Raw genomic sequence first — 55,334 nt, 5'->3', positions numbered from 1 at the left:
AAACAGCTGCTCGCCGTCACGTCCGGCAACGTGTCACGCACGGGCTGGTCCAACGGCGCCTCGACAATCTACGTCTTCGGCCTATGACTCGACGAGACGAAGGATGGAGCGGTCGAGTTCACTCGACCGTTGGGTTGGTGGCGGCCGTGCTGTCGATGGCCACGCCTTCGCTCGCCTTCGAGCCGGCGCTCTCGCAGCCCGACATCCGGCAGGCGCTTGATGCCGGCGGCGCGATGGCGCGCGCGCATCGAGGGTTCGACGTGCGCGCCTACACGCTATACTCGGTGCACGACGCGCTCTCGCTGCAGCCGGTGCGCAGTTCCGTCGACGCGGTCGTCGTCGGCACGCCGTACGAGCGAGTCGCATACGTCGGCTACGAATCAGCGGTAGACCGGCTCGCCCCGACGGCCTCGCTGATCGCGAAAGCGTCTGCTCCTTGCACCGTCGATTTCATCCTCTTCGCGCATGGGGCGGACAAGTCCGATCGTTCGTTCTTGGCGCGCTTTGCGGAGGTCCGCGTACGAGCGGGCGGCATGACGCTTGCACCGACGACTACGGACGTCGGACGAGGCTCCACGTTGGACACGTTTTTGCTTCCCAATGGCGGAAATGCGGATCGCTGGATCGGACACGTCGCGTACCGGTTCGGCTTGTGTGCGGTTGCGGGGGCGGCAGGCCCCAAGGGCACCCTCTTCTTCACCGATCCGGACGGGCGCAAGTTTTCCCTGCCTTTTGACTTGGCGGACTATCGCTGAAAAATCTCAACGTCGTGGCTTCTGATGTCGGCAAGTTGCGTTGCTGCGCGCGGGATGCCGCCCCTGCGTCACAGAACCACGCCATGATGAGCGGAACTTTCGACGAGGTCTACGCCGCCTACAAGGATTATATCAATCCGCCGCTGGCGCGCTTCATGAAGCTCGCCGGTGCGACGGTGGAGACCGAATCGCGCGGCGTCCGCGTGTATGACGAGAACGGCAAGTCGTATCTCGATTTCTGCGGCGGCTACGGCGTATTTACGTTGGGCTACATGCATCCCAGAGTCGTGGGGGCCGTGCGCGAACAGCTCAACCACATGGCGCTCTCGTCGCGCGTGTTCTTCAACGCCAGGACCGCGGCGCTGGCTAAGGAGCTCGCCCGCATCGCCCCCGGCGACTTGCAGATCAGTTTCTTTTCGAATAGCGGCACGGAAGCGGTCGAAGCGGCTCTCAAGACCGCGCGCCTCTCGACCAAGCGCACGATGATCGTCGCCACGCATAACGCCTTCCACGGCAAGACGATGGGCAGCCTCACCGCGACCGGCCGCGATCTGCTCAAAGATTCGTTCAAGCCGCTCGTGCCGGAGTTCTGCCACGTGCCGTTCGGCGATCTCGACGCGCTCGATCGAGCGCTGCCCGGTGCGGCCGCGTTCATCGTCGAGCCGGTGCAGTGCGAAGGCGGCGTGGTGGTCCCGCCCGACGGTTACTTGCGCGGCGTGCGCGATCTGTGCGACACGCACGGCGCGCTGTTCATCGCAGACGAAGTGCAGACGGGTCTTGGACGTACCGGCTATCTGTGGGGCGTCGATCACGATGACGTCGTGCCGGACATCATCGCCGCTGCCAAGGGCCTATCCGGCGGCGTCGTGCCGATCGGCGCCACCATCACGCGCCACGATGTCTGGATGGCCGCCTTCGGCCACGCGCCGCTGCTGCACACCTCGACTTTCGGCGGCAACCCCCTCGCGTGCACCGCGGGCCTCGCCGCGCTCCAAGTGCTGGAAGAAGAGGGTCTCGTCCAACGCTCGCGCGAGATGGGCGCGTACATGCTCGAGGGCGCGAGCCAACTGATGGCGCGTCATCCCGACGTGATCGCGCAGGTGCGCGGGCGCGGGCTCGTCGTCGGCGTCGAGCTCACCAACGAAGGCTACGGCGGCGTCATCATCCCCGAATGTCTGAAACTAGGGCTTACCGCGGCCTATACGCTCAACCAGCAAAAGGTCATCCGCCTCGAGCCGCCGCTTATCGTCACCAAAGACGAGATCGACGAGGCGCTCGCGCTGCTCGGACAAGGAGTGGTCAAGGCGAAGGAAAAACTCGGGGAGCTGGCACGAACCAACTGACGAGCGTCGCCTTGGAGCGGCCGAGTTTACTCGGCCGTTTTACGCACTCGCGGGGAACGCACATCGATCCATGCCCTATGTAGAAACCGCGATCGACATCGCCGCTCCTGCGCGCGTCATCTACGAGCTCGCCAAGGACATGGAGCGCTACCCGGAGTTCATGCCCGACGTCGAGTCCGTCAAAGTCCTCAAGCGCGACGGCAACAGCACGACAACGCGTTGGAAGACGCTGGTCGAAGAAGCCCCGATCGAATGGACCGAAGTGGATGTCTTCGACGACGCGCGGGCGCGCATCGACTACCGGCTCATCGAGGGTGATCTCGATAAGTTCGAGGGCGCGTGGACGTTCGAGGAACGCGACGGCGTCACGCACGTGGTGCTCGGCGTCGACTATGACTTCGGCGTGCCGACCCTGGCCGAGCTCATCGGCCCGACGTTGCGCAAGAAGGTCGAAGAGAACTCGCTCATGATGCTGACCGCGCTCAAGACGCGCGCAGAGAAGAGCGTATCGGTCGAGTAAACTCGACCGCTCCAAATGAGCTCCGTCGTTCCAGAGGAGCGTCCGTCCCCTTCTTCGAAACGCAGAAGAACCGACCCGGCCGCTTTGCGACCGGGCTCTTCCAGAGGTTAGCCCTCCATTGCGCAAGTTCGGTTTCCTCGTCCACCCGCTGTCCTACGACGACGTCGAGCGCTACGATCCGGGCGCGGTCGGCAAGGGCCGGCCTATCATAAAGAAGATCCTGGAATGGATACCGCCCTATCGCGTCTCTGATATCGTCGGCGTGCGCAGCGCGTCCACCGGCGAGGAGATCACCGGCCACTTCATCGGCGTGCCGCTCATGCCGGAGCAATGGCTCGAGTTGCCGCGCGCCGATATCATGAATCGCCTTGTCGGCGCGGCCGAGCTCGCCAAGCAGCTGGGCTGCGGCATCCTCGGCTTGGGCGGCTTCTCATCGGTGGTCGGTGACGGCGGCATCACGCTGGCCGAAACAGTTCCCGACATCGCCATCACGACCGGCAATTCGTACACCATCGCCTCGGGCATCCAAAGTCTGTATCGCGCGGCGCACGACTTGGACATCGATCTGGCCAGCGCGTCCGCCGTCGTCATCGGCGCGACCGGCAGCATCGGTTCGGCCTGCGCCCAGATCCTGGGCAACAAGGTCCCGCGCGTGACGCTGGCCGCGCGCAACGCCACGCGGTTGAAGAACCTCGCGCACGCGATGCAGCCGCACGTCAGCGCGACGTTGGACTGGACCACCGACATCCGCCAAGCGGTGCGCTCCGCCGATCTCGTGCTCACTGCGACCTCAGCGGTATCGGCGATCGTCGAGCCTGAAGATCTGCGACCTGGCGCGGTGATCAGCGAAGTCTCGCTGCCGCATGACGTCTCGCGCCGCGTCGCTACCGAACGCCCGGACGTGCTGGTCAGCGAGGGCGGCAACATCCTCGTGCCCGGCGAGCCGAATTTCAACTTCGACTTCGGCCTGCCGCCGCGCACGGCGCTCGCCTGCATGTCGGAGACCATGATCCTCACGCTCGAGGGCAAGTTCGTGAACTACTCGTTGGGCCGCGGCATCCACCTCGACAAGGTGCTCGAGATCGAACGTCTCGCCGACAAGCACGGCTTCAAGCTCGCCAGCATGCGCGCGTTCGACAAACCGGTGAGCGACGAGCAGATCGCGCGCACGCGCGAGGCGGCGCTCGCCGCACGCGCGACGGCAACGGTTCCGGCGGTGCGTTGACGATGAAGAAGATCGTCTCGGTCAGTCTTGGCTCGTCGACGCGCGATCACCGCGTCGAAGTCGAATGGCTCGGCGAGCGCTTCGATATCAGCCGCATCGGCTTCGACGGGTCGCTGGATCGCGCGATCGCGAAGCTGCACGAGCTGGACGGGACCGTCGACGCGATCGGGCTCGGCGGCATCGACGTGTATCTCTACGCCGGCAAGAAGCGCTACGCGCTGCGCGACGGACTGCGCATGCTCGAGGCGGCCAAGATCACGCCGGTGGTGGATGGCAGCGGTCTCAAGAACACGTTGGAGCGCGAAACCGTGCTCCGGCTGCAATCCGAAGGCGTCATCGACTTCCGCGGCCTGCCGGTGCTCATGGTGAGCGCGCTCGACCGCTTCGGCATGGCGCAAGCGCTGGTCGAGGCGGGCGCGCGCGTGACCTTCGGCGACTTCATCTTCGCGCTTGGAGTGGACAAGCCGGTCACCTCGTTGCCCGAGTTCGAAGCGCTGGCCGAGAAGTATCTGCCCGACGCGTGCAAGCTGCCCTTCCAATTCTTCTATCCGACGGGCAAGAAACAGGAGAAGCCGCCTGAGCCCGAGCCGAAATTCTCCCATTACTACGCCGCCGCGGACGTGATCGCCGGCGACTTCCATTTCATCCGCCAGCATATGCCGGACGATCTGCGCGGCAAGACCATCCTCACCAACACCGTGACGCAGGCCAACGTCGACGAGCTGCGCGAGCGCGGCGCCGCCAGACTCGTGACCAGCACGCCCAATCTCGGCGGACGATCGTTCGGCACCAACGTGATGGAGGCGGCGCTGCTCGCGCTGCTGGGCAAGCGTTGGCAAGACGTGACCGAAGATGACTACCTGCGGCTACTGCACGAGCTGAGGTTCGCGCCTCGGATCGAGACCTTCCCCGCACTTGAAAGGACATGATGCAAGAGAAAGAGACCGTACTCACAGCGGACGGATTGAAAAAGCTGGAGGCTGAGCTCGACGAGCTCAAGACCGTCCACCGCAAAGAGGTGAACGACCGGATCCGCCAGGCCAAAGAATTCGGCGACATCTCCGAAAACGCGGAATACGAAGACGCCAAGCAGGAGCAGGCGTTCATCGAAGGCCGCATCATGAAGCTCGAGACGATGATCCGCAATGCCAAGATCATCGTCGAGGGCGAGGGCGGCGCGGACGAAGTGCACTTGGCGAGCACGGTCAAGGTCAAGAACTTGACCAGCGGCTTTGAAGGCGAGTACACGATCGTGGGCAGCGCCGAAAGCGATCCGCTGCGTGCGAAGATCTCCAACGAATCGCCGATCGGCATCGCGCTCATCGGCGCGAAACCCGGTCAGACCGTGACGGCGACGACCCCGAGCGGCGACGTGCAGCTCAAGATCATCTCGATCAAGGCGAATCGTAAGAGCGGCAAAGCGAAAGCACGTTGAGCGACGACCACGACCTCGGTTCGACCGAGGCCGAACTCATCAAGGCGCGTCGAGCCAAGCTCGACGCGCTCCGTTCATTCGGCCGCGATCCGTTCGCGATCACGTCGTTCGGGCGCACGCACGATGCGCGCCAGCTCCACGACACGTTCGAAGGGCTCAAAGCCGGCGAGCACGCGCAGGCGAAGGTCAGTGCCGCCGGACGGCTCGGCACGGTCCGATGGATGGGCAAAAAAGCGGTCTTCTCGGACATCTCCGACCAGTCCGGACGCATCCAGATCTACCTGCGCGCAGATGCGTTGGGCGACGACTTCGCGATGGCGGACACGCTCGACCGCGGCGACATCGTCGGAGTCGAGGGCGAGCCGTTCGTCACCAAGACGGGCGAGCTGACGATCGCGGTCAAGCACGTAGCGGTGCTCTCGAAATCGCTGCGCCCGCTGCCCGAGAAGTGGCACGGGCTGGTGGATCACGAAGCGCGCTATCGGCGGCGCTATGTCGACCTGATCGTCAACCGTCCTGTGCTCGAGACGATGCTGCTGCGCAGCCGGCTTGTCGCGGCGACTCGCCGTTATCTCGACGATCGCGGCTTCGTCGAGGTCGAGACACCGGTCTTGCTCTCGATCGCCGGCGGCGCCAATGCGCGGCCGTTCGTCACACACTCGAATGCCCTCGACATCAAGCTGCAGATGCGTATCGCGACCGAGCTCAACCTCAAGCGCTGCATCGTCGGCGGCATCGAGAAGGTCTACGAGATCGGGCGCATCTTCCGCAACGAGGGCGTCGACCGCACCCACAACCCCGAGTTCACCATGCTCGAGCTGTATCAGGCCTACGGCGACGTCAACACGATGATGGAGTTGTCGGAGGATTGGATCTTGCATCTGGCCGCGGTGGCGGGGGTGCGCGGCGAGCATCAGATCGGCGGCGAGACGATCGCGTTGGAGCGCCCGTTCGCGCGCATCGCCTATCTCGAGGCGTTGGAGAAATGGGGCGGGCTCACGCGCGCCGACGTGCTCGACGAAGCGCGCGCGCGCACGGCGGCCGGCGAATTGAAGCTCAGGATCGATCCCGGCGGCAGCCACGCGCATGTCATCGACAAGATCTTCGAGGCCGTCGCCGAGCCGCACTTGATCAACCCGACCTTCGTCACCGATTTCCCGGTAGTGCTCTCGCCGTTGGCCAAACGCCGCGCCGACGATCCGCAACTGGTCGAACGCTTCGAGCTGTTCATCGGCCACATGGAGATCGTCAACGCGTTTTCAGAGCTCAACGATCCGGACGATCAGCGCACGCGATTCGAAGCGCAGGCGGCTGAACGCGCGCGCGGCGATCAAGAGGCGCCCGAACCCGATTGGGATTACGTGCAGGCGCTCGAGTACGGCATGCCGCCCACCGGCGGGCTGGGCAGCGGCGTGGACCGGTTGGTGATGCTGCTGACCGGCGAACGCTCGATCCGCGACGTCTTACTTTTTCCGCTCCAAAAACCCGAGTGACGCAGTCATGCGCGCGACGAGTTCGGTGCGAGATGCGACGCCAAACTTCTTGAAGATCGAGGTCACGTGATTCTCGACGGTGCGCTCGCTGATCCCAAGCGCGCTCGCGATGGCTTTATTCGACTTGCCGCTGCTGATGAGCTGCGCGACCTCGCGCTCGCGCTTGCTGAGGTCGACGGCGTGGCGGTCGCGCCTTCCGCGGGGAGCGAGTTCCCGGTCGAGTCGGGCGACGTCACCCAAAGCTCCTGATCGACGATAGGTTTCCACGGCTTCGCGCGTTCGGCCACCGAGCTCGAGCGAAAACCCTTTGAAAAGCAAGTAGCCAATGTCCGCGAGGGCCGTCGCGGCGTCTGCCGCGTGCTGCTTAGCCGCGCTCACATCGCCGCGTCCCCGTGCCGCCTGGGCGTCGAGCAGTGAGAGATAGCCCCGCCCTCGCGCCGTCGGCTGCCGAGCGGCCCACGGTGCTAGCGATTCTCGCAACCGCGCCAGATCCTCCGCGCGCGCGAAACGCGCCGGCCAAAGGAATAGGGCGAGGTCGTTGGTCGGCGTCCGCACCGCCGCGAGCGCTTCGTGAAAGGCGCGCTGCGCATCTCCAAGCCGTCCATCGGCGAAGAACACCTCTGCGCGCGCCATCCCCGAGATCACCGAATATGATCCGCCGAAAGCGAAGATCTGGTCCAGCACGACTTCGTCGAACAGACCTGCGACGAACGCGGCATCGCCCTGACGCACGCCTACTAATATCCCGACCCCCATGGCGACACCCGCCAGCAGCGGCTGGTCATCCAGGCTGGGGGCTGCCAGGACGAGATCAATCGCTGCGCGCGCCGCCGTCACATCGCCGAGCATCAAGAGGTAGAGAGCGCGATTTCCATTTGCGACCACTTCAGGGTGTGTCAAGAGTCGCTCGCGCGCGATCCGGACGGCGCGTTCGCTGACGTTGATCGCGCTGTCCAGATCACCTTCTTCCTCGTAGATCAGAGCGGCTTCGTTGAAGTTCACAGCCAACGCGACCAGATCGCCGGCTTCTTGCGCGACGGCGATCGCCGTTTCGCACTCCTGCCGCGCTCGTTCGAAATCGCCTTGGATCATGCATGCGTGCGCGCGTAAGGCATGCACGCGAGAGAGACGGCCGAGGTCCGGTTCGCCTGAGAATGTCTCGGCCTCGCTTAGGGTGGCAAGGAGACCAGGAAGATCATCCGCATTCGCCGCCAGATTCGCCCGAAAGACGAGCGCTCGATAGCGGATGGAGCTTTGCGGCAGCGATGCAAGCGACGCGATCGCTATGTCGGCGTGCGTCAACGCGGCCCGCCGGTCACCGAGCAGACGTTCGGCGCGCGACATGCCTAAGTGCAGATTAGCCATATCTTCGAGCCGCGTCGTGCCGCTCAGGCCCTCCAACGCCAGAGAGAACGCGCGCAAGGAACGTTCGATGCTGCCTGCGTCGAGCAGCGCGAACGCGAGCTTCTCATACAACCGGCTGCGGTCGCTTTGCGAAAGCGTCGGCGCGGCCTCGATGGCCCGCTCGTAATGCGTGGCGGCTTGGGCATGCGCGAGCGTTTGGGTCGCCGCATCGCCAGCGAGGTCGGCGTACTGCATCGTCTTGTCGAGATCGCGCGCCTCCCAATAGTGGCGCGCCAGCTCCATCGCGCGCCTCCGAGTGGCTCCGCCATCGCTTTCCAGCGCGCGTGCGATCTTCAGGTGAACCGCTTGAGCCTCCGGTACGAGCAATTCTCGGTAGAGGATCTCTTGCACGAGCGCGTGTCGAAAGCGGTAGGAGACTGGTTGGCCGGGCTCCTCGATGATCAGCTGGTTATCTCTCGCGGCGCGCAGCGCATCGATGATCGCTTCGATCGGGCGAGAGAGCGCGGCGGCCAAGAGCTCCGGTTCGAATCGGCGTCCGATGACCGCGGCATAGACAAGCGCCGTGCGTTGATCCGCGCTGAGGGAACGCAGACGTTCTAAGATGACCCCTCGCAATGTGAGCGGCATATCAGCGCCCTGGCCCTCGAGCGCGTGACGCAGCAACTCTTCGGCGTAGAACGGGTTGCCTTCCGCGAGCGTGATGGACCGCTCTATCGCTTCCCTGCCGGTCGGGGGGTGCTTGCCGAGCATCTCGCGAGCGAGCATGCGCATCTCCGTGCGCTCAAGTGGGGACAATCGTACCGCGTCGACGTTCGGCCTTCGCTGCAAACGCGCGCGGAGACTCGCCAGCTTACCGCGATCGACTTCGTCGTCGCGAAACGTGGCCACGAGCATGATGCGTTCGTGCGGCGCGATCCTCGACAGGTGCAACAGCAGATCGAGCGAGTCCGGATCTGCCCAATGAAGGTCTTCGATGGCGATGATCGCGGTCGATGCGGTGGCGATGATCCGAAAGGCCTCGGCGAACGCATCGAAGAGCTGTCGCTTTGAGACCTCAGCCGCCCTTGGACCGCTTCCGCCGCCGAGCTCGGGAATCAGGGTCGACAGGATACGTCGCACAGCGAGCGCGTCGCGCAGCGCATCTGGGGCCTGGGTCAGCGCGTCGCGCAGCGCGTCGACGAATGGCGCATAGGGAGCTCGCGCGTAGTCCAAGCATTCGCCCAGACCGACGATCGCTTGACGCTGCGCAAGCCAAATCCGCCACTCGCCGATAAGCCGAGTCTTGCCGATGCCGGCGTCGCCCGATAGCAGCACGGTCGAGCCGTGGCCGCCAGCCGCGCGAGCGAACGCAGCCCGCAGCAGGTCGAGCTCGTCCTTGCGGCCGACAAAACGTCCGGACAGCGCTGCGCGTGAAGCCACGTGCGAGCTCCCACCTGATGTGCCCTAGGGGCTGCTTCGCCGCTGTTGCGAGGTATCCCGGATACAATAGCCGGCTGTGCAGGCGTATGCTATATGGCAAGGAGGGGCCGCTATGACCAGGGGACCGCAACAATCATGAACTCGTCGCTTTCGCTCGTTTTTCTGTCCATAGTCGTTTTTTTCGGAATCGCCAGGCTGCTGTGCACGATGATCGATGCGCTGTTCACCGATACCGTCGACGCGATCGCGGCCAGGAGATTCCGATGAGCAAACGGCCGCCTGAAATACCGCCCATTCCCGCGCCCGAAAAGGACCTCGATGAGGAGCAGCGGCCCGGCCCGGATCGCGAGGATACAGCATGCGAACGCAGTTGATCGCGGTTTGCATCGGCCTCCTCGCTGCGTGCTTTGGACCGAGCACGGCGATCGGCGCGCCATCCCCGGCAGCGACCGCCTCGACGCCCATATCGCCGACGCCCGCCAAGGCGGAGGTCGGGCTCGCCTACGACGATATCGCCAAGGTCATCATATCGGGCACGCCGCCGCCGCCGGACAACTTCGTTTCCGACGCTGACCTGATCGCGAAACGCCCTCCCATGCACACCCCGGCCGCTCCCAGTGCAACAGCAGGGATGGCCACCGGCCTGCTCGGCGGCCTGCTCGGTTCCATACCGGGCGTGGGTCCGCTGCTCGCCATGGGTGCTTCCGCGGCAGCGAGCGCTGCTGCTAATGCGGCGCAAAAACGTGCTCAAGCAGCGGTCACGGAAGAAGGCAATGCATGGATGAGAATCGGCAGGATCTCACAGCTCGCGTACTATCACGGCTGGAGACGCGTCGCGACCGGGCAATACGTCGCGATCACGAAACCGGATCAAGGACTGACGATGGCGCTGGACTACGCCAAGCGCACCTACACATCGCAACGCGTCGACCCCGACATCCCGACCTATACAGTGGATGCGACGCCAGCGCCGATACCCGCGATCATCGGGTCGCCGACCGTCGTGACATTGTCGCCGACCACGATCGAACATAGGCGGGTCCGCGGATATCGCCTCAGCGGCACGCTCGAGACGGCGCAAGCGGTCGGCTGGTGCCAACCTGGGCGCCACGATATCGAAATCGTCGAGTACGTCTCCGATCTGCGCGATCCGGACAATCAGCTTGCAAAGGCACCCGATTCTTCGACGGCACTTGCGAGCGTGTGCCAGCCTTCGACTTCAGCGTCAAGCTTTGAGCCGGGCAAGTTGGTGCTCTACCGCTCGCTCGCGATCCGGCCAAGCATAGCCGGAGATCTCATCATCGCGTTTGAGCTGGGCAACATCCGCACGCTCGACGAGCGCGACAACGCGCTGTTCTCACCCCCATCCGACTTCACGGAGGAGCACTGAAATGATACGTGGCCGCTCGATGCGGGATTTCATCCTAACCGCTCTCGTTTTCATGGCCATAGCCGCACCGGCGAGCGCTGCTGGGCATGCCGTCGGTGACCAATTCGTCTACACGCTCAAGAACGTCACGCAAGCGCCGATCCCCGACAACATGCCGGCATACATGCGGGGTCAATACGAGTCGCAAAGGGCGCTGGCGAACAGCATGGTCACGACGTTGACGCTCCACGTCGACGCGCTGAACCCGGACGGAAGCGCGCATGCGACCGGTACCGCCGAGGTGACGATGCCCCCAGGGACAAGTCCGATGCTGGTCAAGACCATGGCCTCGCAGCCCAAGGACTTGACGGCGACCATCATGGCCGACGGGGCGATCGTTCCCAAGTACGAGGCGCCCGATGTGGATCCGACGACCATGGCAACGATGTCACACGCGCAACAGGTCGCCATGGCGAACCAGTCCAACGCCAACTATGCGGGCGGACTCGTCAAAGGTCACGTCGGCGATTTCAACGAGTTCGCGCTGGGCTGCTCGAAGCGAAGCTCGTTCAAAGCGGGTGATGCTTGGCGTCTCGTGGATGGGTCGACGACGTGGACCTTCGCCGTCACCGGAACCGATCAGGTCGCAGGTCATAACGTCGTCGTCGTCACGATGAGCACGAGCAGTCTTACATCGAATATGACGTCGAAGCAGAACGCGACCGGCGACTACGACCCGGCACAACACATCGTCGTCCGCTTTCATGAGGAGAGCCAACAGACGAACAGCGCAATGCCGGGCACGACCACGAACACCGAAGACATCGCGCTGCAGTGATGGTTCTTGAAAACGGTGGGCTCGGCGGGGCCGAGGAGGTCGAGCATGCGCCGCCGCAGTCGTTCGTTCCGGAGATCGAACTCGCGTCTCGAGCGTCGCCGGAGGATCGAGCGGCGCAGGAGGGGATCGCCACCGCGCTCTTCGTCGCCACGTGTGCGTCAGCGTTCGCGCTCATCGTTCTCTTGGTGTGGAGCGTGACGCCGCGCTGACCGCGAGGGCAGCGGGCAGGGCAGCCGCCTTCCTTTAGCGGACGTTCCGGTGTGCGCACGATCGCGCTGATCGTCGAGTACGACGGTACGCTGTTCCACGGATTTCAACGCCAGACTTCGCAGCGCACAGTCGCGGGCGAGCTCGAGCGCGCGCTCACGACATTGTGCGGCCATCCCGTGCAGATCGTCGGAGCAGGTAGGACCGATGCCGGCGTGCACGCCACCGGTCAGGTCGTCAGCTTCGAGACGTCGTACGAGGGGCCGGTCGAGCGCATGCCACTGGCTCTGACGGGCATGCTGCGCGGTGAGGGGATCGCCGTGCTTCGTGCGGTTGAGCGGGCGCCTGGTTTTTCGGCTCGCTACGATGCGCGCGCTCGCACGTACGAGTATCTGATCCTGAATCGCCTCTCGCCGTCACCGTTGCGCGAACGCCGCGCGCTCTTCGTGCGCGCCGCGCTCGATCTCGGGGTCATGAACGCCGCGTGTACCCCGCTGCTCGGCGAGCATGATTTCAGCTCGTTCTGCGCGGAGCTGCCGGAGCGCGGGCGCCCGGTCCGCGTCGTCGAGCGGCTCGTGCTCGAGCGGCGCGACGATCTCATCGAGCTGACCATCGTGGCCGATTCGTTCCTGCATCAGATGGTGCGCATCATCGTGGGCACGCTCATCGACATCGGCCGCGGCAGACGCGAACACGCTGCGATGGCGGCGATACTCGCGGCGCGCGATCGCGTTGCGGCAGGCCCGACCGCCCCGCCGCACGGGCTCTACCTCACGCACGTCCGCTACGGCGACCCTCTATAGCGGTCGAATTCATAGTCTTATGGAGCGGTCGAATTCATTCGACCGTCGAATAAGGGTTTGAAATGAGCGACCCCACTCCAGACCCTCTCGCGCAATACCAGCATCTGCTGCCGCCTGGGATGGCGCAGCCTAAATCGTTCGAGCTCCAACCGCGGCCGAGCAAGACGCGCACCGGCGGCGCGGTCGGTATCGGCGCGGTGCTGCTCGCACTGCTGCTCAAGTTCAAATGGCTCGCGATCGGAGCGAAGTTCTTGCTGCCGTTCGGCTCGCTCGTGCTGAGCATCTGGGCGTGGGCGTTGGTCTTCGGCTGGACATTCGCGGTCGGTTTCGTCCTGCTGATCCTGGTGCACGAGATGGGCCACTTCATCGCGGCGCGCGCCTACGGTCTCCCGGTGAGCTTGCCGATCTTCATCCCATTTCTCGGAGCAGCCGTCTCCATCAAGAATCTGCCGCGGGATTCGAAGGCGTCGGCGGTGGTCTCGCTGGCTGGCCCGCTGCTCGGCGGTGTCGGTGCGCTTGCGTGTTTCGCGATCGGGATGCAGACCGGCAATCCGTTCTGGCTTGCGCTCGCGTCGACGATGTTCTTCATCAATCTGTTCAATCTTATCCCGATCGTGCCGCTCGACGGCGGTTGGGTGGCGCACGCGCTGTGGGCGCGCACGTCACCGATGTCGATGCAGGAGCGAGCGGCGATCGGCGCCGCGTACGTCGGTCTGGCTGTCGCGCTGCTTGCGCTGTGGCAGATAGCGGGGCATGCGGTGCGGATAGCACCCCAGTGATGGCCGCCACCAGACAAACCGCCATGAGGGACATGCGTCGAAACCATGATCAAAACTTGACGCCGGACCGCGCGCTCGCGTATTATTGTCGTTGTCCCTCCCCGCCGGGGTAGGGTTTCTTTCTGACAGGACATCTCAATCTCAATGCGCACCCCGCTCCTAGCGAAAGATGCCGGCAAACGGCAGTGGTTCATCATCGACGCAAAGGGCCTGACGCTTGGCCGTCTAGCGACGCGCATCGCCGCGGTGCTGATCGGCAAGCATAAGCCCGACTTCACGCCGCATGCGGATTGCGGCGACTTCGTCATCGTCGTCAATGCGGGCCAGGTCCACCTCACCGGCAAGAAGTGGACCGAGAAGCTGTATCAACACCACACGCAGTACCCGGGCGGGCTCCTCACGCAGACCGCCGGAGACATCAGAGCCAAGCACCCCGAGCGTCTCATCGAGCTGGCCGTGCGCGGGATGTTGCCGCTGAACAAGATCCGCGCGCAGCGCATGAAGCGTTTGCGCGTGTTCGCCGGCGCCGAGCACGAGCACGGCGCGCACAAACCGCAGCCGTTGCCGCAGCCGATAAAGGTAGACTAGATGGCGATCACCGCTCCCAGCGTACCCAGAGGCACCGGCCGGCGCAAACGCGCCGTCGTACGCGTGCGTCTCGCGCCCGGCACGGGCGACATCACGATCAACGGCAAGCCGGCGGATAAGTATCTCGGCCGCGCGACCCTCATGCAGATCGTGCGCCAGCCATTCGATGCGACCAACAGCGTCGGGCGCTTCAACGTGATCGTCAACGCGTTCGGCGGCGGCCTCACCGGCCAGGCCGGCGCGATCCGCCACGGCATCGCGCGCGCGCTGGTCTCTGCTGACGAATCGCTGCGCCCCGTGCTGCGCAAGGCAGGCTTGCTCACGCGCGATCCGCGCGAGAAAGAATCGAAGAAGTACGGCCGCAAACGCGCCCGCAAACGCTTCCAGTTCAGCAAACGCTAATTGTAGTCCCGCGATCTTGATCGCGGGCGCTGCGTGGGAATTCAGAGGCTCGAGCCGCCAGCTCGGGCCTCTTCGTTTTTTCGGACAGGGGCACGGCCCGGCTCGGCGGAATCAGCCGCCACCTATGAGCAGCAACGATCCGGCCCTGTCGTTCGCGCGCGACATCCGGCCGATGTTCACCGACACCGACGTCGAGCACATGGAAGCGTACGGCATGGACCTCAGCAGCTTCGACGAGGTCGTGCAGCACGCGGACGCGATCTATGCCGCGGTGAGCGACGGGAGCATGCCGCCGAAGGGAACCGGCGCGCAATGGACGCCGCAGATGTGCGCGCGTTTCAAGGCGTGGCAAACGCAAGGCTGCAAACCCTAGCCAAAGAACGCCTAGCGCTTGCGGCTCCACCAAGCATAGCTGACCGCGACGAGCGCCGCCGAGAACCAGAAGAAGGCGGCGTCAGGCCTGCCTTCCCAGATCCCGACCGGCCTGAACAAACCGATGTTGAACGGCATGAGCTGCTCCGCGATCGGCCAGGTCAGGCTTTGCGGTTCGCGGATCGCGAATGCTTCGAGCGCTCCGAGTTCGAGGAGTTGCCCAGCGAATGCAACGGCTGCCAGCCGCGCCATGCTTGCCGACACCGGCAGGCCGTGCAAGAAGATCGCGTATCCGACGAGTAGCGCGCCGCCGACGATCACCGCGCCTCCCAGTCCGTAGAGGATCAGGAAGCCCACGTGGTTGGCGAACGTCATCGCGTAGAACACCGGCCCATAGAGCTGGGCGAGCAGCGCGGCGATGATGTAGATTCCGGCTCCGACCGTGAAGCCGAGCAGCGCGGCCCAGCCGATGGCTTTGAGGACGCGAGCGACCACGGGCGCCGCTATCCGTGCAGGACGTAGACCGTGGTGAGGCCTGCGCGCCCTTTGATGCGCGCCTGGCGGCGTGTCGCCGCCACTTGGCCGCGCACTTTCTCGTAGGTCCGCGCGTCGGCGAGGATCTGATTGGGCTCGGCGATCGATTGCAGCCGCTGCGCGAGATTGACCGCGCTGCCGACAACGGTGTATTCGACCCGGCGCTCTGAGCCGATGTTGCCGGCGACGACGTCGCCCGTCGCAAGCCCGATGCTGACCGACAGCGGCCAGTGCACGCCGGGCTGAGCGTTGAGCAGTTCGACCTGTTCGAGGATCTGGCGCGCGGCGAGCACGGCGCGATTCGGGTCGTCAGCCGCAGGCCGGGGCGCGCCGAACACAGCCATGATGCCGTCGCCGTAGTACTTGTCCAAGAGGCCGAGGTTGGCGAGCACGACGTCGACCGTCGGCGCGAGATAGCGGTTGAGCATATCGACGACCTCTTCAGGCATGAGGCGCTCGGACAATTCGGTGAAGCCGCGGATATCGGCGAACAGCATGGTGGCGGTCAGGCGGGTACCGCCAAGGGGCACGTTGTCCGGGTCCAGCAGCAGCTCGCTGACGACATGCGGCGCCAGATACCTCTCAAAGGACCGTGCCACCCGCTCGCTGCGTTCGATCTGCGCTTTGTTCTCGGCTTCGAGCTTGCGCCGTGCAGTGAGGTCGTTGAGGACGACGGCCGTGCCAACGCCTTCGCCGGTCAGCGAGTGCACGCGCAGGAAGGTGGATTGCAGCACGATCGGACCGCGCACGAAGTGCGTGCCGCGCATCTCGACCTCGGCGCGCCCTTCCGGAATCGACTTGTACTGCTCGAGCAAGGTGGTGAAGCCGGGCAGCCACGAGTTGAGGATGCGCGCGTGCCGCCCTTCGAGCGTCGAGGCCGACAGTCCGAACGTGATCTCGGCGGCGCGGTTGAACTGCGCGATCGTGTCGTTGCCGTCGAGCATGATGACGCCTGACGCGATCGACTCGAGGATCTCGTCGGTCTGCGACTTGATGTTCGAAAGATCTTCGAAGTTGCGGCTCCAATCGTCGTACAGGCGCGCGTTGTCGATCGCGACCGCGGCCTGATCGGCGATCGTCGCCAGCAGTTCGGGATCGTGCTGGAAAAGGCTGTCCGTACGGATGCGCGAGTCGACGTAGATCACGCCGATCGTGCCGCCCTTGCCGACGATGGGCACGCAGTTGATCGAGCGGATGTGCAGCGAGCGGATGCTCGGCGACGCGTTGACTTCCGGATCGTTCTGCGCGTCGGTCGTGACCAGCGGCGCACCTTCTTTGAAGACGCGCTCGATGATCGAGCGGCTGACCGAGAATTCCGGACGCGTGACGGCGTCCGGGTCGAGATTCGCGCCGGCGCTATATTCTTGGCGCCCGCCCGCTTGATCGGGCACGACGATCAATCCCCGCTCCGCGCCCGCCGCTTCCACCGCAAGGTCGACGATGAGCTGCAGCAATTGGTCAAGCCGGCGCACGACGTTGATGGCCTTGCCGATGCGCACCAGCGTATCGGCCCGGCGCCGCTGGGTCTCGAGTTCGCTTTGCAGGCGTTGCGCCCGCGCCGAAGCGACGCTGGCCTCTAACTCGCGGGCGTGGACCTCGCTGCGCGCCCGCGCGAGGAGGTCGAGCAATTTGTTGGCGGTCGAGGCCGAGGAACGGGGCGCGGCCGAGCGTCCGGCCAGACTGCGGGCGTCGTCAAGCGCCTCATCCAGCCGCGCGGCGATGCGCTCCCACGGGTTATCCCGCCGGTCGTGCTCCATGCTTACTACATCGGCGCACGGGCCGGGGGAGCCTAATACGAGGGGTACGTGGCGTCGAACTGGACGACGTAGTACCACAAGGTGGCACGGCGCATGCCGGCCGGGACGAGAAAGACCAGCGAGCCGCTTTGCCCTTGGCCCGGCCCGAGCACCCCCTCGGAGAGGGAGGTGACCAGCGATGCGGTCTTCTTGCGATCGACGTGGTAGCCGTCGTCGGTGCCATAGCCGTCCGAGCGCAGCACGAAGTCCTTGTAGTCCACGTTGAGCGGCGAGGTGCGGCTCTGATTGGACATGTGCATCTCATAGATGACGATGTATTTCGTGTCGGCGCTCGGGCCGGGGATAGCGTAGCTCGAGGTGGCCCAAAATCCGTTGGGCAGCTGGACTTGCACCGAGGTGTCTTGGTCGTTGTTGTCTGCGCGAGCTGCCGCCGCGATCGCGAGGCATGCGGCCGCGCACATCAGGGTTGGAATCAAACGCCGGTTCATAACGGATACTTGGTTTGCCCACCTCTCGGACCAATCCCGCTCACATTCTGAGGATAGCTTTAAGCCCGCATTCAGCAACACGAGGTGAACTTCATGACGGCACTTCGCATGGTGGAAGGCGCGATGCAGTTCGCACGGTATCGCGCGGCGGTGCTCGCCGGCGACGTCGCCAATGCCGGTTCGACCGGCTTTGCGCCGAAAGATGTCACGCTCACGGCCGGCCCCGGCGACGGAGGTCTGCGCTTTGCGTCGGCCATGCACGACGTGTCCACGGCCGACCCGGTCTCGACGGTCGAGTATGCGATGGGCGCGATCGCCAAGAACGCCATCTGGTATCGCGCGCTGACCCAACAGACGCGCGCTCTGCTGCGCGAATTCCGCACCGTCGCAGAGGAAGAGCGCCGATGAACGACGGCCCATCCGCATTCGACATCGCCGCAAGCGGCATGGCGGCCCAACGCCTCTCGATGGACGTCATCGCGCAGAACCTGGCGAACGCGAACGTGCAGCAAGCGGACGGCTCGGTCTATCGCGCGCGCACGGCGATCTTCGAACCATCGACGTCGTTCTCGGACGCGATGCAGACCGCTGTCGACGCAGACTTCGACACCGCGTTGGATGACGATGCGACGCCCGCGGGCGTGCGCTTCGCGGGTCTGATCGAGCAGCCGTCGCAAGCTGCGTATCGCCTCGATCCGACCAATCCGCTCGCGCCGGCCAGCGGCCCGCACAAAGGGTACGTCGAGGTCTCAGATGTCGATCCGATCGCGCAGATGGTCGGCTTGGTGGCAGCCGGGCGCACGTATGACGCGGACGTCTCTGCTTTGCAAGCCGCCAAACAGATGGATACCGAAGCGATGGACATCGAGCAGTTGTGATGACGCCGAGCATCGAGGCGATCGGGCCGCTTCGTCCAGCGGTGCTGATCGAAACCGATCAAGCCGCGCCGGCCGGCGGCGGGTCCTCGTTCGCGGCGCTGCTCGACACGGCCGCTTCGTCGTTGCAGCGCGCCGACGACGAGACCGCACTGCTCGCGGCCGGCCGTGGAAGCATCGCGCAAGCGGCCATCGCGCGAGCCAAAGCCGACGTGGCGCTCGAGGTGGCTGCGATCACCGCTTCGCGCGTGAGCGGTGCCGTCACCGCACTGCTCCAAACGCAGGTGTGATGCGTGCTGGCGCGACTGCCGGCGTCCGTCCCCAGACTGGTCGAAGATTGCACGATCTGGCTGCACCATCGCCGCCGTCCGGTCGCCGCCGTGACATGCGGCGTGATCGTCACCGTGCTGGCTGGCGCGCTATTCGCACACAACACGGCGCCGGTGCCGCTGTTCGACGTGCCGCTTCATCCTCGTCAGGCAGCCGAAGTCGAACAGGCCTTGACGCTCTGGAACGAGCCGTTCAGCGCGAACGTGCAGGGCACGCAGTTGTACGTGCCTGCGCGCCTGAGGCGCGAACTGCTGGTCAGGCTCGCGCTGGCGGATCTGCCGCACGGCTACGTCCCGACGACCGCCGACGTCTTGGCCGCGCAAGACAATCCGCTGACGCCGCCGGAGATCGTCGACGATCGCCGGCGCGCGGGCATCGAGGGAGACCTCGTCGCAGGGCTGCGCCGCATCGACGGCGTCGCCGATGCGACGGTGGTCATCGCGCCCGCCTCGGCAGACGCGTTCGCGGACTCAGGCGAGCGCTCGCCGCCCAGCGCCAGCGTGCAACTCATCCTCGGCCCGGGAGTTGCGCTCAGCGCCGTAGCGGTCGCCGGCATCAAGCGCTTCGTGGCCGCGGGATATCCGGGTTTGAGCACCGACAAGGTGGCAGTGGTCGACGGCTCGGGCGAATTGATCGGCTCGCCGCCCGATCGCGGGGCGAGCCGCGAGGCGCGCATCCAATCGAACGTCCAGAGCGCGCTCGACGCTGCGCTCGGCCCCGGCGCCGCGATCGTCCGGGTGAGCATGCGCAGCGCGGGTTCGGAGCAATCAACCCAAAGCACGCGCGTCGTGCCGCATGGGCTCCTCGACGCGGACACCGGGCGCGAGAATGGCACCGAGAGCGGACGCAAGCTCGACAAGGAACGCACGACGCGCCACTATGCGTACGACACCATCGTCGAGCGGCGCACCACGGCAGCCGACGCGCTCGTGCGCATGTCGGTCGCCGTCTTTCTGGATGCCGCGCGGACAGATGCCAGCCATCAACCGGCGATCGCATCGCTGGTCCGCGCCGCAGCGGGCGCCGATCTCGATGCGGGCGACGATGTGGTCGTCGAGTCGGTGCCTTTCGCGGTTCGTACCAAACCGGCCATCGCCGCCGCGCCTATGCCGCTGGCGCGTGCCGTGCTTCCAGCAGCCGCCCTGGCGTTGGTCGCGGTGGCGTTCGGCTTCACGCTGTGGCCGCAACGTCACAGGAAGACTCCCGATCCCGCAATCGCAGGGTTGAGATCATCGCTCGAGCGCGAGTCCCCGCGAACCGCCGCATACGTCTTGTCGACGCTGCCGAGCTCACTGCGCGAACGCGTCCTGCAATCGTATGGACCGCTGCGGCGCGCGTCGATCGAAGCATGTCTGCGTGAGCGGCGAGCGCGCTGAGTTCACGCCGCTGCGCCCCCGGCGCCGGCGAAGCGCGGTTATGGCTCAAGAGACGCCGATTCAAATTCCAGAGCCTGTGACGGCGCCGTCCGCGCCGGACGATGCAGTAGCCGCACCGCCAATCGAGGATCCGCAGGTGCTTCCCGTCCCTGCGTCTGCGCAGGCGCTCGGCGAAGAGAAGACGCGGCCCGACGACGCGGGGTTCAGTGGAGAGGCGTTCGCGGCCGCCGTGCGCGACGAGGCCATACGATTCGCGGCGATCGCCGTCGCACGCGCCTTGCGCGAGCGGCTGCGCGATCCCGACGTGCTGACGGCGTACGTCGACAGCGCACTGCGCGCGTGCGGGCGCGCCCAGCGCCAAGTCGTGCGGCTTCATCCCCACGATGCGAACGCATATCGCGCGCAACGAGGGGTCGAGGTCATCGCCGACGCCGGCTGCGCCCGGGGCGAGGTCCGTATCGAAGCGCGCGGCGGCGAGGTCGGAGCGACGATCGAAGAATGCGCCGAGCTGCTCGCCCGCGCGGCGGCGCATGCGTGAGACGAGCGCGAAGCGCCTTTCCCATCACCTACGCGCATGCCGACGGATTCGTGCGTCGCGGCGAAGTGCGCCGTGCGCAGCGCGATTCGATCGACGTCGCCGGGCCCGCGCTCTCGCCCGGCGACGTCGTCACGATCGCTCGCGACAACGCGCTGCCCGTGCTGGCACAGGTCAACGCGGTCGACGGCGACGGCGCGCGCTGCACGCCGCTTGAGCCGGTAGCCGGCATCCGCACCGGTGCCCCGACATGCTGCGACGGCGGGCGTCTCGGCGCGTATGTGGGAGCCGCGTTGCTCGGGCACGTGCTCGACGCGTGGGGTCGCTGTGTTGACGGCGCCCGCGTCCCTGGCCGATCGATCGCTCCGCTCGATACCCGGCCAATTCCGCCGGCGTCGCGCGTGCCGATCGAACGGGTGCTGCACACCGGAGTCGCAGCCATCGACGCGTTCGCCACGCTCGGGCACGGCCAGCGGGTGGCGCTGGCTGCCGGAGCTGGAGTCGGCAAGACCACGTTGTTGCGCCGTATCGTCGAGAACGCCGACGTGGACGCGCGGGTGGTCGCGCTGGTGGGCGAACGGGGCCGGGAGCTGGAGGAGACCGTGCGGCGGTTGCGCGCCTCGCCATCCTGGTCGTCGACGTCGCTCTACTGCGCGACCTCGGAGACCGGCGCGCTGGAGCGCTTCACGGCAGCGCGCAGCGCCAGCGCACAAGCGCAGCGGCTCTGCCGTGATGGCCGGCGCATCCTGCTCGTCGTCGATTCGCTCTCGCGCGCAGCGACGGCATGGCGCGAGCTCGCGCTTGCCGCGGATGAACCGTTGGCGGCACGCGGCTACCCGCCATCGCTGGCAGCTGCGCTCGCCAAGCTCGTCGAGGTCGCGGGCGCGCGGCGCGACGGCTCCATCAGCGCCGTCTACACGGTCCTCGTCGAAGGCGACGATCCGACCGAACCCGTCACCGATGCGGTGCGGGCGCTGCTTGACGGCCAGATCAGTCTTTCGCGACGCCACGCGGATGCCGCACGCTACCCGGCGATCGACGTCTTGCGCTGTCTCAGCCGCGCCATGAGCGATATCGTGACCTCCCAGCACCGGGCCGATGCCGAGATCGTCCGTCACGCGCTTGCGACGCTTGAGAACGCCGACGACCTGCTCGCACTGGGCGCGTACAAAAGCGGAAACGACGCATGGTTGGACACATGCGTCGCGCTGCGCGACTCGATCGAAAATCTGATCTTCGACGGTGCCGGCATGCGTGAAGACCCGGTAGCTGTGCTTGCGGCGATCGCCGTCGAACTGCGCCGCGCCCCTCGACGATCCGCCGGTATCGCGTGATAGAGCTGCTGCAAGGAGGTCAGGCGAGATGAACATGGCACCCAACGACGTCACAGGCATGCCGGAGCAGCCGCGCCGTACTCTTCCCATCGCCATGCGGCCGTGGCCGCCTGTGCCCGCCTCGCCGAGCTCGGCGTGGCTTGATCCGCAGGGCACGCCGGCCGACAGCGTGCCCGCTCCGCCGGCCGCGCAGGGCGCGTCGCCCGAGCTGAGCCTCTCGAAGCTCATCGCGCAGCTTTCGCGGCAGCTGAAATCGATCGAGCAGACCTTCACGAAAGCGCTGCAACAACTCGCGAAGAGCGTCGAAAGCGCTCCGTCGTCGCCGTCGTCAAGCGCTGCGGCGCCAAGCGGCACCGCGCCGCGCGGCGCGAATCCATACGATGGGATGATCAGACGCACCGCACAGCGACACGATCTCGATCCGGCGCTCTTGAACGCGGTCATCCGTCAAGAGTCGGGCTTCAACCCGCAAGCCCGATCAAGCGCGGGAGCGATGGGGCTGATGCAGCTCATGCCGGACACGGCAAAGTCGCTCGGCGTGACCGATGCGTTCGATCCCGCGCAGAACCTTGAAGGCGGCGCGAAACTCCTGCGCGGTTTGATCGATCAATACGGCGGCCGGCTCGATCTCGCGCTTGCCGCCTACAACGCCGGCAGCGGCGCGGTCGACAAGTATCATGGCGTGCCGCCGTTCGCCGAAACCCGTAACTACGTGCACGCCATCCTCGACGACTACAAGGCCAGCGCCCTGCGCGCCTGACCCGGCGCGAACGCACTTGACAGAGCGGCGCGCCGCGGGCTAGACTTATCGAGAATGATTCTCGATAAGGTTCGGCCGTACGCGGCCTCCGGTGCGCTGGCGTTTGCGGTACTTTGCGCGGGCTGTTCGTCTCAAAAGCCCGCCGCGGAGCCTTCGCCGGCAGGCAGTCGGCGCGTCCAGGCGGCCGCCACGATCTCGACCATCCAAGCGCTGGCGCAAGCCGTCGGCGGCGATAAGGCCGATGTCATCAGCATCGTGCCTATCGGCGCATCACCCGAGACCTACGATCCGTCGCCGCAAGACCTCGTGGCGCTGGCGAATGCTCAACTCATCATCAAGAACGGCGCCGGTCTGGAGCTGTGGCTCGACAAGGTCCTGCGCAACGTCGCCAAGCCGGGCACCAAAGTGATCGTGCTATCGGATGGCATGCCGGTCGAGGGGGCCAAAGCCGCAGGCGAGCCCGGCAACCCGCACCTGTGGCTGGATGTGACGTACGCGCAAGTGTACGTGCATAAGATCGCGGCGGCATTGCGCGACGTCGACCCGCCCAACGCGGCATACTACAGCGCGAATGAAACGCGCGAGACCGCGCGGCTGCGCGCGCTCGACGCGTGGATCCGCGAACAGATCGCGACCATCCCGCAAGCCAATCGCACGATGCTCACGTTCCACGATGCGTGGTATTATTTCGACCAGCGTTACGGCTTGCGCGACATCGGAGCCATCGAACCATCGCCGGGCCAGCAGCCCTCAGCGGCGTATCTGTCCGCGCTCATCGCGCAGGCGCGCGCCAATCACGTGCGCGCGGTGTTCGCCGAGCCGCAGTTCTCGCCCAAGCTCGCGCAGGCGCTCGCCACAAGCGCCGGCATCAAGACGGTGAGCGATCTCTACGACGATACGCTTGGCACCACGCCGCAGCTCCAGACCTACGAGGGGATGATGCACTATGACGTCGACACGATCGTGCAGGCTTTGAGATGAGCGAACTCCACGAGCACGACCACACGCACGTCGATCCAGCGGCACCGGTCGCGCCGCAAGATCACAGCCACGCGGTCCCTGCCGTTGCGCCGCATCTTCATCGACACGCCGATCACCATCCCGCGCGGCACCAGGCGGGCAAGGCCCCGGCGGGCACGGCGATCCTGTGCGAGGGCATGTGCGCGGGCTATTTCGGCCGCGACGTGCTCGACGAGATCAGCTTCGAGGTCGTGCGCGGTGAGTTCGTCGGCATCATCGGCCCAAACGGCTCGGGCAAGTCGACGCTGCTCAAAGTGATCGCCGGTTTATTGGAACCGCAGTGCGGATTGATCGAAGTGCTCGGCGCGCCGCCCGGCCATGGCCCGGGCGTCGGCTACGTGCCGCAGACCGAAGACGTCAATTGGTCATTCCCAGTCACGGTCTTTGACGTCGTGCTCATGGGCGTCTACGGCAAGCTCGGGCTGTTCCGGCGCCCCGGCGAGACCGAAAAGCGCGCGGCGATGGCCGCGCTCGAAGAAGTTGGCATGGCCGATCACGCGGCATCGCAGATCGGCGAGCTTTCCGGGGGCCAGCAACAGCGCGTGTTCGTCGCGCGCTCGCTCGTGCAGAACCCGCAGCTGCTGCTGCTCGACGAGCCGATCGCAGGCGTCGACGCGACCAGCCAGCATGCGATCTTCACCCTGCTCGAGGAGCGCAAGAAGAAGGGCATGACCATCGTCGCGACCACGCACGACCTCTCGTGCGTCGCCACCTGGTTCGATAAAGTGCTGTGCCTCAACCACCGCGTGATCGCATACGGCCCGCCGACCGAGGTGCTCACCGATGCGACGCTGTCGGCGACGTTCGGCAGCCACGTGCTCGTCATCCCCGAGGCCCAAGCCGCCGTCCGTTCGGCGCAGCTCTAGCCCATGGACTGGTTGCTCGCGCCGCTGCAACAAGAGTTCATGGTGCGCGCGCTCATCGCGTCCACGCTCATCGGTCTGGTGTGCAGCGTGGTCGGCGTGTACGTGGTGTTGCGCAACCTTTCGTTCATCGGCGACGGCATCGCGCATGCGTCCTTCGCCGGCATCGTGATCGCATATCTGTTCAAGGCCAACTTGTACGTCGGCGGGCTCATCGTGGCCATCCTCACCGCGCTGGGCATCGGCGCCATCAGCCGTCGCTCCGAAGTCTCGACCGACACCGCGATCGGCGTCATGTTCACCGCCGTCTTCGCGCTCGGCGTACTGCTCATGTCGCGTGCGCGGAACTATATCGTCGATCTGCAGGACTTCTTGTTCGGCAACGTCCTCTCGGTCGACCGCACCGACATCTTCCTCGTCGCCAGCCTCACGATCGGCGTGCTGCTCGTGATCTTCGCGCTGTACAAAGAGCTGCTGTTCGCGTCGTTTGATCCGCTCATGGCGCAGGCGAGCGGCCTGCCGACGACCGCGCTGAGCAATCTGCTGCTCGTCATCCTTGCGGTGACCATCGTCGTGTCGCTTCAGGCGGCGGGGATCGTGCTCGTCGCGGCGCTGCTGGTCACGCCGGCCGCGGCGGCATATCAGCTGACCAATCGTTTCGGGCCGATGATGGCCACCTCGGCGTGCATCGGCGTCGGATCGGCCGTGGTCGGGCTGTATGCGTCGTATTATCTCAACGCCGCATCCGGGTCCACGATCGTGCTCACCGCCACGCTGTGCTTCTTCGCAGCGATGGCGCTCTCGCCCAAGCGTCGCTCGCTGCTCACGCAGGTGCTCGAAGCGCGCCGCCACGCGCAGCAGGAGCAGGCGGCGCGATGAGCGCGACCGAGGTCGAAGGCGCCGTCCACACCGAGCTCGCCCGCGCTGGCTGCCGCATGACGAGCCAGCGCAAAGCCATCGTCGGCGAGTTCACGCGCCTGCGACGCTACGTGACGCCGCAAGAGCTGCACGAGCGCCTCGCGCGCCGGCATCCCGGCGTCGCGTTGGCCACCGTCTACCGCACGCTCGAGGTCCTTGAGAAGATCGGGGCGGCCGCGCGCGAGCCGGGCGACCACGGCGAGGCGTCGTATCTGTTCTGTCCGCCCGCGCAGCATCACCACCACGCGGTGTGCGTCGAGTGCGGCAAGGTCGACGACGTGCCGTGCGGCTCGGTGGACCGCTTCGCGCGGACCCTGGCCCAGCAGCTGCGTTTCCAGCTGCGCCGCCACCGCCTGGAGTTCTACGGACTGTGCCGGCGTTGCGCGCCGGACGAGGCTCACACCTAAGAAACCTTCGGCAGGCGGTGCCGGCCCCGATAGTTAACCATGGTTGACGTTAGCCATGGTTAACACAGGACAGGACCGCTCGCCCGAACGCGCGCGACAGGACTACTGCAAAGCCATCCTTCAGCTCGGCGACGGCCAGCCCGTCAAGCCGGCCGACGTCGCGCGCCGGCTCGGCGTGTCGCGCGCATCGGTGAGCAAGCTTGCGCGCGATCTGCAGCGCCGCGGCTACGTGCGCGCGCTGGGCGGCGGTCAGTTGCAGCTCAGCGCCAAAGGCGGCAAGCTCGCGCTCGCGGTGGTGCGCCGCCATCGCATCGTCGAGACCTTCTTGCATCAGGCGTTGGGCGTGCCGCTGGAGCGCCTTCATGCCGAAGCCGAGCGCATCGAGCACGTGATCTCCGACGACGTCGCGAAGCGGCTCGAGCACCTGCTCGGCCACCCGCAGTTCGACCCCCACGGCGATCTCATCCCCGGCACCGGTGGAAAGGGCCGCCGCGACGGGCCGCTCGCGCAAGCACCGGTCGGCCGCACGATGCGCATCACGCGCATCGCGGATCGCGACGCACGCGTCGTGCGCGCGCTCTCGCGTCACGGCTTGCTGCCCGGCTCCGATGTGAAGATCCTGAATCGCACGCCGCGCACGACCACGCTGCGCGTGCGCGGCGCCGAGGTCACGCTCGCAGCTGCAATCGTCGACGCGGTGCTCGTGGAGCGTACCCGCCGTGAGTGACATCGCCAGGCCGGCGGAATTCACGGAGCTCGACGCCCGCGATGAACAACTGCGTTCGCTCGATAGACAGCGCGTCGCGCAGGCGCGCGCGAGCCACCGGCCGCTGTGGCTGTTCTTCTTGCTGGCGGGCCCCGGTATCTTGGTCATGCTGGGCGAGAACGACGGCCCGAGCATGCTGTCGTATGCGACGACCGGCGCGGCCTACGGCATCGGCTTCTTCCTGCCGTTCATCGTCCTGACGTTCGCGATGGCGTTCGTCGTGCAGGAGATGACCGTCCGGCTGGGCATCGCGACGCGCTGCGGCCATGCCGAACTGATCTTCGAGCGCTTCGGACCCTTCTGGGGATATTTCTCGATGCTCGATCTCGCGATCGGCAACATCCTCACGCTGATCACCGAGTTCATCGCCATCCGGGCCGGGGCCGCGTATTTCGGCATCTCCGCGCCGATCGCGGTCGGCGTCGGCGCGGCGCTGGTGCTCCTCATGGTGAGCGCGCGGCGCTACTTCACCTGGGAGCGCGCTGTGCTCGTCCTGGCGGCGTTCAATCTCTTATTCGTGCCGGCCGCGATGTTCGCGCATCCCGACGCGGCGGCCGTCGCCCGCGCTTTCGGCACGTGGAGCCCGCTTGCAGGCGGCGTGACGGCCGGCTTCGTCACCTTGCTCATGGCCGACGTGGGCGCGACCGTCACGCCATGGATGATCTTCTTCCAGCAAAGCGCCGTGGTTGACAAAGGGTTGACTGCCGCTGATCTGCCGCAAGGCAGATTCGACACCGCGCTGGGCGCGCTCGTGGCCGCCGTGGCGGCGATCGCCGCGGTCCTGGCAGCCGTGCCGTTGTTCACGCACCACGTCGTCGCGTCGACGTTCGCCGGCGGCGCTGATTTCGCGACCGCGTTGCACCCGTACATCGGAAGCGTCGGGGCCGCGTTGTTCGCGCTCGGCATGATCGAGGCCGGGCTGGTCGCGGCGATGACGATCTCGACCAGCTCCGCCTATGCGGTCGGCGAAGTGCTGCGCGCCAAGCACAGCCTCAATGCGAGTTTCTCCAGTGCACGAGCGTTCTACGTGTCCTTGGCCGCGTCCGTGGCACTCGCCGCCGCCGTCGTGCTCATCCCGCACGCGCCGCTGCTGGCGATCACCATCGCGGTCAACGTCATCGCCACGCTGCTCATGGCGCCGGCGCTGCTCTTCCTGTTGCTGCTGGCCAACGATCGCGAGGTCATCGGATCGCTCGCCAACGGTCCGAAGAGCAACCTTATCGGCGGCGCCATCGTCATCGCGATCGCGCTGATGGGCAGTGCGTACGGGGTCATCACCGTGTTCCCGCAGGTGATCCCGAAGTGAACGGTACACCGCGCTTCGGCCGTCGCAAGCTCAGCCCGGGGATAACGGCGCTGTTGTGGGTGCTGCGCATCTACGTCTTGATCGCTGTGCCGCTTGTCGTGTACGCATTCGTCAAAGCGCTTCACTAAGACAGGCGCGCATCGCGGGCGCCGCGAATGACGCGCCCGATGTCGAAAAATCCAACGCCGGCGCCGGTCGATCCAACCGGCCGCATCATGACGCTCGGCTTCGGCGTGCTGGTCGTCGTCGGTCTGATCGCGCTGATCGCGCTCGCGGTCACGCATCGCAACGCCCCGGTGGCGCTCGGGCCAGCGGCGACGGCGACGCCGACCGCGACGCCGCTGCCGCGCCCGGCCGAGACTCCCGGCATGCATTTTAAACCCCAAGGGCATCCGGGCCATGACAAGACCGATCCGAAGCAACCCGGGGTCGCCACGTTCGCGTACAACTCGGATCCGCCGACGTCCGGGATGCATTTGGAGCAGTTCTCGCCCCTGCTCATCAACGCGACGCCGCTGCCGAAATATCTGCAAGTCCATCTGCTCGAACACGGCAACGTGCTCATGCAGTACAACTGCAAGTGCCCGGACATCGCCGGCGCGCTCGCGCAGATCGCGTCGAGCTACAACAACCAGCAGCTGTCTCCCGGCGAGACCCAGCTCTCGTCCGATGATATCCAGCGCATCGAAGAATACGGCAAGGGCGTGATCGTCGCGCCGTACCCGCCGATGAAATACAAGATCGCGCTGACCGCCTGGACGCGCCTGGAGCCGTTCGATTCGATCGATCAAGCCAAGATGATCCGATTCATCAACGCGTACCTCTCGAATACGACGAACGCAGCGCAATGATGAAGACGATCGCGCGCGCCGCCGTGTTCGCCGCGCTGCTGCTCGCCGGTCCTCTGCTGCTGGGCGGCTGTTCCAAGAGCGGCGGCGGCGACGCAAGCCCACCATCCTCATCCTCAGCCGCGGCGCCCAGCGCCGCGTCGGCGAGCACCGCCCCGCAGACGATCACGTTGCAGTTCCTTGGCACGCACTATCCGTCCCAAGGCCATCGCCACTTCGACGAGGGCGAATCGACGAAGTTCGCCTACAATTCGGATCCGCCGACCTCAGGCCCGCATAAAGAAGCCTTCAGCACGTCGTTCAACAACGCGACGCCGCTGCCCGCATACGTCCAGGCCCACCTGCTCGAGCACGGCAACGTGCTATTGCAGTACAACTGCAACTGCCCGGATATCGCCGGCGCGCTCTACCAGATCGCGTACAAGTACGACAGCCGGCTCATCCCGCCGGATCAACTCCAGGCATCACCGGCGCAGGTGCAGGGCGCGGAGGAAGCCGGCGAATCGGTCGTGGTCGCGCCGTACCCGGGCATGAAGCATAAGATCGCGCTGACCGCATGGACGCGCCTTGGCACGCTCGACACGCTCGATCAGGCCAAGATCGAGTCGTTCATCAACGCCTACCTGCACAACCAGGCGAACACCGCGCAGTAGCGCATCCAAGCGAACGCGCCATCACAGGATGGGCGCGGTGATCTGCCCGGTGATCTGCAGTCCGCGCGCGTACTGCGTCGTGTTGAACCCGTTATTGAGCTTGATCAGGTATTGGTTGTTCGTGATGTTGGTCGCCTGGATCTGATAGCCGAGCCGTCCGCGCGATGCGAAGCGTCCATACGACGCGTTGAGCGTCCAGTGCGCCGGCAGCCGTCCTTGGCCGTTCTCGAACTGCACCGGGAAACCGCTGCCGTATTCGGTCTGCAGGCTGGCATACGTCGAGCGGTCGGGCGCGAAGCGCCAGGTGTAGCCCGCATTGAGCGTGTTGGTCTGGTCGTGGTCCTCGAGCGCATAGCCATTCGCACCCTGGAGATCGGCGGGCGAGAACAGAAACGTGCCGCCCGAGATGCCTGACGCGAGACTTTGCGAGAGACCATAGGACAGAAAGTAGCTGTCGCCGTTGCCCGGGGTCTGGCCGCTGAAGCTGAACTCGACTCCCTGTGCGCGACCCGACGTCGAATTGAAAATCGTGAAGATCGGCGTCGAGCCGATCTGCGTCGTGTCGAGCACGTTCGCCACCGCACGCGCCCAGTAGTTGACGTACCATTTCGCCGTCGGCGTCATCTGATGCGAGAAGCCGAATTCGTAGATCGAGTCGGTTTCGGGTTTGAGGTCGTAGACCGGCAGGCCGTTGCCGCCGCTTATGACGACCGCAGAGCGGCGCGTGTCCTCAAGCGCCGGCGCCGCGTAGAGCCGGCCGTAGTAGACGTGCAGCGTGTCGCTGGGATTGAGGGCCTGCGCGTCGATCTCGATGCGCGGGCTCACCTGGTTGCCGGACGTGAAACCCGTGGAGCGATCGTAGCGCAAGCCGACGTTGGCGCTGAACACCGGCGACAGGATGCGTTTGTCTTCGGCGTAGATGCCAAAGTTGGTGCCCGTCTGCGCGACGTTGTCGTCGAAGCGCTGCTGCATCCCCATCGAATCGATGAACTGGATGTTGAACTGGCTTGCGAAATTTTCCGTGTAGGCGGTGAAGCCCGTCTTGATGTTGTCTTTGGGGTCCGTGCGGAACCATGCCGTGGTGAGGCCGTAATACGTCCCGACCCGGTCCTGGAACGTAGATGCCATCGCCGCGCTGGCGAGATCGTTCACAGGATCGGGAAAGAACTTGACCTGCGTGCGGTTGTACCACGGCGCGATCTCAAGGTAGCCTTGTCCGTCGGCGCTTAGCCGGTTGAAGATGATGTTGGCGTATTGGTTGTACTCGTACTGGTTGTCGTCGGTGCCGGGCGGCGAGAAGCTGACGCTGGAAGGGTCGGTATCGATCGGGATCTGGAACGTCGCCAACTGGTTGGAGAAATGCAGCGCCCACGAATCGCGCTTGTCGGGCTCGTAGGTCAGGCGCATGAACTCATTGCTCGAACTTGCGGCGTCATGCACGGGCGGATCGGGCGTCGGTGTGTCGAGGCCTCGATCGCTGCGTTGAAGATTGAGCGAGACGTATGCCTTGAATGCCTCGCCCCCGAACAGATCGCTGATCTGCGTGCCACCGGATGCGTAGTTGCCGCCGGTCAGCACGACATCGCCGCCATTGCTCGACGGCCGCTTGGTGATGATGTTGACCAGTCCGCCCATGCGGCTGCCGCCGAACTCCGCTGGGAACGATCCTGTGTAAACCTCGAGCGAACCGACATCGCGCGGATCGAGCACTTCGGAGAACGACGATGACGTCGTGTCCGGGACCGGCACGCCGTCGATCTGATACGAGATGCCATGGAAGCCGCGCGCCACGGGCTCGTCGTACGAGAACGGCACCACGCCCGGCACCGTCTGCGTCACGTGCGCCAGCTTGAAGTTGTCGGGGAGCGTCTGGATCATCTGCGGCGTGAGCACCGTGACGCTCACGGGATGCCCGGCTTTGGCGACCGCAGTGACCGTGGCGAGCGTCTTCTTGGAAAGATGGAAGTCCAGCACGACGGCGCTGCCGCTGGTGACCGTCGCGACGCCGCTCTGCGCGCCGAGACCGGCGGCCGTGACGGTCACGGTGTACGTGTCGAAGGGAAGGCGCGGGAAGACGTATTGGCCGGCGCTGTCGGTGGTCGTCGTCTGCTTGCTGCCCTCGCCGCTTTGGGCGACGACCGCGGCGTGCACCACGGGGTGTTGCGCATCGTCGACGACAGCGCCGCGGATCGCGCCAAGCGTGCTAGCGGCAGCCGGAGCGAGACAGTCGATCGTCGCCATCGCCGCGACCAGCGCGATGCACGCCAAGAAATACAAGAAAGAAAAACGCATGGAAAGGCCTCCACCGAGTAAGGTGGCGGCCAAAGGGCGGGAAGCCGGTTTTGGCCGCCTATGCTACAAGGGCAGCGCGAACCGGAGGAGGACGGCTGGCGATGTGGCGCGCCAGCAGCGGTGGGGAGGTGGTCTGCGCGCGCAGCGACAGGATGCGCAGCGCCGGAGCACAGTTCACGGGTGCCGGCTGAGCGAGCCGGCCGATCACGACGAGGACGAAGCTCGCGATGTCTGCGACGCGCTCGCAGGCCGCGCGCGCGAACGCGCGCAGCGCCAGCGCCAGAACGGCACCGACCGCGATGTGGACGAACGGAGCGCTCAAGTGACCGGGGCCGAAGATCGCGCCGAGGCCGAAACCATCGTACGACGAGAGCGCCTGTTCGGACAACTCACCGACCGTGAGCGATGTGAGCTGCAATCCGACGACGATGGCGACCAGCCGGCCCGGCGATATCGAGCGCACGGCATCGAGCGCGGGCAGCAGCCAATCGGCGCCGTCGAACTCGTCGCGGACGCTTTCGATGATTCCGCGCGCGATGAACAGCGCCGACACGAGCAAGAGGCCGAAGGCGATGTACGCGAACGGCGTCTGCAGCGAGTGGCTGTACAGCGCGCGCACCGTGCCGAACAGGTGCGCGGACTCGATGTGCAGTTGCAGCGCGTGGCCCAACAGCGACGCGATCAGCGCGATCGCCCCGATGAGCAGCCAGCAGACGTCCCGGCGAGCCATTTGATATTATACGGCTAAGCGCGAGGTGCTACCTCCGCCGACCCCGCGAAGCGGCTTCAGCCGATTCTCAGAAAGCCTGTGGCCGCCCTCACGCGCCGGCCTTGCGAGCGGCCTCCAGCAAGCGCGACTCCGGCATCTCCCCGCTGCCGGCGAAGACGATCGTGCCCTTGGCGTTCACGATGTAGATCGTGGGAAAACCATCGAGCCCCCACGTCTGCGCGACCTTGAGATCGGGATCGAACGCCGACGGCCACGTGATGTTGAAATACTTGTCGAACTGATCCACATCTGCCTGACTCTCGGCGACCGGGCTGCCTTCGGTCGAACCTGCACCATAGGGCGAGCCGGTGACAGATACCATGCCGAAACGCGACTCGGGCAGCTTGGCGCGCAGCGAGCGCAACACGGCCGTCATGCGTTGGCAATGCGGACACCACGTCGCGAACAGCTCGAGCATGTACGGCTTGCCGGCGAATGTGTCGTTGCTTATCGGACCGAGCGGCGTCTGCAAAGAAAATGCCGGCGCCAGGCTGCCTTCCTTGTGCGGCGGAGGCACCGATGGGATCGCGTTGGGCGCGACCGCCGCGCTGGGCAGCTTGTGCATCTGCGTCCACGCGTAGATGATGATCGCGCCGACGACGAGGACGCCGAGAACTATCGGCAAAATGGTCCGCAGCGGCATACCGCTTGGTGCCGTGTCTGAAGGTCGTGTCGATTGCCCCGTCTTCAAATCGTACCTCTCGTCGCGCGCATCATCGTCGGCCTGGTCTTCCTCGCTGCCGGCGTGCTCAAGGTCGGCCACGCACCCGATCTCGGCTCGACGATCGTCGCCTTCCGGCTCGACCTGCCGCCGTGGTTCGTCGGCTTCTCGGCGATCGCTCTCCCGCTGTTTGAAATCGTGCTGGGCCTGTACCTGCTGCTGGGCTGGCAGCTGCGTATCGTCTCAGTCGTCTCGGTCGCACTGCTGCTCGTCTTCATCGCGGCGCTCGCGTCGGTCGTCATGCGCGGCATCCCGACGCCGTGCGGCTGCTTCGGACCGCGCGAGACCGATCCGGTCACTTGGTGGACGGTGGTCCGCGACGGCGCCGCCCTCATCCCCGCCGGGTATCTCGTGTGGTGGTCGTGGAATGAGAAACCGCGGCCCGGTTGAGCTGCGGTTTCGCGGTCATTCCTGAGTGGTCTCGTTACTTGAGCATGTTGATGGTGTCGGGCCCGATGCCGTGGACCTCGAGAATCGTCTCGCCTTTCGCTTGCGCGTAGTGCGGCAGGTTGGCGGGTACTTCGACGTAGGATCCCGCCGGCAAGGTGAGCATCTTCGCAGCGTCTACCTTGTCGCCGACGCCCACCATGAACGTGCCGCTTAAGACGGTGACCTGTTCGCTTTGCGGGTGCGTGTGCGGCGGGAACTTGAAGCCGTCAGGCAATTTGTACCGTATTGCATATTGGCCACCGGCCTTGTCGGGATCACCCCACAACGTCGCGGACTCAAGACCGGTCATTCCCTTGACCGGTTCCCACTTTACGTTGTCCGGCTGGACGATGACCGGGGTGTCCGCCGACCACGCGATGGTCGCGCTCGTCGCTAGGCCGTTGACCGCCGCCGCGACGGCGAGTGCACAAACGAGAAACTTGCCCCTTTGCATGAGTCCTCCTCAGAAGAGAGAGGCAGGTGGGGCGCATGCTTCGCCACCGCCCTTCCGACTCCTCACGCCTACCATAGATAGCGGTGCAATGTCTTCACCAAGTCGTGGACGTCCATGTCCTCGATCGGATACATCGCTTCGGATGAGTTGTCGGGCCCCACGACGATCACTGAGCTGGTGTGGGCGAAGGAATAGCTGGCGCCGGGCTGCTCCGGCGGTATGCGCACGGCGTCGGCACCGAAACGCTTCATGGCGGCGCGCACCGCAGCGGTCGATCCGCCGAGTCCGACCATGGGCGCTTTGAAGCGCCGCACATACGCGCCGAGCACTCGTGGGGTATCGCGTTGCGGATCGAAGCTGACGAAAACCAGCCGCAGCCTGCGAGGCTGGCCAAGCTCGTCATATGCCCGTGCCATCTTGCTGAGGGCTGTCGGGCATTCATCCGGACAGTGCGTGTAGCCGAAGTACACGACTTGCGTCACGTCGGGCTGCTTGGTGATGACATAATCGTGATTGTCGGTGTCTTTCAGTGGTGGGTCCGCGATCCCCATCGACGCTTGCACGGTGCCGCCCCTGAGCCAGACGTTCAAGGCATTGCCGCACGCGCGAAGCTGAGGTATCAGCGCATAGGCGCACAATGCCATCCCGACGAGCAAGACCGCCGCGCCCCCCAGGACGATGCGCTTTTCCGCCGCGTCAAACGACTTCCAGGCCGCCAAGCTCATTGGCCGGCGCCGATACGCACGCCCATGACGAACGTGCGTCCAGCAGCGTAGTGGTTGCCCTGCGCATTGTCAAGCGTGATCCAGTACTGGTTGTTGAGCAAGTTGTCGATCCCGGCCCACAGCGCTGCATTGTGACCAAGGCCAAACCCCTTTTGCAACGAGAACACCGTGTGCGGCGTGTACTTGCAAAAACCGGGCGTGTCGGGCGGACAGGCCGACGAAGAGAGGCCGCTGCCGTATTCCTCGTCCATCGAGAACCACCCGCCGCGCGTGTCGTTGAAGACCACGCCGGCCGTCGCGCCCCAGCGCTGCTCGTGGTCCGCCGGCGTCCAGTCCGTCGGCGAGCCGAAGCACGGGGCTAAGAGCTGTGTCTCGCAGCCCTTGTTGACCGAGTACGTATGGTTGAAGCTGACGTACCACTCGCCGTTGCGCACGAGCCGCTGCTGGTAATACGCGGATTGCGTCGCGATGCGGCCGAGTTGGTAGTTGATGTCCTGATGCAGCAGCGTGACGCCCACTTGCGTGTCGTCGATCAGATCGGTCGCGTTCTTCTGCATGATGCGCAGTCCCAGGTCGCCGGCGCCGAGCGGCAGGTGCCCGCCGATCTCATAGACCGAGTCGCGCTGCGGCTTAAGGTCGAACTGCGCCGGGGTGGGCTGCAACGGCAGGTTGAGCAGGAACGCCGCATACGGCGACACGTTCTCGAACGAGAACGGCGTGAAGAACCTTCCGTAGTAGACGTAGGCGCTGGCCCGCGCCGAGAACAGCCGCGTGAACTTGATCCGAGGGCTGAACTGCGTGAAGCCCTGATCGAATTGCGTCGAGAAGACCTGGAACGCGGTCCAGCGCAGCCCGTAGTCAAGCTCGTACCGCGGCCCCATCTGCCAGCTGTCCTGGAGAAACGCCGTCTCCGTGTGGCCGACGTTTGGCGCGTTGTCGATGACGGGATACGGTGCCAGCGGCGTGGCGGGCGCGAGCAGCGGCGACAAGTAGTTCGCCGGCTGCAGGATGATGTCGTAATACTTGGGGACATCCGCGATGTCATATGACGCTCCCCAACGCACGGTGTGCACCCGGCTGCTCAGCGCGTAGTCGATGTTGGCGATGTAATCGTACGCCGTGCGGTTGTCGTATAACGAATAGCCGCACGTGGTCGTCGTGTATGCGGGAATGGAGAACGCGTTGAAGCAGTCCGTCGGCGCCCCGCCGTTGGCGATATTGACGTTCACGCCGTAGATCCAGTCGTCGACGGGGTCTCCGAAATCCCGGATCTGCGAGCGTTTGTATCCGCCGCCGAACGAGAGCTCGCCGCGGTCGCCGATCGCGTGGCGAAACTGGAGCGCGGCGAACGTATCGTCCTGCGTCTCGACGTCATCGGTACTCGCGGGCTGGCCGCCATTGATATCGAGCGGGATCTGGAACGTGCGGTATGCGTGCGTCACCGTCAGATTCACGAAGTTGGCGCCGCCCTTCCCATACGGCAACGTGTAGCGCAAGAACTGATTGGCGTTGCTGGCTTGGTTGTTGACCGACACCGGGTTAGGAGGATCGAGTCCGCGGTCCGTGCTGCCGTTCTCGACCGCCAGCACGAGCGATCCCCGTCCGACGCGATCGTGGTAGCCGAGCGTCGCGTCGTACGAGGCGAAGGATCCGCCTTGCATGCTCAGCCAGGCGCCGGGTGCCTGCATGCTGAGCGCGTTGCGCGTGCTGATGTTGAGCACGGAGGCGAAGCGCTCGCCATATTGCGCCGGATACGCGCCCTCGAGCACGTCGACGAAGGCGATGTCGCCGGGGTTGAACTCAGTGCCCATGACGCGATTGAGCGCTTGCGGCACCGAGACGCCGTCGACCACGTAGTTGATGTCGCCGTGATCGCCGTTGATGTGCACGACGCCGTTGGCGCCGCGTGCCGCACCCGGCAGTTGGATGAGCATCTCCGGCAAGCTTCCTGCCGATGGGGTACGGCTCAAGATGGTCGAGTTGATCGTCAGGTCCGTTCCGGACGCGCGAACCGGCGCCGTGCGCAGCGCGCTCGCGTTGACCACCGCAAGTGTTTTCACACGCAACTCGAGCGTAACGGTCGCGCCGCTGGCCGGCAGGTCGACGGTCACCTTGCCGCTTCGACCGCTAGCCGTCGCACTCAGCGTGTATGTACCGGGCGACAGGGTGCTGAACCCGAATGAGCCTTGCGAATCGGTTTTCGTCTTTTGTACGACGTTATTGCCCGTCGCCGTGACGGCGGCGCCTGCGACCGGCTTGCCATCCGCAATAACTCTTCCTGCGAGATAGGCGCTCGCGGCACGACTCGTGACCGGCGCCGCGACAACGGCGGCCAGCGTCAGCGCCGCGCACAGCGCGCGGCAGAAGCGAATAGACATCATGATTTCCTCTCGAACGCGATAGAACGGCGCGGCGGTTGTCGCGGCCGATCCGACGATACGACGGTCCTTGGGTTATTCGACCGTCAGGCTATCGAGAGGGACGGAGGCGGGCGGTTATAGAGCTGGCTGAACCAGATGAAGCGTGGCAAGCCGAGGACGGCGACGTTGCGGGTCGCGATCAAGGCCTGCGGACGCGAACTTGGCTGCACGAAGAAGGCGGCGATCGCGGCTGCGATCGTCGGCAGGCGCCGGCCGATGGCGCGCCCCGCGAGCGCCATGAGGAAAACGGTGAGAATGGTTCCCGCGATGCCCGCGCCGATGTCGTGGCCGCAGAACGGGCAGCCCTCGCCGATCTGGGTCGTCAGGCCGATGCCGAACTGGAGCGCCGCGGTGAAAGCGTAAAACGCGCCGCGGCCGCGGAAGGGCAGCGATTCGAGGCCGACGTGCAGCTGGCGTTTGAGATCGCGTCCGCTGCTGGAGCTGCGCCACAATGCGACGGCTTGCTGCACCGCGACGATAGCGCAGACGAGCGCGGCGATGCCGAGATACAAATGTTTGGGCGACAGCGCGATGCTGTCGGCATCCGGGCCCATCGCGAAGAACTCAGAGGCGATGTGCGCGACGATGCTGCCCAGACCAACCAGACAGAGGTAGACGGGCATGAGGCTTCGCGTCGTGTTGTCGCCCGGGCGTGCGCGCATACCCATTATATCGTCACGGCCGGCTCGTCATTTCAGTCCGGTCTTATTGATAATCAATCTCAATAAGTCCTCGTCACTGCGTGGATCGGGGCACTTCGCTCGCCGCCGCGAGCAGACCGGACTCGAGCCACATGCCGCCGTCGGCGACGAGCACCGCGCCGTTCACATACGACGCATCGTCCGAGAGCAAGAAAGCGGCGGCGCGCGCGACTTCGTCCGGCGTCTCGAGCCGGCCCAACGGCACGCGAGCGGCGATGCGCGCGCGGATCGCTTCTGTTGGGAAGAGCTTCTCCGCCGAACCCGGGGTATTGACCACGCCCGGGCACAGCGCGTTGGTACGGATGCCGTACCGGCCCCACTCGACGGCGAGCGTCTGGGTCAGCGACACGACGCCGGCTTTGGCGGCGGCGGAGTGTATGGTCCCCGGTCCGCCGGTCCACGCATAGGTGGCGACGATGTTGAGGATCGCGCCGCCTTTGCCGCTCGCGATCATCGCTTTGCCCGCCGCGCGCGAGCAATAAAACGTGCCGTTCAGTACGATGTTGATCACCGCGTTCCAGCCGTTGGGCGAGAGATCTTCGGCGCGCACGATGAAGTTGCCGGCAGCGTTGTTGATGAGGCCGTCGACGCGGCCGTGCCGAGCCACGACGCCGTCCACCAGCGCCTGCACCTGCTCCGGCACGCGCACGTCCGTGGGTATCGCTTCGGCCGCGCCGCCGGCCGCCGCGATCGCTGCGACCGTCTCCGCAAGCGGTTCGGGGCGACGCCCTGCCACGATGATGCGTCCGCCCAGCGCCGCGAGGTGCTGCGCCATCGCGCGGCCCAAGCCGGTGCCGCCGCCGGTGATGATGATGGTCTGGCCGGTGAAGTCGGGCATCACCCGCCATTTGACGAAAGCGGGTGAAATCATGGCGCCCACCAAAACTGCGCGGGCATGGACGCCGCAGTCGCGCCGAGGAGATACGCGAGCGGAGAGCGCGTCGCGCTCTTCTTGCCGTGCTACGGCGATCTGATCTTCCCGGACGTCGGACGCGCCATGGTGGCGCTGTTCGCTCGGCTTGGCGTGCCGCTCGACTATCCGCTCGAGCAGACGTGCTGCGGCCAGCCGGCCTTCAACGCGGGTCACAAGGGCGAGGCGCTTGCGGTCGCGCGCCGTTTCGCGCAGGTCTTCGACGGCTACGACTGGATCGTCGTCCCGTCCGGCTCGTGCGGCGCGATGTGCAGGGTGTTTTATCCGACGCTCGATCCTGCGCTTGCCGGCGTCGGCGCGCGCGTGTTCGAGCTGTCGACGTTCTTGGTGGATGCGCTCGGCGTCGTGGACGTCGGCGCGCGCTTCCCGCACACGATCGTCTATCATGACGGCTGCCACGCGCGCCGCGAGCTCAAAGTCGGAGACGCGCCGCTGCGCTTGTTGCGCGCCGTCAAAGACGCGCGCCTCGTCGATCTGGGTGCTCCGGACGAATGCTGCGGCTTCGGCGGTCTGTTCAGCGTCAAGTTCGACGAGCTCTCGGCCTCGATGGGCGAAGCGAAGTGCGCGAACGTGCGCGCGAGCGGTGCCGAGGTGCTCGTCTCCGGGGATTCGAGCTGCCTCATGCAGATCGGCGGATTGCTGGCGCGCGATCCCTCCACGCGCACGATCCGCACGCTGCATCTCGCGCAAGTGTTAGCGGCGACATGACGCGCTACGACAAGCGCGCGGTGCATGCCGACCTCACGCACCCGCACGGTCCGCTGGGTCTGCCGCAGACGATGGAGCGCATCGTCGCCGACAAACACGCAGCACAGACGCAAGTGCCCTGGCAGGAGCTGCGCGCGCGCGTCCACGCGATCAAAGAGTACGCGATCGCCAATCTCGATTGGCTGCTGGTCGAATTCGAGAAGCAGTTCGCCGCGCGCGGCGGCAGCGTGCTATGGGCGCGCAGCGCCGACGAGGCGGCGGCGCTCTTCCTTGATATATGCCGGCGCCACGGCGTACGCTCGGTGGTCAAGGGCAAGTCGATGGTGTCCGAGGAGCTTGACCTCAACGACCGCTTGGAGGCCGCCGGCATCGACGCGGTCGAGACCGATCTCGGCGAGTACATCGTGCAGTTGGCGGGTCAAAAACCGTCGCACATCATCGCCCCTGCCCTGCATCTTTCGCGCCAAGACATCGGCCGGCTGTTCGCCGACAAACTGGGAATCAAGTACACCGACGATCCACAAGCGCTGCTCGCCGCCGCGCGCACGCGCTTGCGCCGCCGTTACCTGGAAGCCGGCTTGGGCATGACCGGCGTGAATTTCGCGATCGCGGAGACCGGCACGATCGTCACGGTCGAGAACGAGGGCAACCAAGCGCTATCCGCATCCGCGCCGCCGGTGTACGTCGCGTTGATGGGCATCGAGAAAGTCATCCCGCGCTTGGCGGACTTGCCGCCGTTCCTCCACGTGCTCGCGCGCGCGGCGACCGGCCAGAAGCTGTCGGTCTACACGCACCATTTCCTCGGCCCCGAGGACGGTCGCACGTGGTATTGCATCATCATCGATGCGGGCAGGACCGCCGTGCTCGCAGATCCGGCGACCCGCGAGTCGCTGTATTGCATCCGCTGCGGCGCGTGCATGAACGTCTGTCCGATCTATCGCCGCGTCGGCGGCTGGTCGTACGGCTGGGTGTATCCAGGACCGATCGGCTCGATCGAGACGCCGCAGATGATCGGCCTCGACAAAGCGGGCGAGCTGCCGTTCGCGTCCAGTCTGTGCGGCGCGTGCCAAGAGGAGTGCCCGGTCAACATCGATCTGCCGCATCAACTCGTGCACATGCGTGCCAAAGCGGTAGATGCCGGGGCCGTCGGATCCGGCACGGAACGCGTGGCGTTCAAATTGTGGGCCGACGCCATGGCGAGCTTGGCGGCATATCAGCGTGCGGCGCGATTCGCACGTTTCGGCGCCGATACGTTCGGGAAGATCGGATGGAAGCCAGGGCTCCTCGGAGCGTGGGCGCGCCACCGCGACGTGCCGCAGCTCGCGCCCGAGACGTTCAAGGAGTGGTGGAGCAAGCGATCATGAGTCGCGCCGGCGCGCTCGCCGTGGGGACGGTCGCAGCGCTGGCGCTGAGCGCGCTTGCTGCCGGATGCGCCCGCACGCCGGCACCCTGGGTGCTCACGTTGCCATCAGGCGAGCGCGTCACCATCCTGCGCGAGCAGCGTCAGTCGTTCGACAACGTGAGCCACGTGCGCAAGACCATCCTCTCGGTCGACTACATGGCTGATCATCCGATGAACGATGAGGCGAGCCTGCAGATGGAAGCGCGCCGCGTCTTCGCGTCCTACAAATCGCACGTCGTCGGCACCGAGTACAACACCGTCAGCTTGGCGGCGATGGCCAAAACCGACGCAGGAGACAGCCTGGGGGGCCGCCCGTACTATTTCGAACTGCAGTCCGACGGCCGCTGGATCATGCAGCCGTGACGGACGGGGAGGCGGCGCGCGCCGCGATCTTGCGAGCGATCAAGAGCGCCTTGTCGGGTGAACCCGCGCGCGAGTTACCGGCGCCCGCGCCCGTGTTTCCGGCACAGCCAGCCGATCCAGTCGCGATGGCCGAGTCGTTCCGCAAGGAGCTCGAAGCCCTCAAAGGCGAGACGATCTTCGTCGCAACGCCTGAAGCCATGCCTCGCGCGCTCGGGCTGCTGCTGAGCCAGCGCGGGTTCAACACGGCGGCGGTGCAGAATTCGACCAGGGTGAGCGCGGCGCTCGCGCACGTCGCCGGCGATCGCTTCTTCCAGGCGGCGGGCGCCTCGAGCGAGCGCATCGAGGCCGCCGACTGCGGCATCATCGAGGCCGATGCGTTGCTCGCCGACACCGGCTCGATCATCGCGATCTTCAAGAATCGCGGCGAGCGGCTGCTGCCGTACCTTCCGCGCGTGTGCATCGCGATCGCGGACGTCTCAATGCTGCGTCCGCACATGGATGACGAGGCGCTCAAGCACATATACGGCGCGGCGCGCGACAAGTCGCGCGGAGAGGGCGTCATCATCACCGGTCCGAGCCGCTCCGCGGATATCGAAAAAGTACTCGTGCTTGGCGCGCACGGCCCCGCCGAGGTGATCGTCCTCATCGCTGGCATCCAGCAAGCGTGAACTAGTATCGCGGCAGCGTGGGATCGATCTCTAGGCTCCACGCGTCGATGCCGCCGGCGAGGTTTTTCACGTTTTCGAAGCCGGCTTGACGCAGCATGTGCGTCGCCCGCGCGCTGCGCATGCCCGAGTGGCAATAGACCACGATCTGAGAAGCTTTGTCGAGCTCGCCCATGCGCTCGCCGAGCTCGCGCATCTCGATCCATCTGGTGTATGGCAGCGCGGCGACCGCCAACTCGTCGGGCCGGCGCACGTCGAGCAGCTCGATGCGCTCGCCCGCATCCAGCTTCGCCTTGAGCTGCGCGACGGTCAGTTCGAAATCGTCCACGTCCCCATTCCTCGCGATCGGCGCGTCGCCGCAGAGCTTGTCGTAGTCGACGAGCGCGGTGATCGTCGGATGCTCGCCGCACACCGGGCAATTCGGATCTTTGCGCAGCTTGAGCTCCCGGAAACGCATCTCAAGCGCGTCGAACAGCAGCAGCCGCCCGAGCAACGATTCGCCCACGCCGCAGATGAGCTTGATCGTCTCGGTGGCCTGGATCAGCCCGATGATGCCGGGCAGCACGCCGAGCACGCCGGCCTGGGCGCACGACGGCATCGCGCCGGGCGGCGGCGGCTCCGGGAAGACGCAGCGATAACACGGACCGAGGCGCGCATCGAACAGCGACGCTTGGCCCTCGAAGCGATAGACAGAACCGTAGACGCTCGGTTTGCCCGACAACACGCACGCGTCGTTGACCAGATAGCGCGTCGCGAAGTTGTCGCTGCCGTCGACCACGATGTCGTACGAGCGCAGCAGCTCGAACGCATTGCCGCTGTCGATCTGGACGTCATGGCCTTCCACGGCGACGTTCGGATTGATCTCCGCGATCGTCCGCACGGCGGAGTCGACCTTGGAGCGGCCGGTCATGCTCGTGCCGTGCAGCACCTGGCGATGAAGATTGGAAAGCTCCACGCGATCGTAGTCGACGATGCCGAGCGTGCCGACGCCGGCGGCCGCGAGATAGAGCGCCGCGGGCGATCCCAGACCGCCTGCGCCGACCAGCAGCACGCGCGCTTCCTTGAGCTTGCGCTGGCCGTCCTGTCCGATCTCGGGCAGGATCAAGTGGCGGCCGTAGCGCGCGAGCTCTTGCGGGGTGAACGTGGACGTCTGCGTTGCCATGGAACCCGGCTATTCGACACGGGGCGCGGTCAACCCGCGCCCCGCGTACGCCCTTAGAGGAGCGGCCCGCAGGTCAGGCTGCGGTGCGCTTACCGACCAGGTTCCAGATGAGCGCCGCCAGGATCGCGCCAACGATCGGCGCGGCGAAGAACAGCCATAATTGGCTGAGATACTCGCCGCCCGCGTACAGCGCCGGGCCGAGGCTGCGCGCCGGGTTGATCGACGCGTTGGTGATCGGAATCGCGACGAAGTTCGCCACCGCGAGCGCGACGCCGATCGCGATGCCGGCGAAGCCGGCCGGCGCGCCCTCAGAAGTCGACCCCAAGATCGTGAACATGAGTACGAACGTCGCGATCATCTCGACGAGGAACGCGCCGATAAGCCCGACGCCGAGCGCCGAGTTGTCGCCGAATCCGTTGGCGACCGCCTGCGCCATGCTCGAGTCGTACTTGCCGCTGGCGTAAAGGACCAACACGAGCGTGCCCCAGCCGCACGTGCCGCCCACCAGTTGGGCGATGATGTAACCCGGCGAGTCGGACCACGCGAACTTGCGGGCGACGCACAGTCCGATCGTGACGGCCGGGTTGATATGACAGCCGGAGATCGATCCGATGGCGTATACCATGGCGAGCAGCGTGAATCCGAACGCCAGCGAGATGCCGACGTGGCCGATGGTCTTGCCGTCGTACAGCGCCGTGCCGATGCCGACGAACATCAGCACGAACGTCCCGACGAATTCCGCGATGTAACGGTTCATAGCACCCCCAAAAGAAAAAAGGCCGAGCGTATGCCCGGCCGCTTTACTTACGTCGTGTGCGGTTTCCTACGTTCAGACGTTCTTTTCGATCGGGACGCCGATGAGATTGCCGTATTCGGTCCACGATCCGTCGTAGTTGATGACGTCGTCTAGTCCGAGGAGATACTTCAGAACGAACCACGTGTGCGACGAGCGCTCGCCGATGCGGCAGTATGCGATCGTCGGCTTGCCCGGATCCAGCCCCGCTTTGGTGTAGAGCACGCGCAGCTCGTCGGGGGACTTGAACGTGCCGTCCTCGTTGACCGCCTGGCTCCATGGCACGTTGATTGCACCCGGTATGTGGCCCGCGCGTTGCGCGGTCTCGGTCATGCCGGGCGGCGCGATGATCTCGCCTTTGAACTCAGGCGCGGAGCGGACGTCGACGAGATTGCGCGCGTGCGTGCGTACGGTCTCGAGCACGAAGTCGCGCTTGGCGCGAAGTTTCTCGTCGACCTTGGCGATCTTGTACGACGTTGTGGGATACGAGGGAACATCGGTCGTCAGCGGGCGGTTCTCGGCCACCCACTTCTTGCGTCCGCCGTCGATCAGCACGACCTTGTCGTGTCCGTAATACTTGAGCAGCCAGAGCGCGAACGCGGCGAACCAGTTGTTGTTGTCGCCGTAGAGCACGACCGTCGTGTCGTTGCCGATGCCGGCGGACGACAGCAGCGCTTCGAACTCTTCCTTGGACGGGATGTCGCGCCGGATCGGATCGTTGAGCTGCGATTGCCAATTGAAGCCGACGGCGCCCGGCAGATGGCCCTTCTCATACTCGGTCGTGTCGACGTCGATTTCGACGAAGCGCAGTCCCTGATCGTCGAGATGGGATTGCGCCCAATCGGTGCTGACGAGGGTTTGCGTGGGTGCGATGGTGGTTGCCATGAGACTCCTCTGGTTCTTGCGCGGCAGGGCGGCAGCGAGGCTGCCCCGTACTACCGGCGACGATGGTGGATCAAGACCCTGATTCTGATTTCTCGTTAGATCTGCGCCATATAGGGCGCGTCAACGATAAAGAGATGCCGATCGAAGCTGCCGGTATGGAGATGGCCAAGCCAGGTTCTCCCGATCTTCGCCGGCGCAAGCACACCGTGACCCTCCCCGGCAGCGATCCGCCGATCCCGTTCGATCCGCCCCAAACCGAGCGCTAGCGCCTCTCCGGCCGGCTCGAGCAGGGCGCACAGCGTCACTATCTAATTGCATCCATTGCTATGGTACGTAATGGTGTCAATAAGGACGCAGCCCAAGGGACGCTGCAGCCCGTCAGCTTCTCCGGCCGCGACCGCCGGCCGCTCTACCAGCAGCTCGCCGAGGGCATTGCCGCGCAGATCCGCGACGGCGTGCTGGGCAAGGGCGACAAGCTTCCGCCGCAGCGCGAGATGGCGAGGTCGCACGGCATCGCGCTGGTGACCGCCAGCCAGGCGTACGAGGTCCTCGCCGCCGAGGGGTTGGTGGAATCGCGCACCGGGCGCGGCACTTTTGTGTCCTTCGATCCGCTCGAACCGATGCGCTTCGATCGCAAGCCCGCTGCGCCGGCGACGCCGGCGGACGGCGTGCCGCTGCCCGCACAATCGGTCGGGCGCTGGGATCCGGGCATCCATCGCTACGCGACCGAAACGCGCCGCGTCGCGGCCATGCAGCTGCTGCGCTCGGCGGTGCGTCCGGGCGCGATCGCCATCTCGGCGGGCCACACCGCACCCGAGACCTATCCGGTCGCCGACTTCGCGCAGTGCTATGCGCGCACGTTCCTCGACGATCCGCCGGAGATCCATCAGTATCGCGCCGATCGCGGCGACGAGACGCTGCGCGCGTTCTTCGCCGAACGGCTGCGCGCCCGCGGCGCCGACGTGGGCGCCGACGACATCTTGATCGTGAGCGGCGCGCAGCAGGCGCTCAGCCTGGTCGCCGAGACGCTGCTCGAGTACGGCTGCGCCGCAGCTGCCGAAGCGCCGACGTATTTCTCCGCGCTCGAGGTGTTCGACCAACGCCGCGTGTCGTGGACCAATCTCGCGGCGGATGAAGACGGTCTGATCCCGGCCTCGTTCGCCGAGGCATGCCGGCGCGCCGGCCCTCGCGTCGCGTACATCAACACGGCGGCGCAGAATCCGACGGGCTCCTATTCCGCTCGCGCGCGCCATCGCAAGATCCTCGAGGTCGCGCGCCAGGGCCAAGTCACGATCGTCGAGGACCAGACGTGTTGGCCGCTCTCGTACGATGCGGAGGCTCCGCCGCCGCTGATCGCGTCCGACGGAGACGAGCGGGTCGTCGTCATCGAGAGCATGAGCAAGCTCCTCATGCCCAGCTTGCGCATCGGTTACATCGCGGCCAAGGGCGCCGCGCTCAACGCGCTCTACGCGGCCAAGCTGCGCGCCGACTCATTCACCACGACCGTCGCGCAGCGCGCGTTGCTGCGCTTCTTGGAATCGAAAGCCGCCGCGCGCCACCTGCGCGCGACGCGATTCCTCTACCACCGGCGGCGCGACGCCCTGCACGCAGCCCTGCTGCGCGTGCTGCCCGACGGCGCGCGCGCGGCGTTGCCGCGCGGCGGTCTCAACGTCTGGGTCGAGCTGCCGCCGCAGTGGTCGGCGATGGAGCTGTTCGGCTACGCGGCGCAAGAAGGCGTCGTGTTCTTGCCCGGCCAGCCGTTCTACCCGACCGCGCCGGCGATCAACACGCTGCGCATGTCGTTCGGCAAACTTCCTGAAGAACACGCCGGCGAAGCGATGGCGCGTTTCGGGCGCGCCGTGCGCGCGTATGCATCGGCGCGCAAGCGCCACCACGGCGAACACATGGACTCGACGGCCGCCGCGGCGGTCTAGGGGCGCGCGGGCGGATTCTCGAACTCGGGGGCCTCCCCGAGCGGCGCTCGGGCACCACAAGTATGGAGACATTGATGGCGACTGTCGCGCACCGCATCTCGGAATTCAAGAATGAACCGATCCTCGATTTCAAGGATCCGTCCAACCGGCAGAGGGCGCAAGCGGCCCTTGCGTCAGTCCGCGCCGGGTTCGGCACGACTTACGATCTCATCATCAATGGGCAGCGCGTGCGGGGATCCGGCACCTTCGACTCGCGCAATCCCGCCAAGCCCAGCGAGATCATCGGCAAGCTGCAAAAGGCGACGCAGGCGCAGGCGCGCGAGGCCGTCGCCGCAGCGGAACAGGCGTTCCTGACGTGGTCCAAGACGCCGGCGCAAGAACGCGCTGAGCTGCTCTTCAAGGCCGCCGAGCGGGTGCGCCGCCGCCGCTTCGAGTTGGACGCGCTGCTCGTGGCGGAGGTCGGCAAGAGCTGGCCCGAGGCCGACGGCGACGTCGCCGAAGGCATCGATTTCCTCGAGTACTACGCGCGCGAGATGCTGCGCCTCGCCGGACCGCACCCAGTGACGCCGGTGCCAGGCGAGAAAAACGCGATGATGTACATCCCGCTGGGCGTCGGCGTGGTCATCCCGCCGTGGAATTTCGCGTTCGCGATTATGGCCGGCATGACGTCGGCCGCGGTCGTGACCGGCAACACCGTCGTGCTCAAGCCCTCGAGCGATTCGCCGGTCATCGCGTACAAGTTCGTCGAGCTGCTGGAACAGGCCGGCATGCCGCCAGGCGTCGTCAATCTGCTCACCGGGTCGGGCTCGGAGATCGGCGATCTGCTCGTCGAGCATCCGCGGGTGCGCTTCATCTCGTTCACCGGCAGCAAAGAGGTCGGGCTTCGCGTCAACCAGCTCGCGGCGTCGCCTCATCCGGGCCAGATCTGGATCAAGCGCGTGGTCGCCGAGATGGGCGGCAAGGATTCGATCGTGGTGGCCGCCGATGCCGATCTGGACGCCGCGGTCGAGGGTGTCGCCGTTTCGGCGTTCGGTTTCCAGGGCCAGAAATGCTCAGCGTGCTCGCGCGCGATCGTCGAGGCGCCGGTGTACGACGAGTTCGTCAAGCGGCTGACGCAACGCGTCGGGTCGATCGCGGTCGGCGATCCCGCAGACCCGGCCAACTACATGGGTCCGGTCGTCAACGAAGGCTCGCGCAAGAAGATCGAAGCGTATATAGAGGAAGGCAAGAAAGAAGGCAGGCTGGTCGCCGGCGGAGGACGCGCGCCGGGCGACGGATACTTCGTGCAGCCCACCGTCATCGCCGACGTCAAACCGGACGCGAAGATCGCGCAAGAGGAGATCTTCGGTCCCGTGCTCGCGGTCATCAAGGCCGTGGATTACGACGACGCGCTGCGCATCGCGAACAACACGGAGTTCGGCCTCACCGGCGCGGTCTATTCGAAGGATCAGTCGAAGCTCGAGCGCGCACGCGATGAGTTCCACGTCGGCAACCTCTATTTCAACCGCAAGTGCACGGGCGCGATGGTCGGCGCGCATCCTTTCGGCGGCTTCAATATGTCCGGGACCGACTCCAAAGCCGGCGGACCCGACTATCTGCTGCTCTTCCTGCAGGCGAAGAGCGTGAGCGAAAAAGTTGGCTGATGGAGCGCAGATGGCGCCGGTAACCGCGCGCCTTCGCGTGGCTGCCGCCATCGCGGTGGTGCTGATAGCGGCGTATGCGGCGCTCGCTCTCGCCGGGTTTGCGCCGTGGCCGCGCTCGATCGTGTCGATCGCCGGCGCGGACGCACCGCACCGCGGCTACGCGCTGGTGAGCGGCTATTACCTCGCTCAGCCGTTCATCTCCAACGGCAATGGCCTGCCGCCGTATGAGTTCGGTGAGCCGGTGGGCACACATGCTCAAGCCGCCTCCGTCCATGTCGCGCCGGCGCTCTCCGATCTGCGCGCGTACCGGGTCGTGGCCGTCATCGACACCGCGACGGGCGACGGCAGCGAGTGGAATCCGTATCAGATCCACACCGTCGGGTCGGTCGATAGCGTCGTGCTGGGAGCGACGGCAGGCGGCGCGATGCTGCTCGCGCTGGTCTTCTGGGGAGCCGGCTACATCGCGATGATGATGCCGGCGCGCTCAGTACGAAACGAGGCGCGACGAGTAGCGGGCTAGGGGCGCATATGGCACCGACGGAGTTGCGGTGCGACGTCGCCGTGGTGGGTGCGGGCCCCGCCGGTGCGAGCGTCGCGCTGCGCCTGGCTCGCCGCGGCGCGGACGTGATTCTGATGGAACGCTCGCGCATGCCGCGCACCAAGGTATGCGGAGAGTACCTCAGCCCGGCGACGCTCGCGTCCCTCGCAACCCTAGGACTGCTCGAGTGCGTTCGAGCTCGCGCTCACGCGCTCGCGTCGCTGCGCATCTCCGGCTTCGGCATCGCGCCGGTACTGATGCGGCTTCCCGGCCAGGGCGGCCTTGCGATCGCGCGATCCGATCTTGACACGCTAGTTGCGGATGAGGCTTCGAAGGCCGGTGCACGCGTGGTGCTCGGAACGTACGTGACGGCGATCGAGAACGATGACGGGATCATTGCGAGCTACCGCGATGCCGCCGGCGAAATGCACCATATCGCCGCCCGCGCGCTCGTCGGCGCGGACGGCGCGTGGTCGGCCGTCGCACAACGCACCCGCATGGCCGGCCGCCAGCGGCGCGGTGGGCGCTGGGCGGTGGGCGGCCATCTGGAAACGCCGTCCGAGAGCGACGAGGTCGAGATGTTCGTGGGCCAGGACGGCTATTACGCGCGCAACCCGCTGGGCGGCGGATTGACCAACGTCATGCTCGTCCTTCCTGAGCCGCTCGGCGACGACCAAGCCGACGCCGCGGCGCGCCGCCTGAGCGACGGACGCTGCGGCTTACGGCTCGACGCGCTGCAGCGGCGGGTCGCGGTTGGTCCGCTCGCGTATCGCGCGAGCACGCAGATAGCACGGCGCATCGTGCTCGCCGGCGATGCGGCCGAGCTCTTCGATCCATTCCTGGGCCAGGGCATCGCGCTCGCGCTCGAGTTGTCCGAAGCGTCCGCCGATGCGGCGACGGCGCTTGCGATGGGTGGGGATTGGCGCGTCACGGCCCAGCGCTACGTCTCCGTGCGCGCAGCCGCGGTGCGCCGGACGCGCATCATCGCGCGCGCCGTGGACTCGCTGCTTCGCGTGCGCTGGCTGCGCGGACGCGCGGCGCGCAAGCTCGCGCGTCGGCCGGAGCTTGCCGACCAGTTGCTCGAAGTCGTGGCCGGTTCGGTCCCGGATAGCCGCAGGCTCGCGCTGGTGTGGGATCTCATCGCATGATGCATGCGCTGCGCAGCATCGACATCGCCGCTCCGCCGCAGCGCATCTACGAGCTCGCACAGGACATCGGCCGCTGGCCGGCACTGCTGCCGCACTACCGCTACGTGACCGTCACGCGTGAGACGCCGCGCGAGCGGATCGCGGTCATGGCGGCGAGGCGCGGTTGGATCCCCGTGCGCTGGGAGACCGAGCAGCGCCTTGATCCGAGCACGCCGCGCATCGAATTCACGCACCTTTCAGGCTGGACTGCCGGAATGGAGGTCGCGTGGACGTTCGCGCCGATCCAGGGCGGCACGCGGGTCAGCATCATCCACGAGCTCGATTTCAAACGCATTCCGGTGTTCGGCCCGTGGATCGGCAAGCGCATCATCGGGGATTTCTTCATCCAAAGCATCGCGGGCCAGACGCTCGCACGCATGAAAGAGCTAGCAGAGGCGACGACGTGAATAACAGGGTCTACATCACCGGTATCGGCGCCATCACGCCGATCGGCATCGGACGCGAAAGCTTGTGGCGCGGCGCGCTTGAGGGCAAACGCGGCGTGCGCAGTCTCGATCGTTTCGATCCCGCACCGTTCCGTTCCAAAGTCGCGGGCCAGGTCGAGGACTTCGATCCGGCCGCATTTCTCGAGCGCCGCGCGCTGGCGCGCTCCGAACGTTTCGCGCAGTTCTCGTTGGCCGCCGCACGGCTCGCGTTCGAAGATGCGCGCTTCGAGCCCAATGGCGATGACGGCGACTTCGGCGTGTGGGTCGGAAGCGCGCTTGGCGGCGCCGCGTACGGCGAGGCGCAGAACCGCAACTTCATCGAACGCGGCATCAAGGCGGTGCATCCGATGCTTGCGCTGTCGGTGTTCCCTGCGGCGGCCTGCTGCAACATCGCGATCCAGTTCGGCATCCATGGGCCGACGGTCTCGAACTCGAACTCGTGCGCGGCGGGCGCCGTCGCGCTCGGCGAGGCGTTTCGCGCGGTGCGCTCCGGCTACGCGCGCCGCGCGCTGGCCGGCGGCGTCGAGGTACCGCTCACCCCGCTCATCTTCGGCGCGTTCGACGTGATCAAGTCGATGTCGCAGCGCAACGGCGATCCCTCAAGCGCTAGCCGGCCGTTCGACGCGCAGCGCGACGGCTTCGTGATGGCTGAAGCGGCGTGCCTGATGCTGCTCGAACGCGAGGAAGACGTCGTCGCGCGCGGTGCGACGCCGTACGCAGAGCTGTGCGGCTATGCCCTGACCAACGACGGCCAGCACATGGCGGCGCCTCGCGAAGATGGGCGCGAAGCCAAACGCGCCATGCAGCTCGCGCTGGCCGACGCGGCGGTGCGACCCAGCGACGTCGACCACATCAACGCGCACGGTTCGTCGACGCCGCTCAACGATCCAACCGAAAGCCGCGCGATCCGCGAGGTGTTCGGCGATGCGGCCGACCGCGTGATCGTGTCTGGCATCAAGGGGATGATGGGCCACGCGCTTGGGGCGACCGGCTCGGTCGAGGCTGCGCTGTGCGCGCTCGGACTGCGCGAGAGCGTCGTGGTGCCGACCGTCAATCTGGAGACGCCGGCAGACGGATGCGACCTGCGTTATTCGCCGGCGGTGCCGATGCCGCTGCGGCAAAAAGTGGTGCTCTCGAACAGCTTCGGATTCGGCGGGCTCAACGCCGCGCTCGTCTTCAAGGCGGCGTGACGCCGGCTACTTCGCGCTGATGTCTCGGATGATCTTGAGCGCTTGCTGCAGCGCGCCGTCGTGACTCGAACTGAATTCGTTCTCGAGCTCCAAGATAGTTTCGACGATCGCCTTGTTCATCACCCAATTGGGATCGTCGCCGCGCTCTGCGGCGCGGCTTATCGTATTCTCGGTCAGGTGCCGCCTGCACGCGTCGATGCAGAACTGTAGAACCGCCGGGCTTGCCCTATGCTTGCGGACCTCGGCGATCAGGTCGGCTCTCGCGCTTTCGTACGGCCATGTGTCGTTGATGTCGTTCATGTGCGTACCCCCATGAACCGTATATCGGCCGGTCGGCCAAAATCCCCGGGGGTATTGTCGCAGAGCGGAAAGCTGCGTCAACTTGAACGCACGTCACGCTCGCCCGTGCGTGACGCGCAGCGCAGAGGTCAATAGGTCAGGCGGAACTTCGCGTAGACGTACGGATAGTTCGGCCGGAACCAATTCCGCAAGCTGCGCCGGACGAGCTCGCGCGCTGTGACCGGCGACGCACCTTTCATCACATAGTGCTCGCCATCGAAGAAGTCCGCCGAGTAGCCCGGATAGGAGACCATGCGCTCGAAGCCGGGCAACGGGGCGAAGACCGTCGAGGTCCACTCCCATCCGTTCCCGACCAGGTCCTCGACGCCCCACGCGCTCGCGCCATCGGGATAGGACCCGGCTGCGACCGGATCCCAGTGATCGAATCCGAAGTTGCCGCGTTTCGATGACGGCGCCTCATCGCCCCAAGGCTGGCTGCGCTCAGTGCCCTCGGGCGTGCCGTAGGCCGCGCGATGGAATTCGGGCTCGGTCATCAGACGCGCGCCGCGCCAACGGGCATACGCGCTGGCCTGCTCTTGCGACACGTAGACCGGCCATGCGGGCGGCAGCGGGAGCTCCGAGAACATCGTCGTCTGCATCCACCTGCCGTCGCGCTGGATCCAAAACGGCGGAATCGCGCCGCCGCCCTTTTCGACGAACTCGAGGTAGTCGGCGTTGGTCACGCTGTGCTTGTCGATCTCAAAGGCCGGCACGTCGACGACGGTCTCTCGGAACTCGTTATCCCAGCCGAATTCGGCTTGTTCGGGCGATGCGCCCAACGTCGCACGCCCAGCGGGCACGCGCAGGCGCGCCTGCGCAGGGGGTTTGCCGCCGGGAATCGGCGCCAGGACGTCGTGCGGGCGGCGTTTCTCTGCCAACGGCAAGCGGTGCAGCATGTACAAGAGCGTCTCGTGATGCATCGGCTCGTGCTCGAGGATCGTGTAGATCGCTTCTTTGACGCGCGGCGTCACCACCACGGGGTCGGCATCGGCCTTGGCCAGGATCTGCAACACCGCCGCATCCCAGCGCTGCGCCAGCGCTTGCACTGCAGCTCGTTCCGGCCACTGCTGCGGCGCGCTCTGTTTTGCGGCATCGGCGGTCGACGGGTCGATGCCGCGATAAAAGAGCCGCTCCATCGGCTCGTCAATGCTCGGTTCGCCGACCGCATCTTTGGCAAGCGTGATGAAGCTGAACGCCGGCAGATGGCCTTCGTAGAAGCGGACGGGATGGCGCAGCGGGATCGGACGGCTCGCGTACGCCTCCGGCGACACCATGTCGAAGAGCGACGCCGAACGGCGCCGATTCTCGACATACCAGTCCGCGAAATTCGACCGGCCCGTCTTCGCTAATGTGATCGCCATGATGTGGTGTCTCCCAATCCCCGCCCCGCGCTCGATTTCGGAGCGCTGGCTTGCTGGGCGGCGCTCGATTACCCTGCGGACCGCGGGCCGCTAATTGATGGACGCCACCAGTATCGGCTTGGTCGTCGGCGCCGTTGACCCGCCGGGGGGTTCGATCGTCACCGCGACCGTCAAACCTTTTTCGGCACCGACCGGAAGCACGACCGTCGCATCGCCATGTGCGTCGGGATTGAACGTCGGCGCGGGCGTCGGCTTGGCGCCGGCGCGGATGTACCACGCTTGATATACTTTACCCGCAGGCAGCGGCTGCAGACCATGCGTCTCAAGCCGCAACGCGCCGCCGGCCGCGACCACGCGACCGTTGACCGTGCACGGCGTCGCAGTCGTCGTACACCCCACCGCCCAGCTGCGTCCGCCGAACATGCCCGATTCGAACGCCCACGTCGCGGCGAACACGACGATGACGACCGCTGCCGCCGCGGCGAGCCAACCGGGCTGCATCCAAAACGCCGGTCGAAGCGGTGTCACGGTCGCGGGGGCCTTGCGTGCCGCCGCCGCCGCGGCCGACAGGATGCGCTCGCGCAGCGCCGCTGGCGGCTGCTGCTCGACGCTGACGGACAACGCATATGCGGCCAGCCGCCCGCGGGCGAGCACCTGCGCGCTGCCTTCCTTCTTTAGATAAGCTTCCACCAACGCGCGCTCTTCCGGCTCTAAGCCGCCCAGGGCATAGAGCTCGATGAGTTCTTGCATCTGCTGATCGCGCTCGTCCATCACGTCGTCTGCACCTCGCCGAGCGCATCCATCAAGCGGCGCAACCCGGCGCGGATGCGGCTCTTGATGGTGCCCAGCGGTTCGCCGAGTTTCTCGGCGACCTCGCGGTATGACAGCCCTTCGAAATACGCGCGTTCGATCGCCTCGCGCTGATCCGTCGGCAGCGACGCGAGCGCGCTGTTGACCGCGGACGCGCGCACTCGTCCGAACACTTCGTCATCGAGATCGACATCGGAGGGCAGGTCCACCGGCATCTCAGGCTCGCGCGTGCGCACGGCGGCGCTGCGCAAGATATCGATCGAGGCGTTGCGCGCCACGGTCGCCACCCACGCCGAGAAGTTGCCGCCTTGGAACGAGGCCGGCCGCGACCAGACCTGGAGGAACACGGATTGGGCGACATCCTCGGCCTGAGTCGGGTTGCCGAGGATGCGCCGCGCCACGCCGAAGACCAGCGCCGCGTGGCGGTCGTAGAGCTGCGCAAACGCATCTCCGTCGCCACGGCTCACGCGCTCGATCAGCGCGGCGTCATCGCTCATGTAGCGGCGCGGTTCGAGCGCGCGCGGCGCATCTCCCGGTGTGTGCCAGGTTCCGATCAGCGTGGGTCGTTGCGCCAGCCCGAGCGTGCACATGTCCTCTATGGAACGGCGCGAGCCAGTGCGCGGATGGCAGCTGTCAGCACCTCTCATCCGACATTCATCGCGGCCCGTTATGCGGGTGTCACTTGCCACCAGGGAGGCGACCAATGAACGCAAGGATGCTGCCCATAGCCGGCGGCGCGGCCATCGCGGCGCTCGCCGGAGCGCTCATACTGTACAACGCGCA

Annotated in this window: 63 protein-coding genes (1 of these 63 running past the window's edge); 44 read left to right on the top strand and 19 right to left on the bottom strand. The window is 66.0% G+C overall.

Annotation, left to right across the window (positions count from 1 at the left end; all coding sequences use genetic code 11):
• The 8 genes from VKF82_01250 to lysS all read left to right on the top strand — a co-directional run.
• Positions 1 to 87, top strand: partial view of a PQQ-binding-like beta-propeller repeat protein gene (locus VKF82_01250; GenBank protein HME80682.1) — the 3' portion only. It extends 1,476 nt beyond the left edge of the window; 87 of the gene's 1,563 nt are visible here — the last part of the coding sequence; its start codon lies beyond the left edge, outside the window; the stop codon is at positions 85 to 87.
• Positions 88 to 137: 50 nt separating this feature from the next.
• Positions 138 to 755, top strand: coding sequence for a hypothetical protein (locus tag VKF82_01245; protein ID HME80681.1), 618 nt, complete (start codon positions 138 to 140; stop codon positions 753 to 755).
• Positions 756 to 838: 83 nt separating this feature from the next.
• The gene (locus tag VKF82_01240) at positions 839 to 2,098 is read left to right on the top strand and encodes an aspartate aminotransferase family protein (protein HME80680.1); all 1,260 of its coding nucleotides are present in this window, start codon (positions 839 to 841) and stop codon (positions 2,096 to 2,098) included.
• 70 nt (positions 2,099 to 2,168) lie between these two features.
• Complete coding sequence (locus VKF82_01235) at positions 2,169 to 2,618, top strand: aromatase/cyclase (GenBank protein HME80679.1); 450 nt, start codon at positions 2,169 to 2,171, stop codon at positions 2,616 to 2,618.
• A 118-nt stretch (positions 2,619 to 2,736) separates the two neighbouring features.
• The gene (locus tag VKF82_01230; protein ID HME80678.1) at positions 2,737 to 3,843 is read left to right on the top strand and encodes an NAD(P)H-binding protein; all 1,107 of its coding nucleotides are present in this window, start codon (positions 2,737 to 2,739) and stop codon (positions 3,841 to 3,843) included.
• Between the two features lie 2 nt (positions 3,844 to 3,845).
• On the top strand, positions 3,846 to 4,772 hold the full coding sequence (locus VKF82_01225; GenBank protein ID HME80677.1) for a hypothetical protein: 927 nt from the start codon (positions 3,846 to 3,848) through the stop codon (positions 4,770 to 4,772).
• Positions 4,769 to 5,278, top strand: a complete 510-nt coding sequence (gene greA, locus VKF82_01220; GenBank protein HME80676.1) for a transcription elongation factor GreA — start codon at positions 4,769 to 4,771, stop codon at positions 5,276 to 5,278. The genes VKF82_01225 and greA overlap by 4 nt, the downstream gene beginning before the upstream one ends.
• Positions 5,275 to 6,771, top strand: a complete 1,497-nt coding sequence (lysS, locus tag VKF82_01215) for a lysine--tRNA ligase (protein HME80675.1) — start codon at positions 5,275 to 5,277, stop codon at positions 6,769 to 6,771. Before greA ends, lysS begins: the two co-directional genes overlap by 4 nt.
• On the opposite strand, the gene VKF82_01210 is transcribed toward lysS, so the two are convergent.
• Positions 6,742 to 9,555 carry an AAA family ATPase gene (locus VKF82_01210; protein HME80674.1) on the bottom strand — a complete coding sequence of 938 codons (2,814 nt, stop codon included), beginning with the start codon at positions 9,553 to 9,555 and terminating at the stop codon, positions 6,742 to 6,744. The two genes, lysS and VKF82_01210, sit on opposite strands and share 30 nt — an antisense overlap.
• Before the next feature lie 135 nt (positions 9,556 to 9,690).
• On the opposite strand from VKF82_01210, the gene VKF82_01205 reads away from it, so the two are divergent.
• From VKF82_01205 to VKF82_01165, 9 genes are all read left to right on the top strand, one after another.
• Positions 9,691 to 9,822: a hypothetical protein gene (locus VKF82_01205; GenBank protein ID HME80673.1), complete on the top strand. Its 132-nt coding sequence runs from the start codon at positions 9,691 to 9,693 to the stop codon at positions 9,820 to 9,822.
• Positions 9,823 to 9,913: 91 nt separating this feature from the next.
• On the top strand, positions 9,914 to 10,945 hold the full coding sequence (locus tag VKF82_01200; GenBank protein ID HME80672.1) for a hypothetical protein: 1,032 nt from the start codon (positions 9,914 to 9,916) through the stop codon (positions 10,943 to 10,945).
• Between the two features lie 52 nt (positions 10,946 to 10,997).
• Positions 10,998 to 11,762 (top strand): hypothetical protein, encoded by a 765-nt coding sequence (locus tag VKF82_01195; protein ID HME80671.1) that lies wholly within the window; start codon positions 10,998 to 11,000, stop codon positions 11,760 to 11,762.
• Positions 11,759 to 11,971 carry a hypothetical protein gene (locus VKF82_01190; GenBank protein HME80670.1) on the top strand — a complete coding sequence of 71 codons (213 nt, stop codon included), beginning with the start codon at positions 11,759 to 11,761 and terminating at the stop codon, positions 11,969 to 11,971. The genes VKF82_01195 and VKF82_01190 overlap by 4 nt, the downstream gene beginning before the upstream one ends.
• 51 nt (positions 11,972 to 12,022) lie before the next feature.
• Positions 12,023 to 12,772, top strand: coding sequence for a tRNA pseudouridine(38-40) synthase TruA (gene truA, locus VKF82_01185; protein ID HME80669.1), 750 nt, complete (start codon positions 12,023 to 12,025; stop codon positions 12,770 to 12,772).
• Positions 12,773 to 12,834: 62 nt separating this feature from the next.
• Complete coding sequence (locus VKF82_01180) at positions 12,835 to 13,551, top strand: site-2 protease family protein (GenBank protein HME80668.1); 717 nt, start codon at positions 12,835 to 12,837, stop codon at positions 13,549 to 13,551.
• A gap of 144 nt (positions 13,552 to 13,695) precedes the next feature.
• Positions 13,696 to 14,139, top strand: a complete 444-nt coding sequence (gene rplM, locus VKF82_01175; GenBank protein HME80667.1) for a 50S ribosomal protein L13 — start codon at positions 13,696 to 13,698, stop codon at positions 14,137 to 14,139.
• Complete coding sequence (gene rpsI, locus VKF82_01170; protein HME80666.1) at positions 14,140 to 14,541, top strand: 30S ribosomal protein S9; 402 nt, start codon at positions 14,140 to 14,142, stop codon at positions 14,539 to 14,541.
• A 124-nt stretch (positions 14,542 to 14,665) separates the two neighbouring features.
• On the top strand, positions 14,666 to 14,914 hold the full coding sequence (locus VKF82_01165) for a hypothetical protein (protein ID HME80665.1): 249 nt from the start codon (positions 14,666 to 14,668) through the stop codon (positions 14,912 to 14,914).
• Between the two features lie 11 nt (positions 14,915 to 14,925).
• On the opposite strand, the gene VKF82_01160 is transcribed toward VKF82_01165, so the two are convergent.
• From VKF82_01160 to VKF82_01150, 3 genes are read right to left on the bottom strand one after another with little or no spacing between them, the layout of a single operon-like run.
• On the bottom strand, positions 14,926 to 15,408 hold the full coding sequence (locus tag VKF82_01160; GenBank protein ID HME80664.1) for a hypothetical protein: 483 nt from the start codon (positions 15,406 to 15,408) through the stop codon (positions 14,926 to 14,928).
• Positions 15,409 to 15,416: 8 nt separating this feature from the next.
• Positions 15,417 to 17,204, bottom strand: coding sequence for an adenylate/guanylate cyclase domain-containing protein (locus tag VKF82_01155; GenBank protein HME80663.1), 1,788 nt, complete (start codon positions 17,202 to 17,204; stop codon positions 15,417 to 15,419).
• A gap of 32 nt (positions 17,205 to 17,236) precedes the next feature.
• Complete coding sequence (locus VKF82_01150) at positions 17,237 to 17,692, bottom strand: hypothetical protein (protein ID HME80662.1); 456 nt, start codon at positions 17,690 to 17,692, stop codon at positions 17,237 to 17,239.
• A 93-nt stretch (positions 17,693 to 17,785) separates the two neighbouring features.
• On the opposite strand from VKF82_01150, the gene VKF82_01145 reads away from it, so the two are divergent.
• The 16 genes from VKF82_01145 to VKF82_01070 are packed head-to-tail and all read left to right on the top strand — an operon-like array spanning position 17,786 to position 29,683.
• On the top strand, positions 17,786 to 18,100 hold the full coding sequence (locus VKF82_01145) for a hypothetical protein (GenBank protein HME80661.1): 315 nt from the start codon (positions 17,786 to 17,788) through the stop codon (positions 18,098 to 18,100).
• Entirely contained in the window at positions 18,097 to 18,570 is a 474-nt protein-coding gene (gene flgC / locus VKF82_01140; protein ID HME80660.1) for a flagellar basal body rod protein FlgC, read from the top strand. The genes VKF82_01145 and flgC overlap by 4 nt, the downstream gene beginning before the upstream one ends.
• The gene (locus VKF82_01135; protein HME80659.1) at positions 18,567 to 18,857 is read left to right on the top strand and encodes a hypothetical protein; all 291 of its coding nucleotides are present in this window, start codon (positions 18,567 to 18,569) and stop codon (positions 18,855 to 18,857) included. Before flgC ends, VKF82_01135 begins: the two co-directional genes overlap by 4 nt.
• Positions 18,858 to 18,860: 3 nt before the next feature.
• Positions 18,861 to 20,273 (top strand): flagellar M-ring protein FliF C-terminal domain-containing protein, encoded by a 1,413-nt coding sequence (locus VKF82_01130; protein ID HME80658.1) that lies wholly within the window; start codon positions 18,861 to 18,863, stop codon positions 20,271 to 20,273.
• On the top strand, positions 20,254 to 20,811 hold the full coding sequence (locus VKF82_01125) for a FliH/SctL family protein (protein HME80657.1): 558 nt from the start codon (positions 20,254 to 20,256) through the stop codon (positions 20,809 to 20,811). Before VKF82_01130 ends, VKF82_01125 begins: the two co-directional genes overlap by 20 nt.
• Entirely contained in the window at positions 20,808 to 22,142 is a 1,335-nt protein-coding gene (locus tag VKF82_01120; protein HME80656.1) for an EscN/YscN/HrcN family type III secretion system ATPase, read from the top strand. The genes VKF82_01125 and VKF82_01120 overlap by 4 nt, the downstream gene beginning before the upstream one ends.
• Positions 22,143 to 22,170: 28 nt before the next feature.
• The gene (locus VKF82_01115; GenBank protein ID HME80655.1) at positions 22,171 to 22,902 is read left to right on the top strand and encodes a lytic transglycosylase domain-containing protein; all 732 of its coding nucleotides are present in this window, start codon (positions 22,171 to 22,173) and stop codon (positions 22,900 to 22,902) included.
• 54 nt (positions 22,903 to 22,956) lie between these two features.
• Positions 22,957 to 23,883, top strand: coding sequence for a metal ABC transporter substrate-binding protein (locus tag VKF82_01110; protein HME80654.1), 927 nt, complete (start codon positions 22,957 to 22,959; stop codon positions 23,881 to 23,883).
• Complete coding sequence (locus VKF82_01105; GenBank protein ID HME80653.1) at positions 23,880 to 24,788, top strand: metal ABC transporter ATP-binding protein; 909 nt, start codon at positions 23,880 to 23,882, stop codon at positions 24,786 to 24,788. Before VKF82_01110 ends, VKF82_01105 begins: the two co-directional genes overlap by 4 nt.
• Positions 24,789 to 24,791: 3 nt before the next feature.
• The gene (locus tag VKF82_01100) at positions 24,792 to 25,664 is read left to right on the top strand and encodes a metal ABC transporter permease (GenBank protein HME80652.1); all 873 of its coding nucleotides are present in this window, start codon (positions 24,792 to 24,794) and stop codon (positions 25,662 to 25,664) included.
• The gene (locus tag VKF82_01095) at positions 25,661 to 26,110 is read left to right on the top strand and encodes a transcriptional repressor (protein ID HME80651.1); all 450 of its coding nucleotides are present in this window, start codon (positions 25,661 to 25,663) and stop codon (positions 26,108 to 26,110) included. The genes VKF82_01100 and VKF82_01095 overlap by 4 nt, the downstream gene beginning before the upstream one ends.
• Positions 26,111 to 26,165: 55 nt before the next feature.
• Positions 26,166 to 26,837 carry a metal-dependent transcriptional regulator gene (locus VKF82_01090; GenBank protein ID HME80650.1) on the top strand — a complete coding sequence of 224 codons (672 nt, stop codon included), beginning with the start codon at positions 26,166 to 26,168 and terminating at the stop codon, positions 26,835 to 26,837.
• On the top strand, positions 26,830 to 28,182 hold the full coding sequence (locus VKF82_01085; protein ID HME80649.1) for a divalent metal cation transporter: 1,353 nt from the start codon (positions 26,830 to 26,832) through the stop codon (positions 28,180 to 28,182). The genes VKF82_01090 and VKF82_01085 overlap by 8 nt, the downstream gene beginning before the upstream one ends.
• Positions 28,179 to 28,310: a hypothetical protein gene (locus VKF82_01080; GenBank protein ID HME80648.1), complete on the top strand. Its 132-nt coding sequence runs from the start codon at positions 28,179 to 28,181 to the stop codon at positions 28,308 to 28,310. Before VKF82_01085 ends, VKF82_01080 begins: the two co-directional genes overlap by 4 nt.
• Positions 28,311 to 28,349: 39 nt before the next feature.
• Positions 28,350 to 29,033, top strand: a complete 684-nt coding sequence (locus VKF82_01075; GenBank protein ID HME80647.1) for a DUF3105 domain-containing protein — start codon at positions 28,350 to 28,352, stop codon at positions 29,031 to 29,033.
• Entirely contained in the window at positions 29,030 to 29,683 is a 654-nt protein-coding gene (locus VKF82_01070) for a DUF3105 domain-containing protein (GenBank protein ID HME80646.1), read from the top strand. The genes VKF82_01075 and VKF82_01070 overlap by 4 nt, the downstream gene beginning before the upstream one ends.
• 21 nt (positions 29,684 to 29,704) lie before the next feature.
• Here the strand turns inward: VKF82_01070 and VKF82_01065 are convergent, their stop codons facing one another.
• From VKF82_01065 to VKF82_01055, 3 genes are all read right to left on the bottom strand, one after another.
• Positions 29,705 to 31,975: a TonB-dependent receptor gene (locus VKF82_01065; GenBank protein ID HME80645.1), complete on the bottom strand. Its 2,271-nt coding sequence runs from the start codon at positions 31,973 to 31,975 to the stop codon at positions 29,705 to 29,707.
• A 58-nt stretch (positions 31,976 to 32,033) separates the two neighbouring features.
• On the bottom strand, positions 32,034 to 32,705 hold the full coding sequence (locus tag VKF82_01060) for a hypothetical protein (protein ID HME80644.1): 672 nt from the start codon (positions 32,703 to 32,705) through the stop codon (positions 32,034 to 32,036).
• Positions 32,706 to 32,793: 88 nt separating this feature from the next.
• Positions 32,794 to 33,387, bottom strand: coding sequence for a TlpA disulfide reductase family protein (locus VKF82_01055; GenBank protein HME80643.1), 594 nt, complete (start codon positions 33,385 to 33,387; stop codon positions 32,794 to 32,796).
• A gap of 33 nt (positions 33,388 to 33,420) precedes the next feature.
• Between VKF82_01055 and VKF82_01050 the strand changes: the two genes are divergently transcribed.
• A complete protein-coding gene (locus VKF82_01050) occupies positions 33,421 to 33,855 on the top strand; it encodes a MauE/DoxX family redox-associated membrane protein (protein ID HME80642.1) in 435 nt (144 codons plus the stop codon).
• A gap of 34 nt (positions 33,856 to 33,889) precedes the next feature.
• On the opposite strand, the gene VKF82_01045 is transcribed toward VKF82_01050, so the two are convergent.
• The 5 genes from VKF82_01045 to fadH form a co-directional block, all read right to left on the bottom strand.
• The gene (locus VKF82_01045; protein ID HME80641.1) at positions 33,890 to 34,348 is read right to left on the bottom strand and encodes a cupin domain-containing protein; all 459 of its coding nucleotides are present in this window, start codon (positions 34,346 to 34,348) and stop codon (positions 33,890 to 33,892) included.
• Positions 34,349 to 34,416: 68 nt separating this feature from the next.
• Positions 34,417 to 35,073, bottom strand: coding sequence for an SCO family protein (locus tag VKF82_01040; GenBank protein HME80640.1), 657 nt, complete (start codon positions 35,071 to 35,073; stop codon positions 34,417 to 34,419).
• The gene (locus VKF82_01035) at positions 35,070 to 37,454 is read right to left on the bottom strand and encodes a TonB-dependent receptor (protein HME80639.1); all 2,385 of its coding nucleotides are present in this window, start codon (positions 37,452 to 37,454) and stop codon (positions 35,070 to 35,072) included. Before VKF82_01035 ends, VKF82_01040 begins: the two co-directional genes overlap by 4 nt.
• Positions 37,455 to 37,537: 83 nt before the next feature.
• The gene (locus VKF82_01030) at positions 37,538 to 38,155 is read right to left on the bottom strand and encodes a hypothetical protein (protein ID HME80638.1); all 618 of its coding nucleotides are present in this window, start codon (positions 38,153 to 38,155) and stop codon (positions 37,538 to 37,540) included.
• Between the two features lie 73 nt (positions 38,156 to 38,228).
• Positions 38,229 to 39,065, bottom strand: coding sequence for a 2,4-dienoyl-CoA reductase (gene fadH, locus VKF82_01025; GenBank protein ID HME80637.1), 837 nt, complete (start codon positions 39,063 to 39,065; stop codon positions 38,229 to 38,231).
• 24 nt (positions 39,066 to 39,089) lie between these two features.
• On the opposite strand from fadH, the gene VKF82_01020 reads away from it, so the two are divergent.
• From VKF82_01020 to VKF82_01005, 4 genes are read left to right on the top strand one after another with little or no spacing between them, the layout of a single operon-like run.
• A complete protein-coding gene (locus VKF82_01020; GenBank protein ID HME80636.1) occupies positions 39,090 to 39,833 on the top strand; it encodes a (Fe-S)-binding protein in 744 nt (247 codons plus the stop codon).
• Complete coding sequence (locus tag VKF82_01015) at positions 39,830 to 41,197, top strand: lactate utilization protein B (GenBank protein HME80635.1); 1,368 nt, start codon at positions 39,830 to 39,832, stop codon at positions 41,195 to 41,197. Before VKF82_01020 ends, VKF82_01015 begins: the two co-directional genes overlap by 4 nt.
• Positions 41,194 to 41,598 carry a hypothetical protein gene (locus VKF82_01010; GenBank protein HME80634.1) on the top strand — a complete coding sequence of 135 codons (405 nt, stop codon included), beginning with the start codon at positions 41,194 to 41,196 and terminating at the stop codon, positions 41,596 to 41,598. Before VKF82_01015 ends, VKF82_01010 begins: the two co-directional genes overlap by 4 nt.
• Entirely contained in the window at positions 41,595 to 42,266 is a 672-nt protein-coding gene (locus tag VKF82_01005) for an LUD domain-containing protein (GenBank protein HME80633.1), read from the top strand. The genes VKF82_01010 and VKF82_01005 overlap by 4 nt, the downstream gene beginning before the upstream one ends.
• Position 42,267: 1 nt before the next feature.
• Here the strand turns inward: VKF82_01005 and moeB are convergent, their stop codons facing one another.
• The 3 genes from moeB to VKF82_00990 all read right to left on the bottom strand — a co-directional run bounded on the left by moeB (position 42,268) and on the right by VKF82_00990 (position 45,103).
• Positions 42,268 to 43,425, bottom strand: coding sequence for a molybdopterin-synthase adenylyltransferase MoeB (gene moeB / locus VKF82_01000; GenBank protein HME80632.1), 1,158 nt, complete (start codon positions 43,423 to 43,425; stop codon positions 42,268 to 42,270).
• 73 nt (positions 43,426 to 43,498) lie between these two features.
• Positions 43,499 to 44,182 carry an MIP family channel protein gene (locus tag VKF82_00995; protein HME80631.1) on the bottom strand — a complete coding sequence of 228 codons (684 nt, stop codon included), beginning with the start codon at positions 44,180 to 44,182 and terminating at the stop codon, positions 43,499 to 43,501.
• A 72-nt stretch (positions 44,183 to 44,254) separates the two neighbouring features.
• Positions 44,255 to 45,103, bottom strand: a complete 849-nt coding sequence (locus VKF82_00990; protein ID HME80630.1) for a sulfurtransferase — start codon at positions 45,101 to 45,103, stop codon at positions 44,255 to 44,257.
• A gap of 326 nt (positions 45,104 to 45,429) precedes the next feature.
• Between VKF82_00990 and VKF82_00985 the strand changes: the two genes are divergently transcribed.
• The 6 genes from VKF82_00985 (at position 45,430) to VKF82_00960 (ending at position 52,041) form a co-directional block, all read left to right on the top strand.
• A complete protein-coding gene (locus VKF82_00985; protein ID HME80629.1) occupies positions 45,430 to 47,037 on the top strand; it encodes a PLP-dependent aminotransferase family protein in 1,608 nt (535 codons plus the stop codon).
• A gap of 74 nt (positions 47,038 to 47,111) precedes the next feature.
• Entirely contained in the window at positions 47,112 to 48,680 is a 1,569-nt protein-coding gene (gene pruA, locus VKF82_00980) for an L-glutamate gamma-semialdehyde dehydrogenase (GenBank protein HME80628.1), read from the top strand.
• 10 nt (positions 48,681 to 48,690) lie between these two features.
• Positions 48,691 to 49,200, top strand: a complete 510-nt coding sequence (locus VKF82_00975; protein ID HME80627.1) for a hypothetical protein — start codon at positions 48,691 to 48,693, stop codon at positions 49,198 to 49,200.
• Positions 49,201 to 49,208: 8 nt separating this feature from the next.
• A complete protein-coding gene (locus VKF82_00970) occupies positions 49,209 to 50,366 on the top strand; it encodes an FAD-dependent oxidoreductase (protein ID HME80626.1) in 1,158 nt (385 codons plus the stop codon).
• On the top strand, positions 50,363 to 50,812 hold the full coding sequence (locus tag VKF82_00965; GenBank protein HME80625.1) for an SRPBCC family protein: 450 nt from the start codon (positions 50,363 to 50,365) through the stop codon (positions 50,810 to 50,812). The genes VKF82_00970 and VKF82_00965 overlap by 4 nt, the downstream gene beginning before the upstream one ends.
• Positions 50,809 to 52,041 carry a beta-ketoacyl-[acyl-carrier-protein] synthase family protein gene (locus VKF82_00960; GenBank protein HME80624.1) on the top strand — a complete coding sequence of 411 codons (1,233 nt, stop codon included), beginning with the start codon at positions 50,809 to 50,811 and terminating at the stop codon, positions 52,039 to 52,041. The genes VKF82_00965 and VKF82_00960 overlap by 4 nt, the downstream gene beginning before the upstream one ends.
• 6 nt (positions 52,042 to 52,047) lie before the next feature.
• On the opposite strand, the gene VKF82_00955 is transcribed toward VKF82_00960, so the two are convergent.
• The 4 genes from VKF82_00955 to VKF82_00940 form a co-directional block, all read right to left on the bottom strand.
• Entirely contained in the window at positions 52,048 to 52,341 is a 294-nt protein-coding gene (locus tag VKF82_00955) for a hypothetical protein (GenBank protein ID HME80623.1), read from the bottom strand.
• Positions 52,342 to 52,469: 128 nt separating this feature from the next.
• Entirely contained in the window at positions 52,470 to 53,741 is a 1,272-nt protein-coding gene (locus VKF82_00950; protein HME80622.1) for an SUMF1/EgtB/PvdO family nonheme iron enzyme, read from the bottom strand.
• Positions 53,742 to 53,831: 90 nt separating this feature from the next.
• Entirely contained in the window at positions 53,832 to 54,512 is a 681-nt protein-coding gene (locus tag VKF82_00945) for an anti-sigma factor (protein HME80621.1), read from the bottom strand.
• The gene (locus tag VKF82_00940) at positions 54,512 to 55,198 is read right to left on the bottom strand and encodes a sigma-70 family RNA polymerase sigma factor (protein ID HME80620.1); all 687 of its coding nucleotides are present in this window, start codon (positions 55,196 to 55,198) and stop codon (positions 54,512 to 54,514) included. Before VKF82_00940 ends, VKF82_00945 begins: the two co-directional genes overlap by 1 nt.
• Positions 55,199 to 55,334: the final 136 nt, after the last annotated feature.

The sequence above is a fragment of the Candidatus Eremiobacteraceae bacterium genome (assembly GCA_035314825.1).
GTDB lineage: Bacteria > Vulcanimicrobiota > Vulcanimicrobiia > Eremiobacterales > Eremiobacteraceae > JAFAHD01.
The sequence above is the reverse complement of the archived record's forward strand: the minus strand, read 5'-3'. Positions and strand labels throughout refer to the sequence as shown.

What these genes read in the sequence shown, in the direction of transcription:
- VKF82_01240 (HME80680.1), top strand. Translation starts at nt 839, where the DNA reads ATGATGAGCGGAACTTTCGACGAGGTCTACGCCGCCTACAAGGATTAT.
- VKF82_01235 (HME80679.1), top strand. Translation starts at nt 2,169, where the DNA reads ATGCCCTATGTAGAAACCGCGATCGACATCGCCGCTCCTGCGCGCGTC.
- VKF82_01225 (HME80677.1), top strand. Translation starts at nt 3,846, where the DNA reads ATGAAGAAGATCGTCTCGGTCAGTCTTGGCTCGTCGACGCGCGATCAC.
- greA (HME80676.1), top strand. Translation starts at nt 4,769, where the DNA reads ATGATGCAAGAGAAAGAGACCGTACTCACAGCGGACGGATTGAAAAAG.
- VKF82_01205 (HME80673.1), top strand. Translation starts at nt 9,691, where the DNA reads ATGAACTCGTCGCTTTCGCTCGTTTTTCTGTCCATAGTCGTTTTTTTC.
- VKF82_01200 (HME80672.1), top strand. Translation starts at nt 9,914, where the DNA reads ATGCGAACGCAGTTGATCGCGGTTTGCATCGGCCTCCTCGCTGCGTGC.
- VKF82_01195 (HME80671.1), top strand. Translation starts at nt 10,998, where the DNA reads ATGGCCATAGCCGCACCGGCGAGCGCTGCTGGGCATGCCGTCGGTGAC.
- VKF82_01180 (HME80668.1), top strand. Translation starts at nt 12,835, where the DNA reads ATGAGCGACCCCACTCCAGACCCTCTCGCGCAATACCAGCATCTGCTG.
- rplM (HME80667.1), top strand. Translation starts at nt 13,696, where the DNA reads ATGCGCACCCCGCTCCTAGCGAAAGATGCCGGCAAACGGCAGTGGTTC.
- rpsI (HME80666.1), top strand. Translation starts at nt 14,140, where the DNA reads ATGGCGATCACCGCTCCCAGCGTACCCAGAGGCACCGGCCGGCGCAAA.
- VKF82_01165 (HME80665.1), top strand. Translation starts at nt 14,666, where the DNA reads ATGAGCAGCAACGATCCGGCCCTGTCGTTCGCGCGCGACATCCGGCCG.
- VKF82_01155 (HME80663.1), bottom strand. Translation starts at nt 17,204, where the DNA reads ATGGAGCACGACCGGCGGGATAACCCGTGGGAGCGCATCGCCGCGCGG.
- VKF82_01150 (HME80662.1), bottom strand. Translation starts at nt 17,692, where the DNA reads ATGAACCGGCGTTTGATTCCAACCCTGATGTGCGCGGCCGCATGCCTC.
- VKF82_01145 (HME80661.1), top strand. Translation starts at nt 17,786, where the DNA reads ATGACGGCACTTCGCATGGTGGAAGGCGCGATGCAGTTCGCACGGTAT.
- flgC (HME80660.1), top strand. Translation starts at nt 18,097, where the DNA reads ATGAACGACGGCCCATCCGCATTCGACATCGCCGCAAGCGGCATGGCG.
- VKF82_01115 (HME80655.1), top strand. Translation starts at nt 22,171, where the DNA reads ATGAACATGGCACCCAACGACGTCACAGGCATGCCGGAGCAGCCGCGC.
- VKF82_01110 (HME80654.1), top strand. Translation starts at nt 22,957, where the DNA reads ATGATTCTCGATAAGGTTCGGCCGTACGCGGCCTCCGGTGCGCTGGCG.
- VKF82_01105 (HME80653.1), top strand. Translation starts at nt 23,880, where the DNA reads ATGAGCGAACTCCACGAGCACGACCACACGCACGTCGATCCAGCGGCA.
- VKF82_01100 (HME80652.1), top strand. Translation starts at nt 24,792, where the DNA reads ATGGACTGGTTGCTCGCGCCGCTGCAACAAGAGTTCATGGTGCGCGCG.
- VKF82_01095 (HME80651.1), top strand. Translation starts at nt 25,661, where the DNA reads ATGAGCGCGACCGAGGTCGAAGGCGCCGTCCACACCGAGCTCGCCCGC.
- VKF82_01090 (HME80650.1), top strand. Translation starts at nt 26,166, where the DNA reads ATGGTTAACACAGGACAGGACCGCTCGCCCGAACGCGCGCGACAGGAC.
- VKF82_01075 (HME80647.1), top strand. Translation starts at nt 28,350, where the DNA reads ATGTCGAAAAATCCAACGCCGGCGCCGGTCGATCCAACCGGCCGCATC.
- VKF82_01070 (HME80646.1), top strand. Translation starts at nt 29,030, where the DNA reads ATGATGAAGACGATCGCGCGCGCCGCCGTGTTCGCCGCGCTGCTGCTC.
- VKF82_01065 (HME80645.1), bottom strand. Translation starts at nt 31,975, where the DNA reads ATGCGTTTTTCTTTCTTGTATTTCTTGGCGTGCATCGCGCTGGTCGCG.
- VKF82_01060 (HME80644.1), bottom strand. Translation starts at nt 32,705, where the DNA reads ATGGCTCGCCGGGACGTCTGCTGGCTGCTCATCGGGGCGATCGCGCTG.
- VKF82_01055 (HME80643.1), bottom strand. Translation starts at nt 33,387, where the DNA reads ATGCCGCTGCGGACCATTTTGCCGATAGTTCTCGGCGTCCTCGTCGTC.
- VKF82_01045 (HME80641.1), bottom strand. Translation starts at nt 34,348, where the DNA reads ATGCAAAGGGGCAAGTTTCTCGTTTGTGCACTCGCCGTCGCGGCGGCG.
- VKF82_01040 (HME80640.1), bottom strand. Translation starts at nt 35,073, where the DNA reads ATGAGCTTGGCGGCCTGGAAGTCGTTTGACGCGGCGGAAAAGCGCATC.
- VKF82_01035 (HME80639.1), bottom strand. Translation starts at nt 37,454, where the DNA reads ATGATGTCTATTCGCTTCTGCCGCGCGCTGTGCGCGGCGCTGACGCTG.
- VKF82_01030 (HME80638.1), bottom strand. Translation starts at nt 38,155, where the DNA reads ATGCGCGCACGCCCGGGCGACAACACGACGCGAAGCCTCATGCCCGTC.
- fadH (HME80637.1), bottom strand. Translation starts at nt 39,065, where the DNA reads ATGATTTCACCCGCTTTCGTCAAATGGCGGGTGATGCCCGACTTCACC.
- VKF82_01020 (HME80636.1), top strand. Translation starts at nt 39,090, where the DNA reads ATGGACGCCGCAGTCGCGCCGAGGAGATACGCGAGCGGAGAGCGCGTC.
- VKF82_01015 (HME80635.1), top strand. Translation starts at nt 39,830, where the DNA reads ATGACGCGCTACGACAAGCGCGCGGTGCATGCCGACCTCACGCACCCG.
- VKF82_01010 (HME80634.1), top strand. Translation starts at nt 41,194, where the DNA reads ATGAGTCGCGCCGGCGCGCTCGCCGTGGGGACGGTCGCAGCGCTGGCG.
- moeB (HME80632.1), bottom strand. Translation starts at nt 43,425, where the DNA reads ATGGCAACGCAGACGTCCACGTTCACCCCGCAAGAGCTCGCGCGCTAC.
- VKF82_00995 (HME80631.1), bottom strand. Translation starts at nt 44,182, where the DNA reads ATGAACCGTTACATCGCGGAATTCGTCGGGACGTTCGTGCTGATGTTC.
- VKF82_00990 (HME80630.1), bottom strand. Translation starts at nt 45,103, where the DNA reads ATGGCAACCACCATCGCACCCACGCAAACCCTCGTCAGCACCGATTGG.
- VKF82_00985 (HME80629.1), top strand. Translation starts at nt 45,430, where the DNA reads ATGGTACGTAATGGTGTCAATAAGGACGCAGCCCAAGGGACGCTGCAG.
- pruA (HME80628.1), top strand. Translation starts at nt 47,112, where the DNA reads ATGGCGACTGTCGCGCACCGCATCTCGGAATTCAAGAATGAACCGATC.
- VKF82_00975 (HME80627.1), top strand. Translation starts at nt 48,691, where the DNA reads ATGGCGCCGGTAACCGCGCGCCTTCGCGTGGCTGCCGCCATCGCGGTG.
- VKF82_00970 (HME80626.1), top strand. Translation starts at nt 49,209, where the DNA reads ATGGCACCGACGGAGTTGCGGTGCGACGTCGCCGTGGTGGGTGCGGGC.
- VKF82_00965 (HME80625.1), top strand. Translation starts at nt 50,363, where the DNA reads ATGATGCATGCGCTGCGCAGCATCGACATCGCCGCTCCGCCGCAGCGC.
- VKF82_00955 (HME80623.1), bottom strand. Translation starts at nt 52,341, where the DNA reads ATGAACGACATCAACGACACATGGCCGTACGAAAGCGCGAGAGCCGAC.
- VKF82_00950 (HME80622.1), bottom strand. Translation starts at nt 53,741, where the DNA reads ATGGCGATCACATTAGCGAAGACGGGCCGGTCGAATTTCGCGGACTGG.
- VKF82_00945 (HME80621.1), bottom strand. Translation starts at nt 54,512, where the DNA reads ATGGACGAGCGCGATCAGCAGATGCAAGAACTCATCGAGCTCTATGCC.
- VKF82_00940 (HME80620.1), bottom strand. Translation starts at nt 55,198, where the DNA reads ATGAGAGGTGCTGACAGCTGCCATCCGCGCACTGGCTCGCGCCGTTCC.